Origin of the sequence: Nostocoides vanveenii (assembly GCF_039531165.1) — a bacterium.
Lineage (GTDB): Bacteria > Actinomycetota > Actinomycetes > Actinomycetales > Dermatophilaceae > Nostocoides_A > Nostocoides_A vanveenii.
Genome location: NZ_BAAAPN010000102.1, coordinates 1 through 46,433 on the forward strand (window position 1 = coordinate 1; position 46,433 = coordinate 46,433).

At 68.6% G+C, this 46,433-nt stretch carries 36 protein-coding genes, 1 tRNA gene and 2 pseudogenes; 16 read left to right on the top strand and 23 right to left on the bottom strand.

What is annotated here, in order from left to right; all coding sequences use genetic code 11:
• Positions 1-231 precede the first annotated feature (231 nt).
• The 6 genes and pseudogenes from ABD209_RS17210 to ABD209_RS17235 all read right to left on the bottom strand — a co-directional run.
• Positions 232-1,056, bottom strand: a pseudogene (locus ABD209_RS17210) (glycosyltransferase family 39 protein); the annotation flags it as partial.
• 140 nt (positions 1,057-1,196) lie between these two features.
• Positions 1,197-2,630: a sensor histidine kinase gene (locus tag ABD209_RS17215; RefSeq protein ID WP_344068663.1), complete on the bottom strand. Its 1,434-nt coding sequence runs from the start codon at positions 2,628-2,630 to the stop codon at positions 1,197-1,199.
• A 74-nt stretch (positions 2,631-2,704) separates the two neighbouring features.
• Positions 2,705-3,439: a response regulator transcription factor gene (locus ABD209_RS17220; RefSeq protein ID WP_324387588.1), complete on the bottom strand. Its 735-nt coding sequence runs from the start codon at positions 3,437-3,439 to the stop codon at positions 2,705-2,707.
• A gap of 156 nt (positions 3,440-3,595) precedes the next feature.
• On the bottom strand, positions 3,596-5,401 hold the full coding sequence (locus tag ABD209_RS17225; protein WP_344068570.1) for a phosphoenolpyruvate carboxykinase (GTP): 1,806 nt from the start codon (positions 5,399-5,401) through the stop codon (positions 3,596-3,598).
• A gap of 190 nt (positions 5,402-5,591) precedes the next feature.
• The gene (locus ABD209_RS17230; RefSeq protein ID WP_344068571.1) at positions 5,592-7,832 is read right to left on the bottom strand and encodes a fibronectin type III domain-containing protein; all 2,241 of its coding nucleotides are present in this window, start codon (positions 7,830-7,832) and stop codon (positions 5,592-5,594) included.
• Positions 7,833-8,753: 921 nt separating this feature from the next.
• A complete protein-coding gene (locus ABD209_RS17235; protein WP_344068574.1) occupies positions 8,754-9,485 on the bottom strand; it encodes a hypothetical protein in 732 nt (243 codons plus the stop codon).
• Between the two features lie 139 nt (positions 9,486-9,624).
• Here ABD209_RS17235 and ABD209_RS17240 point away from each other — a divergent pair, with 139 nt between their 5' ends.
• Together ABD209_RS17240 and ABD209_RS17245 are read left to right on the top strand one after the other, a co-directional pair.
• Positions 9,625-10,128: a hypothetical protein gene (locus ABD209_RS17240; RefSeq protein WP_344068576.1), complete on the top strand. Its 504-nt coding sequence runs from the start codon at positions 9,625-9,627 to the stop codon at positions 10,126-10,128.
• A gap of 364 nt (positions 10,129-10,492) precedes the next feature.
• Positions 10,493-10,717 (top strand): hypothetical protein, encoded by a 225-nt coding sequence (locus ABD209_RS17245; protein WP_344068579.1) that lies wholly within the window; start codon positions 10,493-10,495, stop codon positions 10,715-10,717.
• 10 nt (positions 10,718-10,727) lie between these two features.
• Here the strand turns inward: ABD209_RS17245 and ABD209_RS17250 are convergent, their stop codons facing one another.
• Together ABD209_RS17250 and ABD209_RS17255 are read right to left on the bottom strand one after the other, a co-directional pair.
• The gene (locus tag ABD209_RS17250) at positions 10,728-10,994 is read right to left on the bottom strand and encodes an excisionase family DNA-binding protein (protein ID WP_344068582.1); all 267 of its coding nucleotides are present in this window, start codon (positions 10,992-10,994) and stop codon (positions 10,728-10,730) included.
• A 157-nt stretch (positions 10,995-11,151) separates the two neighbouring features.
• Positions 11,152-11,224, bottom strand: a tRNA-Arg gene (locus tag ABD209_RS17255).
• Between the two features lie 171 nt (positions 11,225-11,395).
• Here ABD209_RS17255 and ABD209_RS17260 point away from each other — a divergent pair.
• Together ABD209_RS17260 and ABD209_RS17265 are read left to right on the top strand one after the other, a co-directional pair.
• Positions 11,396-12,715 (top strand): acyl-CoA dehydrogenase family protein, encoded by a 1,320-nt coding sequence (locus ABD209_RS17260; RefSeq protein ID WP_344068585.1) that lies wholly within the window; start codon positions 11,396-11,398, stop codon positions 12,713-12,715.
• 12 nt (positions 12,716-12,727) lie between these two features.
• Entirely contained in the window at positions 12,728-13,939 is a 1,212-nt protein-coding gene (locus tag ABD209_RS17265; protein WP_344068588.1) for an acyl-CoA dehydrogenase family protein, read from the top strand.
• Positions 13,940-13,942: 3 nt separating this feature from the next.
• On the opposite strand, the gene ABD209_RS17270 is transcribed toward ABD209_RS17265, so the two are convergent.
• The 3 genes from ABD209_RS17270 to ABD209_RS17280 form a co-directional block, all read right to left on the bottom strand.
• Complete coding sequence (locus ABD209_RS17270) at positions 13,943-14,458, bottom strand: hypothetical protein (RefSeq protein ID WP_324386257.1); 516 nt, start codon at positions 14,456-14,458, stop codon at positions 13,943-13,945.
• Positions 14,459-14,508: 50 nt separating this feature from the next.
• Entirely contained in the window at positions 14,509-15,729 is a 1,221-nt protein-coding gene (locus ABD209_RS17275; protein ID WP_344068591.1) for a pyridoxal phosphate-dependent aminotransferase, read from the bottom strand.
• An 85-nt stretch (positions 15,730-15,814) separates the two neighbouring features.
• The gene (locus ABD209_RS17280; protein WP_344068596.1) at positions 15,815-17,503 is read right to left on the bottom strand and encodes an acetolactate synthase; all 1,689 of its coding nucleotides are present in this window, start codon (positions 17,501-17,503) and stop codon (positions 15,815-15,817) included.
• Between the two features lie 57 nt (positions 17,504-17,560).
• Between ABD209_RS17280 and ABD209_RS17285 the strand changes: the two genes are divergently transcribed.
• The 8 genes from ABD209_RS17285 (at position 17,561) to ABD209_RS17320 (ending at position 28,016) form a co-directional block, all read left to right on the top strand.
• Entirely contained in the window at positions 17,561-18,901 is a 1,341-nt protein-coding gene (locus ABD209_RS17285; RefSeq protein WP_344068599.1) for an MFS transporter, read from the top strand.
• Complete coding sequence (locus ABD209_RS17290) at positions 18,898-20,301, top strand: pyridoxal phosphate-dependent decarboxylase family protein (RefSeq protein WP_344068602.1); 1,404 nt, start codon at positions 18,898-18,900, stop codon at positions 20,299-20,301. Before ABD209_RS17285 ends, ABD209_RS17290 begins: the two co-directional genes overlap by 4 nt.
• A complete protein-coding gene (locus ABD209_RS17295) occupies positions 20,298-21,656 on the top strand; it encodes an FAD-binding oxidoreductase (RefSeq protein WP_344068605.1) in 1,359 nt (452 codons plus the stop codon). Before ABD209_RS17290 ends, ABD209_RS17295 begins: the two co-directional genes overlap by 4 nt.
• Before the next feature lie 161 nt (positions 21,657-21,817).
• On the top strand, positions 21,818-23,461 hold the full coding sequence (locus tag ABD209_RS17300) for an AMP-binding protein (RefSeq protein WP_344068608.1): 1,644 nt from the start codon (positions 21,818-21,820) through the stop codon (positions 23,459-23,461).
• Positions 23,462-23,617: 156 nt separating this feature from the next.
• Positions 23,618-24,661 carry a hypothetical protein gene (locus ABD209_RS17305; RefSeq protein WP_344068611.1) on the top strand — a complete coding sequence of 348 codons (1,044 nt, stop codon included), beginning with the start codon at positions 23,618-23,620 and terminating at the stop codon, positions 24,659-24,661.
• Positions 24,618-26,522 (top strand): sunset domain-containing protein, encoded by a 1,905-nt coding sequence (locus tag ABD209_RS17310; protein WP_344068614.1) that lies wholly within the window; start codon positions 24,618-24,620, stop codon positions 26,520-26,522. Before ABD209_RS17305 ends, ABD209_RS17310 begins: the two co-directional genes overlap by 44 nt.
• Before the next feature lie 109 nt (positions 26,523-26,631).
• Entirely contained in the window at positions 26,632-26,850 is a 219-nt protein-coding gene (locus ABD209_RS17315; RefSeq protein WP_324386251.1) for a hypothetical protein, read from the top strand.
• A 188-nt stretch (positions 26,851-27,038) separates the two neighbouring features.
• On the top strand, positions 27,039-28,016 hold the full coding sequence (locus ABD209_RS17320; RefSeq protein WP_344068617.1) for a pirin family protein: 978 nt from the start codon (positions 27,039-27,041) through the stop codon (positions 28,014-28,016).
• Positions 28,017-28,084: 68 nt separating this feature from the next.
• Here ABD209_RS17320 and ABD209_RS17325 read toward each other — a convergent pair whose 3' ends face one another.
• The 7 genes from ABD209_RS17325 to ABD209_RS17355 form a co-directional block, all read right to left on the bottom strand.
• Positions 28,085-28,471: a hemerythrin domain-containing protein gene (locus ABD209_RS17325; protein WP_344068620.1), complete on the bottom strand. Its 387-nt coding sequence runs from the start codon at positions 28,469-28,471 to the stop codon at positions 28,085-28,087.
• Positions 28,472-28,547: 76 nt separating this feature from the next.
• Entirely contained in the window at positions 28,548-28,952 is a 405-nt protein-coding gene (locus tag ABD209_RS17330) for a cupin domain-containing protein (RefSeq protein ID WP_344068624.1), read from the bottom strand.
• On the bottom strand, positions 28,949-29,707 hold the full coding sequence (gene narI, locus ABD209_RS17335; protein WP_344068627.1) for a respiratory nitrate reductase subunit gamma: 759 nt from the start codon (positions 29,705-29,707) through the stop codon (positions 28,949-28,951). The genes ABD209_RS17330 and narI overlap by 4 nt, the downstream gene beginning before the upstream one ends.
• A gap of 79 nt (positions 29,708-29,786) precedes the next feature.
• The gene (gene narJ, locus ABD209_RS17340; protein ID WP_344068630.1) at positions 29,787-30,494 is read right to left on the bottom strand and encodes a nitrate reductase molybdenum cofactor assembly chaperone; all 708 of its coding nucleotides are present in this window, start codon (positions 30,492-30,494) and stop codon (positions 29,787-29,789) included.
• Between the two features lie 3 nt (positions 30,495-30,497).
• A complete protein-coding gene (narH, locus tag ABD209_RS17345) occupies positions 30,498-32,159 on the bottom strand; it encodes a nitrate reductase subunit beta (protein WP_344068633.1) in 1,662 nt (553 codons plus the stop codon).
• 1 nt (position 32,160) lies between these two features.
• Positions 32,161-35,847 (bottom strand): nitrate reductase subunit alpha, encoded by a 3,687-nt coding sequence (locus tag ABD209_RS17350; RefSeq protein ID WP_344068636.1) that lies wholly within the window; start codon positions 35,845-35,847, stop codon positions 32,161-32,163.
• Complete coding sequence (locus tag ABD209_RS17355) at positions 35,844-36,623, bottom strand: helix-turn-helix transcriptional regulator (RefSeq protein WP_344068639.1); 780 nt, start codon at positions 36,621-36,623, stop codon at positions 35,844-35,846. Before ABD209_RS17355 ends, ABD209_RS17350 begins: the two co-directional genes overlap by 4 nt.
• 140 nt (positions 36,624-36,763) lie before the next feature.
• Between ABD209_RS17355 and ABD209_RS17360 the strand changes: the two genes are divergently transcribed.
• Together ABD209_RS17360 and ABD209_RS17365 are read left to right on the top strand one after the other, a co-directional pair.
• Positions 36,764-38,089 (top strand): MFS transporter, encoded by a 1,326-nt coding sequence (locus ABD209_RS17360; RefSeq protein WP_344068642.1) that lies wholly within the window; start codon positions 36,764-36,766, stop codon positions 38,087-38,089.
• 72 nt (positions 38,090-38,161) lie between these two features.
• Complete coding sequence (locus ABD209_RS17365; RefSeq protein WP_344068644.1) at positions 38,162-39,553, top strand: MFS transporter; 1,392 nt, start codon at positions 38,162-38,164, stop codon at positions 39,551-39,553.
• Between the two features lie 128 nt (positions 39,554-39,681).
• On the opposite strand, the gene ABD209_RS17370 is transcribed toward ABD209_RS17365, so the two are convergent.
• From ABD209_RS17370 to ABD209_RS17385, 4 genes are all read right to left on the bottom strand, one after another.
• Positions 39,682-40,509, bottom strand: coding sequence for a thioesterase family protein (locus ABD209_RS17370; RefSeq protein ID WP_344068646.1), 828 nt, complete (start codon positions 40,507-40,509; stop codon positions 39,682-39,684).
• A gap of 52 nt (positions 40,510-40,561) precedes the next feature.
• Entirely contained in the window at positions 40,562-40,780 is a 219-nt protein-coding gene (locus ABD209_RS17375; protein ID WP_344068648.1) for a hypothetical protein, read from the bottom strand.
• A gap of 53 nt (positions 40,781-40,833) precedes the next feature.
• Positions 40,834-42,153: a hypothetical protein gene (locus ABD209_RS17380; RefSeq protein WP_344068650.1), complete on the bottom strand. Its 1,320-nt coding sequence runs from the start codon at positions 42,151-42,153 to the stop codon at positions 40,834-40,836.
• Between the two features lie 78 nt (positions 42,154-42,231).
• Positions 42,232-42,915, bottom strand: coding sequence for a hypothetical protein (locus ABD209_RS17385; RefSeq protein ID WP_344068653.1), 684 nt, complete (start codon positions 42,913-42,915; stop codon positions 42,232-42,234).
• Positions 42,916-43,082: 167 nt separating this feature from the next.
• Between ABD209_RS17385 and ABD209_RS17390 the strand changes: the two genes are divergently transcribed.
• Complete coding sequence (locus ABD209_RS17390; RefSeq protein WP_344068656.1) at positions 43,083-44,636, top strand: Re/Si-specific NAD(P)(+) transhydrogenase subunit alpha; 1,554 nt, start codon at positions 43,083-43,085, stop codon at positions 44,634-44,636.
• On the top strand, positions 44,633-46,066 hold the full coding sequence (pntB, locus tag ABD209_RS17395) for a Re/Si-specific NAD(P)(+) transhydrogenase subunit beta (protein WP_344068660.1): 1,434 nt from the start codon (positions 44,633-44,635) through the stop codon (positions 46,064-46,066). The genes ABD209_RS17390 and pntB overlap by 4 nt, the downstream gene beginning before the upstream one ends.
• Positions 46,067-46,119: 53 nt before the next feature.
• On the opposite strand, the pseudogene ABD209_RS17400 reads toward pntB, so the two are convergent.
• Positions 46,120-46,332 (bottom strand): annotated as a pseudogene (locus tag ABD209_RS17400) (integrase core domain-containing protein); the annotation flags it as partial.
• Positions 46,333-46,433: the final 101 nt, after the last annotated feature.

Here is a 46,433-nt window from a genome sequence, read left to right on the forward strand (position 1 = left end):
AACGCGGTCATCATCACCCGAAGCCTGCTCCGCCGAGCCTGGACGACCCACCGCTGGGACACCCGACCCACCCGACGACCCTGACCTATCCGCGCGATCTCTTAATCGCCCAAGACCGTTGTAGCCGAAGGTCAACTCGAGGAAGGAGTTGGTCTGGCTCCCGCCGACATAGGGCCGCTTATCCGCGGGCAGGAGCTCGACGATGGCTACCCACCAGCCGGCCGATACGAGCATCGCGCCGACCCCGGCGAGTGCCCCAACTATCCGGCGTCGCAGCGTGGTGTCGGCCAGGAAGACATAGGCGATCCCGAAGAAGGGGACCACGAGCAGGACTTGCAGGGTCTTGGTCAGGAACCCGAAACCGATCAAGACGCCGGCCAGGGTCATCCATCGGACCGAGCCGCTCTCGACCGCTCGCAGGGTGGCCCACGCGCCGAGCGCCATCAGCAGAGTCAACAGCGCGTCGGGATTGTTGAACCGGAACATCAGGACTGCCACCGGCGTCAGCGCGAGGATCGTCCCGGCGAGCAGGCCGGCAGCTGCGCCGAAGGAACGCTTCACCGTGGCATGGACGACCGCCACCGTGGCCACGCCCATCAACACCTGCGGGAAGAGGAGGGCAAAGGAGTTGAGCCCGAATATCCGCACCGAGAGGCCCATGGCCCACAGCGCGGCGGGTGGTTTGTCGACAGTGATCGCATTCGCTGCGTCGAAGCTGCCGAAGAAGAAGGCCGACCAACTCTGCGAACCGGCCTGTGCCGCAGCCGAATAGAAGGAGTTGGCATAGCCGCTGGCGGTGAGATTTGTCAGATAGGCGGCCGCCGTGGCGAGCAGGAGGAGGGCGAGCGCCGGGCGCGCCCAGCGTGGGTCGTCGCCCTGGCGCCAGGGGATCCGAGGCCGGCGTCCGGCCGCACTCGACGGCGGTGGCGCCCCCTGGCTCGGCGGTGTTGCGGGCAGGTCAGGGGCGGGCCGGTCCTCGGTGCGTTCACCGGCAATGGTCGACTCCGAGGCGGACGCAAAGGTGACGATCTCCACCCGGCGACCCTCGACGCGCATCCTGTGGGGACGCTGTGATGGACCTATCGGCCGGCCGCAAGCTCGCCGCGGGGCTGGGACGGGCTCGTGCGCCAACGCGCATCGACGGGCGTTAATGCGCGCGCACTGTGGCTCCCAGCGCTCGGCGCCCCCCGGTTCGGTCAGCCGGCCACGGGCAACTCGACCAGGAAGGTTGTCTCGCCCGGTTGGGACCGCACACCGACTCGGCCGGCGTGGGCGCTCGTCACCGCCGCCACGATCGACAGGCCGAGGCCGGTGCTTCCGGACGCGCGGTTGCGTGCCTCGTCGCCTCGGGTGAAGCGCTCAAAGACGTTGCGCTGCAAGCTTTGCGGGATTCCCGGGCCATCGTCGCGAACGGCCAGCGTGATCACATCGGAGCGTGCCGGGTCCTCTGGCGATCCCGGACGAATCATCGTCGTCACCCGCGTCCCCGGGGGCGTATGGGTGCGTGCGTTCGCCAACAGATTGGCGAGCACCTGATGCAGGCGAGCGGCGTCGCCGGTGATCTCGACGGGCTCGTCCGGCAGGTCCAACTCCCAGATGTGGCCGGGCGCGGCAGCGCGCGCGTCGCTGACCGCGTCGATGGCCATGAGGGTCAGGTCGACCGGGTCGTGATCGAGGGGACGCCCCGCGTCCAGGCGGGCGAGGAGCAGCAAGTCCTCGACGAGCCCCTGCATCCGCAAGGATTCGGACTCGATCCGCCCGAGTGCGTGGGTGACCGTCCCCGGGACGGCCTGCGGTTCCTTGCGCGACAACTCGGCATACCCGCGGATGGAGGCGAGTGGGGTGCGCAACTCGTGCGAGGCGTCCGCGACGAATTGGCGCACGCGCGTCTCCGACTCCTGGCGTGCCCGCAGCGCGCCATCGACATTGTCGAGCATGCTGTTCAGGGCAAGACCGACCTGGCCGACCTCGGTGTTCGGGTCCGTGTCCCGCGCCGAAACCCGCTCTGCGACAGCGACATCACCGGAGTCCAGTGACAGATGAGAGACGCGTCGCGCAGTTGCCGCAACGCGCGACAGGGGCTCGAGATTGCGCCGCACCACATAGGTCCCGCCGGTGCCGACCAGCACCAGGCCGAGAAGGCTGGTGGCGATGACGAGCCCAAGGAGTTGGTTGGTGGTCTGGGTGATGCCCGAGGTCGACAAGCCCGTGTAGACGGTCGCGCCGCTCTGCTGGGCGGTCACCACGCGGTAGGAGCCGAGGCCGTCGCCCAGATCCACGGTGACGGGTTTGCTCCCGGTGGCTGCGCCGGTCAACAGCGTGATCTGGGTGCTCGTCAGGGCGGTTGTCGTGTCACCTGAGGGGACCGTGTTGATCGGATAGCCCTGGTAGTCGCGCACGACGGCGCCGTCCTTGACGGCCAACCGCAAGGCGGTGCCGCCGGCGCCTGTCAGCGGTCCGTGGTGGTCGCCGTCCGGGTCGAGCCCGCCGGGCCCGCGTCCTGGCCCGGAGTCGAGCCGGGCCGACGCCTGACGGAGGTCGTCGTCGAGTTGGTGGCCGAGGTAGTTTCGCGTGGCCAGCACGAGCATGGTTCCCGTGCCGATGCTGATGGTGAGGAAGAGCGCGATCATCGACGCCACGATCTTGCTCCGGAGAGTCCACGATCGAGGCGACCGCACGCGGGCGGGGGCGGACGGCATACGGGCTACTCCGCAGGCTTGAGGACGTAACCCACGCCGCGCATGGTGTGGATCATCGGGGTGCGGCCGGCGTCGACCTTCTTGCGCAGGTAGGAGATGTAGAGCTCGACGACATTGGCCTGGCCACCGAAGTCGTAATTCCAGACGCGGTCGAGGATCTGGGCCTTGGAGAGCACGCGCTTGGGGTTGCGCATCAGGTAGCGCAAGAGCTCGAATTCCGTTGCGGTCAATGTGATCTGGGAGCCGGCGCGGGCCACCTCGTGGCTGTCCTCGTCCATCGTCAGGTCGCCGACGACCAGGATCGAGGACGACTCGTCGGCCACCACAGCGGTCCGCCGCATCAGCGCGCGCAACCGGGCGACGACCTCCTCGAGGCTGAAGGGCTTGGTCACATAGTCATCGCCGCCGGCGGTCAGTCCCGCCACTCGATCCTCCACCGCATCGCGGGCGGTCAGAAAGAGAACGGGCACATTGGAGTTGTCGGCGCGCATCCGCCGCAGGACCTCCAAGCCGTCGAAGTCCGGCAGCATCATGTCCAGCACAACGGCGTCGGGCTGGAAGTCGCGGGCGGCCTTGACCGCCTCGATGCCGGTGCCGGCAGCGCGGACCTCCCAGCCCTCATACCGCAAGGCCATCGCGAGCAACTCGGTCAGATTGCTCTCGTCGTCGACGACGAGGACGCGCACCGGGGTGCCGTCGAGGCGCTGCAGCTTGGGCGAGGCGGAAGGCGCACTGTTCATAGGTCTCATCAAAGCGGCCTTCCTTGTGCCTTGGGCATGCCGATCCTGTGAGAAGTCTATGAGCCCTCTGTGCCGCTTCCGTAGCGTCCGCAACGTCGGGTGGCCCCGCCGATTCTCTCGGCGGGGCCACCCCAGTCGCGTATGCCGCGGGGAGACTCAGGCGTCCAGGTGCGCCTTGAGCGTCGCGAGTTCGTCCTTGAGCTGCGAGGGGAGGGTGTCGCCGATCTTGGCGAACCACTCATCGATCAGCGCCACCTCGGCCTGCCACTCGGCGGCGTCGACCTCGAGCGCCTTGGCGACCTGCTCGACGCTCATGTCGAGACCCGTGGTGTCGATCGCCTCGGGGGCCGGGACGAGCCCGACCGGGGTGTCGATCGCTTCGGCCGTGCCGTCGAGCCGCTCGACGATCCACTTCAGGACGCGCGCGTTGTCGCCGAAGCCCGGCCACAGGAAGGAGCCGTCCTCCTTGTCGCGGCGGAACCAGTTGACCTGGTAGATCCGCGGCAGCTTGGAGGCGTCGGCCTGCTTGCCGATCTCGAGCCAGTGGCCCATGTAGTCCCCGGCGTTGTAGCCGATGAAGGGCAGCATGGCCATCGGGTCGCGGCGCACCACACCGACGGCGCCGGTGGCAGCGGCGGTGGTCTCGGATGAGAGGGTTGCGCCGACGAAGACGCCGTGGTTCCAGTCGCGGGTCTCGTAGACCAGCGGCACGGTCGTCTTGCGGCGGCCGCCGAAGAGAATCGCGTCGATCGGCACGCCATTGGGCTCGTCGTATTCGGGAGCCATCATCGGGCACTGCTTGGCCGGGGTGCAGAAGCGGCTGTTGGGGTGGCTGGACAGTTCGCCATTGCCCGGCGTCCAGTCGCGGCCCTTCCAGTCGGTCAGGTGCGCAGGCGCCTCATCGGTCATGCCCTCCCACCAGACGTCGCCGTCATCGGTGAGGGCGACATTGGTGAAGATCGAGTTGCCCTTCTCCACGGTGCGCATGGCGTTGGGGTTGGTCTTGTCACCGGTGCCCGGCGCGACGCCGAAGAGCCCGAACTCGGGGTTGACGGCATACAGGCGGCCGTCCTTGCCGAAGCGCATCCAGGCGATGTCGTCGCCGACCATCTCGGCGCTCCAGCCCGCCAGCGTCGGGTCGATCATGGCGAGATTGGTCTTGCCGCACGCGCTGGGGAAGGCACCCGCGATGTAGTGGTCGCGGCCTTCGGGCGAGGTGAGTTTGAGGATGAGCATGTGCTCGGCCATCCAGCCCTCGTCGCGTGCCATCGCCGAGGCGATGCGCAGGGCGTAGCACTTCTTGCCCAGGAGGGCGTTGCCGCCGTAACCGCTTCCGTAGGACCAGATTTCGCGGGTCTCGGGGAAGTGGGCGATGTACTTGGTGTCGCTGCACGGCCACTTCACGTCGGCCTTGCCGTCGGTCAGCGGGTAGCCGACCGAGTGCAGGCCCTTGACGAAGCCGGCCTGCCGCTCCTCCATGGCGCGCAGCACCGGGGTGCCGATCCGGGCCATGATCCGCATGCTCACCACGACGTAGGCCGAGTCGGTGATCTCGACGCCGTACATCGGCACGTCCGCCTCGAGGTGACCCATGACGAAGGGAATGACATACATGGTGCGGCCGGTCATGCACCCCTTATAGAGGTCGGTCATGATCGCTTTGAGCTCGGCCGGCGCCATCCAGTTGTTGGTCGGCCCGGCGTCCTCCCGCTTCTCGGAAGCAATGAAGGTCCGGTCCTCGACGCGGGCGACATCACTCGGGTCGCTCGCGGCCCAGTAGGAGTTCGGCTTTTTGGCCTCGTCGAGTTTGACGAAGGTGCCGGAAGCGACAAGGGCGGCGTTGAGTTCGTCGCGCTCCTCCTCGGTCCCGGTCACCCAGACGACCCGGTCAGGTGTCGTGAGCGCGGCCACGTCGTCGACCCACGCCTGCAACTCGGCATTGGTGGTCCCGCTTGTTGTCATCGCTGTCCTCCATCCGCTGCGGCCCGCGAAGGCCCTGGCCTTCAACGCTACGCCGGGAATTTGACAGGCCGCACATGAAAGCGGTTACCCGCCTGTTGGAATGGTCACAAGCTGCCCGTATGCCGTTGTCTCGCCTCCGGTAAGGCCCCGTCCGCGCCGTTTCGGCGCGCCCGGATCATCAGCGCCCGGGTCAGCAGCCGGTGCCGACGAAGGAGGGGTACTCCGGGGGCAAGGCGGTGCTGCCGTTCCAGGAGTTGCCGACGCCGCTCCAGTAGACCTTCGCGTTCTTGCTGATCCAGATGCGAGGCATGTCGTTGCCGGAGAAGGTGGTCGCCATCATGCCGCCGACACCGAGAGCCTTGGCGTTCCCGACGGCACCCATGGTGCGATTGCAGCGCACGATGGAGGCCTTGGTGCTGCTGGCCAGGGAGGGCATCGTCAGTGAGGCGTCCATGAGCCGGAAGCCGAAGCCGTAGGTGCGGTAGCCGGAGACCGTGTTGTACTCCCAGCGGTTGCCCCACCCGGACATCTGGTCGTTGTAGCCGATAGCGACATTGGTCACGGTGTTGTGGTGGATGTAGTTCCAGCTGCCGTCGACATCGGTGTTGATGCCGCGGCCGTCGCCGGGCAGGTCGTGCACGGTGTTGCCCGTGACCTCGTTGTAGTCGGCGGCGCTGCCGAGGCGGATGCCTTCCTGCATGAAGTGCGCGGCCGCCGAGATCGCGATATCCGAGACGTCATTGCGAGAGATCACCCAACCATTGCTGAAGGTCATCAGCCAGATGCCCGGGCCGATGCCGCAAGGAATGTCCCGGATGGTGTTACCGGTGATCACGCCATAGCTGGTCAGGGCGCCATAGATGCCGCGGCCGGTGATGAGGTTGTTGCGGATGGTGATGTTCTCGGCCGGGTCGAGATCGGCATACCCGGTCACGGTCCGCAGGAAGGGCACCAGGTTGGTGCGAGCGGCCGCGGCGTCCTGGACGCCGTGGCCGGGAGCGGCGCGGCGCGCGGACCAGTTGCCGGCGTTGACATAGTTCGTCAGCCAGTTGTAGGCGTTGTTGGAGCGCTTGCCGGCGATCCAGATGCCGTTGTGGATGCTCAGCCCCTCGATCGCCCAGTTGTCGGCCCCGTCCTGGAAGCTGAAGGTGCGATCGGGCGCGGGGCGACTGTTGGTGCACGCCATCGGGGTGACCGCGTGGGTGACCAGGACCGGTCCATTGCCGGCCGGGGTGATGGTGATCGGGGCCGCGAGCGTGCCCGAGGTGCGGATCTTGATGGTCTTGGCGCTGTCATAAGTCCCGGCGTAGAGGCGGATCGCAGTGCCGGGCGTGGCCTTGTCCACGGCCGCCTGAATGGTCTTCAGGGGTGCCGTCGCGGTGCCGGGATTGGTATCCAGACCGGCCGGGCTGACATACAGGCTCGGGCCGGTGGGGAGCGCGAGGGTGGTGAAGGGGGCCTGCGCGGCGGGGGAGGTGTTGCCGGCGGCGTCCTTGGCGACGACGCTCGCGGTGTAGGCGGTCTTGGGGGTCAGGCCGGTGATGGTGGCGACCGGCGTCGTGACAGTGGTCGAGGTGGCACCGACGGTGACCACGTATGCCGTGACGCCGACGTTGTCGGTGCTGGCGGTCCAGGTGAGGCTGACGCGGTCGGTGCCGGGGGTGGCGACCAGGCCGGCCGGCGCGGTGGGCGCGGTCGTGTCAGCCGGGGTGAGCGTGGTGAAGGGGACCTGCGCGGCGGGGGAGGTGTTGCCGGCGGCGTCCTTGGCGATCACCTTGGCGAGATAGGCCGTCTTGGGGGTCAAACCCGTGACGGTCGCGGAGGTGCCGCTCACCGACCGGGTGAAGGACCCGACGGTGACGACATAGCCGGCGACCTTGACATTGTCGGTGCTCGCGATCCAGGTCAGGGTGACGCTGGTCGTCGTGGGGCTCGCGGTCAGGCCGGTGGGGGCGGTCGGGGGCTGGGTCTCACTCGCGGCCAGCGTCGTGAAGGTGACCGGGACGGCGGGGGAGAAGTTGCCCGCGGTGTCCACCGCGACGACCGTTGCCGTGTAGGTGGTGCTCGGGGTCAGGCCGCCGATCCAGGTCGAGGTGCCCGTGGGCTGCTTGGTCTGCCCGGCGAGCGTCACCTGGTAGTGGTGGACGGCCACATCATCGGTGGCGGCAGTCCAGGACACGGTCACGCCGAGCACGCCCGGAGTCGCACCGACATTGGTCGGCGCGGTGGGCGGGGAGTCCAGAAGCCCCGTCGCCCCGAGGCCGTCGTCGGCGGACCACGCGGCAGAGCTGGGGCCGCCCGTCATCATCAGGAGTGCGGCCAGGAGCACCAGGACCCCGGTCAGGCGTCGTGCGCGGCGTGCCGGGCGCCGCCGGCCGGGTCGTCGCGAGGGGGCTCCGAGGGGATACAGGCAGACGGACAACGAGGGCATGGCGACTCCGGGGGGGCGCTCGGCCGCGTGACCCGTCGGCTCGGTGGCCGGTGGTCCCGTACGCCGAGTGGGGGGCTGGCGGTCGGGTGTCCGTCACCCACGGACGGCAATGGTCGTGAATGGGGATCCGCGGGAAGGGTATGCCATGCCCGCGAACTGCGGATATAGCCGTCAGCAAGGGCAACGCGCGCTTGTTATCGGATCGTTATCCAAAGAGTTACTGATCGGTAGCTATGAGGTCGACAGGCAGTGCTGCATGGCGGTGTGCGTGCGCGCGGCAAGCTGGGGCCTACTCTCGGCTCCGGCGGCCGGGCGGGGCGAAACTTCCTACACCCCACAGACGGAACGATCTTGACGAGAATCGAACTCCTGCCACCTGGCGCGAAACGACCGGCGCGCCGCGGCCGCGCAAGGGCACGCCCGCCTGATCGAGTGCACGGCGCGCGGCAGCCTGCGTCCGGCCCGTGAGCTGCTCCGGTGTCTGCCGGATAACTGCCGTCCCGACGAGCTCGGGAAGAACCTGGTGGCGCGGCGGCGGGGGTAGGGCATGCCCTGACCGTGCCTGGTGCGGACTGGAGATGGCTACCTCAATGGCTACCAAAAGCGAAGGGCCCCGGGCATCCCCGGGGCGTGGACTGTCTCTGATCTGCGATTTCTCGCGCGCGTCACGAAGGTGGGCCCCATCGGGCGACGCGAGGAACGAAGCGCGCCCGAAGGGATTGAACCCCTAACCCTTCTGATCCGTAGGCCCATTCCGGCCCTGAAACGCCCCGACGCGCATCGACCGGACGCGACCCGAGATCTGACGTTTCCACTGGTCAGAGCGGGTAGGACACGTCCCGTCGCGTCGAGGCGCATCGTTACGGAATCGAGACTGCGAATGAGTTTTGGGGCCCATTTTGGGGCCCACGCGGGGGCTCCTCACCGTGGTTGCGGCTGGAGGTCCCACTCCTCGTCCGCCGTCCGGAGGACGGCGCCGGCGACGAGCGCGTAGCCGACGGTGGTGGCGCCCCAGCCGAGGACGACGTCGAGCAGACGGTTCGGGACGACGACGGCAGAGACGACGTGTACGGGCTGGGCCACGGCGATGACGAGCCCGACCCACCAGGGGACGACCTTGGCCCTGACGACGGCGATGGCGACGAGCACCATGCCGACGAGGTGGCCGATGACGAAGGACAGCGCGCCCGCGAGCATCGGGGGGTGATCCATGAGTAGGGCTGCGGTCCCGGCCGCCGAGGCCTGGTCGTCGCCGCGGCCAAGGAGCGCGGAGGTCAGGACGTCGGGGGCGCTGACGGCGCTGCCGAGGGCATAGGCGCCGAAGAGGACGGCTGTCCCCCAGGACGCGATGACGGGGGCACGGCGTCGGGCGACGAACCCCATCGCGAGCGCGCTGAGGAGGAGGAACGGGGTGGTGACGAGGGAGAGCCAGTTCATCAGCGCCCCGGCTCCCGGTTTGGCAGCGAACCCAGCGACCATCTCGGCGGGGGTGTCGTCGGTCCAGTAGGGCATCACGGCACGGATGGCGGTGACGCCCAGGGGCCCAAGGACGAGGGCGGCTGCGGCGAGCCACCGCCAGGTGCGGCGCAGGTCGCGCGGCGCGGTGTCGGGCGAGGTCTCGGTGTGGGTCGGGGTGTGACGGGTCGTGGTCACGGGAGGCTCCTGTGGAGTGGTCTGGTTGGGACCTCCACGGTGGGGTCGGGGGAACCGGCGCGTCGTCGGCGGTAGTACCGGACCTGCCGTCCGTGCGAGTACGGATGACGTCAGCTCGAGGGCCGCTCTAGCCTGAGCCATGCCGTGGCCGCGACGCGTCACCCACCTGCTGTGGGCGGTCTCGGTCGTGCTGGTGGTGCTGACCGTCGTTGCGGTGCGCGACCTCGGCGATCCGGACGGCGCCTGGATCGTCGGGGGTGCCGTGCTCGCGTCGGGTGTCCCGTTCGCGGCAGGCTTCCTGGCAGTCCGGCACGACCCCCGCAACTGGGTGGGCCCGTGGCTCACCGCTGCCGGAGCGAACATCCTGCTGCAGACGGCCCACGGCAACTGGGCCGACGCCCTGGCCGCACCGCCGAGCGACCTCGCGGCCAGTGCGGAGCTCCTCAACCTCACCCACCAACCCGGCCGCGCTCGCCCGACCGCCGCGCGTCGAGAGGAGCGAGATCGAGCCGCTCACGGTCGAGGAGTGCCGCGCCATCCTCACCGCCGCTCAAGGGCAGTTCAACGGCGCCCGGTGGTCGGTGGCTCTTTCACTCGGGCTCCGCCAATGCGAGGCGCTCGGCCTGCTCTGGAGCGACATTGATCTCGACGCCGGGATCCTCCGCGTCAAACGCGCCCTCCAGCGCCGTACGTGGATGCACGGGTGCAGCCCGCGAACGCGCAAGGTGCCGGTGTGCGGCAACAAGCGCGGCGCCCACTGCCCCCTCAGGATCCGCTGCCGCCGAACCGCTTCGGAAAGGCAGGAGCGCAGGGTCCGGTGGACGCCGTGGACAACGTGGGTGGAGCTGTCCTGGTCGAGGAGCTCGCGGTAGAGCCGCTCGAGGGTCTCCGGGCGCAGGTCCGTGAGGCGGGCCGACCCGATGAACGGGATCACGGACCCGCATATGACTGGCGTACGCGGAGCGCGTCTTCCAGCGCATTGCGAGCGGGAGGATCTCGTCGAGCCAGTGCTCGACCCACGCCTCCACCGTGACGTTCTCGACCAGCCAAGGCTGCTGACCGGAGTCGCGGGCGTTCTCGAGCTCGCGGATCGCAGCATCGAGCTCGCGCTTGCTCTTGCGGGTGATGTGCCGTCGGTCGCGCTCGCCGTCGAGGCGCCGGCCCACGGTGATGCGCGCGTGCCAGCGCCCGTCAGAGCCCTGGTACCGGGAGGTGGCGCTGGCGGACGCTGACTCGCGTGGCCTACCCCGCATCCACGTCCCGCAGGGAAGCGACGAACCGGTCGATCTCGGTGCGCTCGACCCGGACGGAGCGGCCGAGGTGGATGGCGCGCAGGCGTCGGCAGGCGATCTGCCGCTCGACGCTACGCCGGGTCCAGCGCAGCTGGGCGGCGACCTCGTTGAGGTTGAGGAGGAGGGTGGGCGGGGTCTGCGACGAGGTGTTCATGCACCCCTTAAGCGGACCGGACCCCTCTTGGGGGACGCCTGCGACCCGACCATTCGTGCTCACGACCCCAGTGTCGCCCCGTGCGACTGGAGACCCGGCGGCGAATTCTGGAGCCCATTTTGGGGCCTAGAGGCCCTTCGCGAGCCGTCCGGAGTCCGGACAGAGCAAGGCCCCGACCGCGTTGCCGCTGGCCGGGGCCTGTCCTACTGTCTCAACAGTGCGCGCCCGAAGGGATTCGAACCCCTAACCTTCTGATCCGTAGTCAGATGCTCTATCCGTTGAGCTACGGGCGCAACGCGCGTCGGGGTCGCCGACGCACGAGGGGAAATCTTAGCCGCTCGGTCCCGTCGACGCGAATCCGTGCCTCCTCGGCGCCTTGACGCATGTTCCCTGCGAGTAACCTTTGAACAGAATGTCCGGTACCCGGAGTCCCGGTCAGTCGACTCGACGAGGGAGAGCAGGCGATGAGCACAACCGCACCCAAGGTCAGCAGTCGCGACCCATTGCGCAGCGGCCTGCGTGCGCTGGCCGGCGCAGCAGCCTCGCCGGCTCTCGACCGGATCGGCGGCCGTCGCCTGATGGAGAAGGCGCTCTACCGCGGCGCGAAGGGGGTCGCCGAGGCCGAGTCGGCCGTGCGCGGCTTCCGTCGCCGGCAAGGCGGCGCGGACCCGGCCCGGCCGGCTCCGGGCAAGGCCTACGCCGACTTCGATCTGACGCCCACGCAGGACCAGCAGGACATCCTCGACGCCGTCCGCACGTTCGCCGGTGACATCCTTCGTCCCGCTGCCGCAAGGGCCGACCGTGATCGCCGCCTGCCCGATGACATTCGCTCCGCTGCAGGCGAACTCGGGCTGCACCTGATCGGCATACCGGAAGAGCTCGGTGGCCTCGCCACCGAACGTTCCGCCGTCACCGCCGCCCTGGTCCTCGAGCAATTGGCGTATGCCGATCTCTCCATCGCCGTTGCGCTCCTCGCGCCCGCCGCGGTCGCCAATGCCATCGCCGCCTACGGCACCGCCGATCAGCAGGCGACCTACCTGCCCGAATTCGTCGGCGAGGCGCCCGCCATCGCGGCCCTCGCCATGAGCGAGCCTCGCGCGTTGGCCGACGTTCTCGACCCGGCAACAACGGCAACCCGGAACGGCGACGAGGTGCACGTCGTGGGAGTCAAGTCCCTCGTGCCGCTGGCCACGGACGCCCGCCTCTTCCTCGTCCTGGCCCGCCTCGACGGTCGCCCGCAACTCGTCATCGTCGAGGCAGCCGACCCGGGTGTTCAGGTCGTGGACGATCCGGCCATGGGTCTGCGCGCCGCCGCCACCGGGCAACTGCACGTGGACGTGTCCATCCCCACCGATCGGCTGCTCGGGACTGAGACCGACGCGCTGGAGGCCGTGCGGCGCGCCCGGCTCGCCTGGTCGGCGGCCGCGGTCGGCACCTGCCATGCCGTCCTCGACGAGACGGCAGCCTACGTCAAGGACCGCGTGGCCTTCGGTGAACCGGTCGCCCACCGGCAATCCGTCGCCTTCACCGTGGCCGACATGGCGATCGAGACCGATGCCTTGCGCCTGGTGGTCTGGCGGGCCGCGGCCCGCCTTGATCGCGATGCCGACGCCGCCCCGCAGATCGCGTATGCCCGCGCCCTCACCGCCCGGCACGCTACCCGGATCGGCTCCGATGGGGTCCAGATGCTCGGCGGGCACGGCTTCACCACGGAATTCCCGCATGAGCGCTGGTATCGCGACCTGCGCGCGGCCGGCGTGCTCGACGGCGTGCTGTCGCTCTGACGGAGACGAACCATGATCAATCCCGAGATTCCCCGGTCGGTCCGCCCTTTGCTCGCCCAGGCCGCGGCCATGGCGGATGAGCTGATCCGGCCGATCTCACGCAAATACGACCGCGCGGAGCACACCTATCCCAAGGAACTCGACCTCGTCGGGGCCCTGATCAATGGCGTCGGAGACGCCGGCGGGCACGGGTCGACGGGCAGCAGCACCCGGGCGCCCACGGGCCCGGAGGGCGACGCCCCGAGGCGCACCGGCACCCACGTCGCCTCAGTCCTGGGCACCATGGAGTTGTGCCGCGGCGACGTCGGCCTGTTGCTGTCACTGCCACGTCAGGGCCTGGGCAATGCGGCGATCGCCGCGGTGGGCACGGCTCAGCAGCCGGCAGCGTACGGCAAGAAGTGGGCGGCGATGGCGATCACCGAGGCCGATGCGGGATCGGATGCGGCGGCGATCCATACGACGGCCGTCCGCGACGGCGAAGATTGTGTCCTCAATGGCGAGAAGATCTTCGTCACCGCGGGCGAGCGAGCCGACGTCGTGGTCGTCTGGGCGAGCCTGGATCGCTCCCTCGGGCGCCGCGCGATCAAGTCCTTCGTGGTCGAGCGGAGCAACCCCGGCCTGAAGCTCGTGCGATTGGAGCACAAGCTCGGCATCCGTAGCTCTGACACCGCGGCGTTCCACCTGGACAACTGCCGGGTGCCCGCGAGCGCCCTGCTGGGGTCGCCCGAGATCCTGCCCGAGGCCGGCTTCGCTGGCGCCATGCAGACCTTCGACAACACCCGCCCGCTCGTCGCCGGTATGGCTGTGGGGTTGGCTCGTGCGTGCCTCGATCGGACCACGGAGCTCCTCGCCGACGCGGGCGTCGTTCCCGACCTCGACCGGGCGGCTCTCGGACAGTCCGCCGCCGCGGCCCGTCTGATCCAACTCGAAGCCGAGTACGAAGCCGCCTATCTGCTGACCTTGCGCGCTGCGTGGATGGCCGACAACGGCCGGCCCAACTCGATGCAGGCGTCGATGGCCAAGGCCAAGGCGGGGCGAGCGTGCGTGGAGATCGCGCTCGCGTGCGTGGAGCTGTGCGGGCCGGCCGGGTACGCCGAGACCGAGTTGCTGGAGAAGTGGGCGCGCGACAGCAAGATCCTGGACATCTTCGAGGGCACCCAGCAGATCCAGCTGCTGGTCGTCGCTCGCCGCCTGCTGGGGCTCAGTTCGGCAGCACTGAAGTAGGGGCTACTTGCTCTGCTCGAAGGCCTGCACGTAGCGGGTGCCGAGCTGTGCGGCATACGGGCCGGATTCGCCGCACATCAGCACCTCGCCGGAGCGCGAGGCGATCAGGACGCGACCGGCATCGAGCTTGGCCGCGGCGAGTGCCTTGGCGAGTTCGGCCCCCGTGCTGGCCTTGATGATCACCCGGTCGGCCGGCCCGCCTCGGAACCAGTGGTCGGCCACGAAGGTGGCGCTCGGGCCGGTGGTGTTGTCGAGGGTCGCGGCCACCGCGGTCGTCGCCCGATCGAGTGCGGTGACGTCGATATCGGCCGGGCAGGCCTTGAGCTGAGCGGCCGTGGGGACGGCGATGGTCATCTCGACCGCGGACAGCGGCCCGCCGTCATCGGGCCCCGTGACCCAGTCGTCGATGGAAGGCCACAGCAGGGCGAGCACGGCTGCGGCCGCAACGCAGAGCGCAGCCAGCAGCCACTTCCCGTTCCGGCGAACGGGGCGAGACGCGGGGCCGTAATGACTGGACATGACCGCGCAAGTCTAGACGCGTTGCGCGCGTGGTCCGGGCAATGCGCAGGTCAGGCGACCCGGCGAGCCTCCAGGAAGGAGGCGATCCGCTCGATCGCGTCGGTCAAGTCCTCGACGCTGGGCAAGATCACCAGGCGGAAGTGGTCCGGGGTCGGCCAGTTGAAGCCGGTCCCGTGCGTGACCAGCAACTTCTTGGCGCGCAGCAACTCGATGACGAACTTTTCGTCGTCATCGATGGCGTACATCTCGGTGTCGACCTTGGGGAAGCAGTAGAGCGCGCCCTTGGGCTCGACGCAACTGACGCCGGGGATCGCGTTGAGCAGCTTGTATGCCGTGTCCCGCTGCTCGAGCAGCCGGCCGCCGGGGAGGATCAACTCGGTGATCGATTGGTAGCCCCCGAGGGCCGTCTGGATCGCATGTTGCGCCGGGACGTTGGCGCACATTCGCATATTGGCCAGCAACGTCAAGCCTTCGAGGAAGTCGCTCGCGCGCTCGCGGGGGCCGGTGACGACCGCCCAGCCCGAGCGGAAACCAGCGACGCGGTAGGCCTTGGACAGGCCGCTGAACGTCAGGCACAGCACATCGTCGCCGGCCGCCAGCGCGGCATGATGGTGGACCGCGTCGCCGTAGAGGATCTTCTCGTAGATCTCATCGGCCATCAGCACCAGTTCGTGGCGCCGCGCGATGTCGACGAGGTCGGCGACCATCTTCTTGCTGTAGACCGCCCCGGTCGGGTTGTTGGGGTTGATGATGACCAGCGCCTTGGTCGCGGGCGTGATCTTGGCTTCGATGTCGGCCAGATCGGGCATCCAGCCGTTGTCCTCGTCGCACAGGTAGTGCACCGGGGTGCCGCCGGACAGGGTCACCGCTCCGGTCCACAGCGGGTAGTCCGGCGCGGGCACGAGGATCTCGTCGCCATTGTCGACCATGGCCTGCAGGACGAGCGAGATCATCTCCGAGACCCCGTTGCCGATGAAGACGTCGTCGACATCGACATCGCGCATGCCTTCGCTTTGATAGAAGCTGGCGACGGCGGTGCGCGCCGAGTAGATCCCGCGGGAGTCGCTATAGCCCTGCGCCATCGGCAGGTTGTGGATCATGTCCTGCAGGATCGCGTCGGGGGCCTCGAAGCCGAAGGGGGCGGGGTTGCCGATATTGAGCTTGAGGATGCGGTGGCCCTCGGCCTCGAGGCGCTGGGCCTCGACGAGGATGGGACCCCGCACGTCATACCGGACGTTCTGCAGCTTCGAGCTCTGTCGCACCTGACGCATGAGGCCTGATTCTGCCTTGCCCCGATCGGGCGTCGCGACCGGGTTTACTCCGTCCGTGGCCACCCTCACACTGGGTCGCTACGACTCACAGACCCGTGGTCGCGCGGGGGTAGACGGCGTCCGGGTCGGTGACGACATTGAGCAGGTAGGGCACGCCGGCCGCGAGTGCCCGGTCGATCGCGGGCCCCAGCGCAGCGGCGTCGGTGATCATCTCGCCGGCCCCGCCGAGGGCGGTGACGACGCGGTCGTAGCGGGTGTCGGGCGCCAGGTCCGCCAGGATGTCGTAGCCGTAGAGCGCGCGCATCGGCCCGCGTTCGAGCCCCCAGGCCGAGTTGTTGCCCACGATCATGACGACCGGCAGATCGTGGCGCACCAGGGTGTCGACATCCATCAACGACATGCCCGCCGCGCCGTCGCCGAGCAGCAGGACGACGGGGTTGTCTGGGTCGGCGCAGCGCGCGCCGATGGCCGCGCCCAGCCCGGCGCCGAGGCAGCCGAAGGGGCCGGGGTCGAGCCACCGTCCGGGGCGCGTCGGCTCGACGAATTTGCCCGCCCACGAGACGAAGTCGCCGCCATCGCCGATGACGACCGTGTCCGCGGACAGCCGGGGGAGCAGCTCGCCGTAAATGCGGGCGGGGTGGATCAGGTCGCCGTCGGCGCACAGCAGCTTGGCATCGGCGGCGTCGGCTCGGGCGACGTGGTCGGCGAGCGTGGTGCGCCACGCGGTCCACTGCGCGCGGGGGGTGACGGCCGCGGTGAGCGCCGTGAGGATCGCCGCGAGGTCGCCCGCGGCGCAGGCGTCCAGCGGACGGTTGGTCGCCCGCTGGTCGGGGCTGTCGACGATATGGACCACCCGCGCCGGAGCGGCGGGCGTCCCGAAGGCGCCATAGGAGAGGCGGAAATCCAGTGGCGTGCCGACGACGATCACCAGGTCGGCATCCCGCAGCGCCGGCCGCCGCGCCTTGGTGACCAGGCCGGGGTGCCCGGCGGGGACCACTCCGCGCCCCATTCCATTGGTGATTGCCGGTATGCCGAGTTCGTCGACCAGTTCGAGCGCCGCGACTTCGGCGCCGTCCGCCCAGACGTCGCTACCGAGGACGATCACCGGGTGCACCGCGTCCCCCAGCAGGGCGGCGATGGCCGCAATCGCGCCGGGGTCGAGCGGTGGCCGCCGCGGTGACTCGCCAGAGGGGGGCAGCGAGGTGTCGTTGCCCGGCCGGGTCCCCGGCACCGGCACGGGGGAGAAGAGGGTGTCGATTGCGGCGTCGAGAAAGACCGGGCCACGGTGCGCCGCGCCCGCCGCAGCGAAGGCGGCCGCGGCATACGGGCCGACATGCTGGGGTGTGTGCGCGGTGCCGCTCGCCTTGGTCACTGTGGCGAAAAGGGGCGCCTGGTCCAGCTCCTGGAGCGCGCCGCGGCCCCAGCCGGCCTCGGGCGCGCGACCACCAAAGACGACGAGCGGGGCGCCGCTGAAGTGGGCCTGGGTGACGGGGCTCAGGGCATTGGTCACACCGGGGCCGGCGGTCACGACCGCGAAACCCGGTGTGCGCGTGAGCTTTCCGACCGCCTCTGCGGCGAAGATCGCACTTGCTTCATGCCGGACGTCCACCATCCGCAGGCGGTGGCGTCCGCGGTGGGCCGCGTCGTAGAGGGGGAAGACGTGGGCCCCGGATAGCGTGAACATCGTCTCGACGCCGGCGGCCGCAGCCGCGGCGACGACGCCCGCGCCCGATGCGAGGTCGGGATCCGCGGCGAGCGGGAGAGCATCGGTCACAACTCGACACTACTCGCCAGTAGGTCTGGGCGTGGGGGCAACCTAGATTTGGTGTCCATGACGACGATGTCGCCCTCGGACGCGCTGCCTCGCCGCGTGCGGATCGGATACGGTCTCGGCTCCGTCGCGACCGGATCCTTCGGCACGGTGCCCGGCTTGTTGCTCCTGCCGTATCTGACCGACCGGTTAGGCGTGCCCGCCGTCGCTGCCGGATTGATCATTCTCGTCCCCAAGGCGTGGGACGTCATCTTGAACCCGATCGCCGGCCGGATCAGCGACTCCTCGAGCAGCCCGCAGGGTCGGCGCCGGCCCTTCCTGCTCCGGGCGGGCGCCACCTTGGCCGTGCTGTTCATGCTTTTGTTCGCCGGGCCCGCCTCGTCCGCGGCCCTCGGCGCGGCCTGGGTCGCTCTCGCCTTCCTCGGCTGCGCGAGCGCGTATGCGTTCTTCCAAGTGCCCTATGTCGCGATGCCGGCGGAGATGACCCTCGATTACGACGAGCGCACTCGGCTGATGACGTGGCGGGTCGCCATCCTCGCCCTCGCCATCCTGGTCAGCGGCGGGCTGTCGCCGGCCATCCGTGACGCCGTCGGTCACCAGCACGGCTATCGGGCCGTCGGCGTCTTCGTCGGCCTGCTCATCCTGCTCGGGACGTATGGCGCGTGGCGGGGGACGGCGGGTGCGCCGGCATACGAGGTGGAGGCGCCGAACGCGGGTCTTCGCGATCAACTGCGCCTCGTGGCGCAAGCGCGCGACTTTCGTGTGCTGCTGGTGACCTTCGTGCTCCAGGCCTTGGCCTGCGGTGCGATGCTCGCCGGCGTCGACTATGTCGCCCGGTGGGTGCTGGGGCGGCCGGGCGCATCGAGCATTCTCTTCGTCTGCTTCGTCGCGCCCGCCTTGCTCGTCATGCCGCTGTGGCAGGCGGTGGGCGCGCGCTGGGGCAAGCAGCGCGGCTATCTCGCGGCCTCCCTGCTCTTCCTGCTCGGTGCCCTGTTCGCGTATGCCGTGCGTACCACCTCCCTGGGCCTGCTCGCCGCCGCGGTTGCCCTGATCGGCGTCGCCTATGCCGGTGTGCAGCTGTTCCCGATGGCGATGCTCCCGGACACCGCGGCTGCCGACGCTGCCCGGACCGGGGAGAACCGCGTCGGCGTCTTCACCGGAGTGTGGACCGGCGCCGAGACGCTGGGGCTCGCGCTCGGGCCCGGGGTCTATGCGCTCGTCCTGGCGCTCGGCGGCTACGCCTCCTCGACTTCTGCGGATGCAACGCAGAGCCCGCAGGCGGTGTCGGCGATCGCCATTGGCTTCGCCTTGGTCCCCGCCGTGCTCGTCGCCGTCTCGCTGGTCCCGCTCGCCCGGTACCGTCTGGACGAGGCTGTCGGACGAAGGGGTGGCCGCTCGTGAACTCCGTTGATGAGGTGCTGGCGCGGCTGAGGGCTTTGCGCGCCAATGACGTCCCGACGCACGGTGGCCGGACGTTGAGCTATGTCTACGACTCGGGGCTGGCCGATGCCGACGCGTTGGGCCGGCACGCGCTCGCGGATTTCGGCGGGACCAATGGCCTGGACCCGACCGCCTTTCCGTCCTTGCTCGCCATGGAGAACGACCTGGTCGCCTTCGCGGGCGACTTGCTCGACGCCGAGTCGGGCTTCGCCGGGACGGTGACCTCGGGCGGCACCGAGTCAATCCTGTTGGCCGTCAAGGCTGCTCGCGATGCGTCGGCGGTGGTGTCCCCGGCGATGGTGCTGCCCGCGACGGCGCATGCAGCCTTCCACAAAGCCGCGCACTACTTCGGCGTCCGACCCGTCGTCGTCGACGTCGACCCGGTGACCTTCCGCGCGGACCCGGACGCGATGCGGGCGGCGGTCGACGACTCGACGGTGCTGCTGGTGGGGTCGGCGCCGTCATACGCGCATGGCGTGATCGACCCGATCGCCGCGATCGCGGCGATCGGCGCGGACCGGGGGATCCGCGTGCACGTCGACGCCTGCATCGGCGGCTGGGTGTTGCCCTTCCTGCCGGATGTGGCGCCCTGGACCTTCGCGGTGCCGGGCGTCACGAGTATCTCGGTGGATCTGCACAAATATGGCTACAGCCCCAAGGGCGTCTCGATCCTGTTGCACCGCAACGCGGAACTGCGCCGGAGCCAGTTCTTCGCGACCGCGGACTGGCCGGGATACACGATGCTCAACACGACGATCCAGTCGACCAAGTCCGGCGGCCCGCTCGCGGCCGCATGGGCGGTCGCGACCTTCCTCGGACGCGAGGGGTATGCCGATCTGGCGCGCACGGCGCGTCAGGCGAGCCTCGATGTCGCCGCGGGCGTCACGGGGTTGCGGCCGCTCGTCGCCCCCGACTCGACGCTGCTCGCGCTGGTCGCGAGCGACGACTTCGACGTCTACACGGTGGCGGATGAGATGGCGGCGCGGGGGTGGCTCGTGCCGCCGCAGCTGCCCTATCGCGGCGGCCCGGCCAGCCTCCACCTGAGTCTGTGCGCGGCTACTGCTCCACTGGTCCCCGAGTTGCTCGGGGCGCTCGCCGACTCGGTGGCGGTGGCGCGGGCGGCGGGGCCGGTGGCGCTCGATCCGGGGCTGGTCGCGGTCGTCGCGGCTCTGGACCCCTCGGGTCTGGACGCGGCTGCCTTCGATGGAATCCTCGCGATGGCGGGGCTGGCCGGTGGTGCGCAGCTTCCTGAGCGCATGGCGATGATCAATGCCCTTCTGGGAGAGGCGTCTTCGCAGTTGCGTGAGGCCTTGTTACTCGCCTTCCTCCATCGCTTGACCCGACCGGAGCGACTGTCATGAGCCTCGATGAGCTATGCGCCACCGTCGGCGCCGCCGACGTCGTCATCGACCCGGCGCGGATGGCGGCCTATCAGTTCGACTGGGCGCGCGTGCCCGGTGCCGGTATGCCGTGTGCCGTCGTCCGTCCGCGAACGGCGGCCCAGGTGCAGGCGGCGGTCCGCTGGGCGGCGAGCCACGGCATACCGGTAGTGCCCCGGGGGGCGGGGACGGGGCTGGCCGGGGGCGCGTCGGCGATCGAGGGCGGGCTGACGATCAGCCTCGAGAAGATGACGGCGATCAAGATCGACCCGGCGACGCGGACGGCGGTCGTCGAGCCGGGGGCGCTCAATGCGGCGGTGAAGCGGGCGGCCGCGGCCGAGGGGCTGTGGTATCCCCCGGATCCGAGCTCCTTCGAGATCTGCTCGATCGGCGGGAACATCGCGACGAATGCGGGCGGGTTGTGCTGCGTGAAATACGGCGTCACGACCGACTACGTCCTCGGTCTCGATGTCGTCCTGGCCGACGGCCGGCTGATCACCTTGGGCGGCAAACGAATCAAGGATGTCGCCGGACTGTCGTTGATGAAGCTCTTCGTCGGCAGCGAGGGCACCCTCGGCATCGTGACCCGGGTGATCCTGCGCTTGCTGCCTGAGCCCCCACCGGCGTCAACGTTGGTCGCGGTGTTCCCGACGGCCCGCGCCGCAGCGGAGGCGGTGGTCGAGATGGGGCGGACGATCCGGGCGTCGCTGGTGGAGTTCATGGACGGGCGCGCGATCAATATCGTCGAGGACTACACGGCGATGGGCCTGGACCGAAGCGCGGGCGGTCTGCTCGTCATCCAGTCCGATGCCCCGGGTGCCGCGTGCGCGCAGGAGATGCAGCGGATCGAGGCGGTGTGCCTGGCCGTGGGGTGTAGTGAGGTCTATCGCACCGACGACCCCCAGGAGGGCGAGGCCTTCCTGTCCGCCCGGCGCGCGTTCTTCCCGGCAAGCGAGCGTCTCGGATCGCTGCTCATCGAAGACGTCGGGGTCCCTGTGCCCACGCTGCCGGATCTGCTGGATGGGATCTCTGAGATTGCGGCCCGGCACGACACCGATATTCCCGTGGTGGCACATGCCGGTGACGGCAACACCCACCCGAATCTCATCTTCGACGGGGCCGATCCCGCGGCCCGGGAGCGCGCGGAGGCGGCGTTCGAGGAGATCATGCAGCTGGCTATCGATCTCGGGGGGACGATCACCGGCGAGCACGGGGTCGGCCGTGCCAAGATCGGCGCGCTCGGCGCGCAGCTAGGCCCGGATGTGATGGAGGTGACACGGGCCATCAAGGCGGCCCTAGATCCGCAGGGCATCCTCAATCCAGGGTCAGGAATCTGAGCCTCCACCAACGCTTTTGCCTCGCTCTGTCGGTCCGGTGCTCGGTGCCCGCTCGGCGCGGTCGACGGACGGTGGGCGACACGGCATACGGAATGGGTTGCGAGCGGGGGATGGGCGCGGTGGGATGAGGTCAAGCCGCCTGTCGTCGCGAAAGGACACCGATGTCCGCCCCAACCGCCCCCTCTGAGAGCTCCCTCGCCCACGCCATCGGCGAAAGCGACCCGTCGCTGCTGACCACCACGATCAGCGCGAATCTCGACGCGACGATTGCGCGCTTCCCCGAGCGTGAGGCCATCGTTGACGTCGCCCAGGGCGTGCGACTGACGTATGCCGAGTTCGGCGCCGTCGTCGATCGACTGGCTCGTGCCTTGGTCGCGGCCGGCTATCAGGTCGGTGAACGGGTCGGGATCTGGGCGCCGAACCGGTATGAGTGGGTGATCGTCCAGTATGCGACGGCCAAGGCGGGACTGATCCTGGTCAACATCAACCCGGCCTATCGCAGTCACGAGTTGCAGTTCGTCCTGAAGCAGGCGGGGATCAGCCTGCTCATCGCGGTGGAGCGCTTCAAGACGAGCGACTACGCGGGGATGATCGACCAGGCGCGAGGTGCCTGTCCCGAGTTGCGCGATGTCGTCTTCATCGGCACCGAAAGCTGGGACGCGCTGCTGGCGCGGGCCGAGGAGGTGCCGGCTGACAGGCTGACGGAGATCGCTGACGGCTTGTCGGCCAGCGATGCCATCAACATTCAATACACTTCTGGGACAACGGGATTCCCCAAGGGCGCCACGCTCTCGCACACCAACATCCTGAACAACGGCTACCTCGTCGGGGAGATCTGCCGCTACACCGAAGAGGACCGGATCTGCATACCGGTGCCCTTCTATCACTGCTTCGGGATGGTGATGGGCAATCTGGCGGCGACGACGCACGGCGCCTGCATGGTGATTCCGGCGGCGGCCTTCGAGCCGGCCGCGACACTGGCGGCTGTGCAGGCGGAGCGATGCACGTCGCTCTATGGCGTGCCCACGATGTTCATCGCGGAGTGGGCGCTGCCGGACTTCGCGACCTATGACCTCAGCTCGGTGCGGACCGGCATCATGGCCGGCTCCCCCTGCCCGGCCGAGATGATGAAGAAGCTGATCGCGGCGGGCATCGAGGAGATGACGATCTGCTACGGCATGACCGAGACCTCACCGGTGTCGACGCAGACGCGCACTGACGACTCTTTCGACTTGAAAGTGGGCACCGTTGGGCGGGTTGCGCCTCACCTGGAGATCCGGGTGGCCGATCCGATCACCGGGGCGACTCTGGCGCGCGGCGAGGCCGGCGAGTTCTGCACGAAGGGCTACTCGGTGATGATCGGCTATTGGGAGGAGCCGGAGAAGACCGCCGAAGCCGTTGTCGACGGGTGGATGCGCACCGGGGATCTCGCGGTGATGGATCCGGACGGGTCGGTGCGCATCACCGGCCGGATCAAGGACATGGTGATCCGCGGCGGCGAGAACATCTATCCGCGTGAGATCGAGGAATTCCTCTACACCCACCCCGACATCGTCGACGCCCAGGTCATCGGGGTGCCGGATGCGAAATACGGTGAGGAGTTGTGCGCGTGGGTGCGCCTGCGGTCGGGTGCTCCGGAGTTGACGGCCTCCGCTCTGCGGGAGTTCTGCACGGGGAAGCTGGCGCACTACAAGATCCCGCGCTACGTCAAGCTCGTCGACGACTTCCCGATGACGGTGACCGGCAAGGTGCGCAAGGTCGAGATGCGCTCGCAATCTGCCCGTGAACTCGGCCTCGACGGGTAAGCGTGCTGCCCGGTTTGCGTCTCCCGCTGCTTTGGTCGGATTCCGCCTGACCTTGACCTCGCGCTGGGCACTAGGGTCTGCCGTAGGAATGGGTGTTCTGCACCCGCCGCCACCGCCGCCGCCGCGCCAACGCGGTCGGCAGAGTTAGGAGCCACGATGCCCCAAGGTCGCAACCTCGTCCTGTTGCTCATCTTCGTCTTGTTGGTCTTGGTGATCCTCTGGTTGCTAATCGGGTCGCTGAAGCGGCCACTGCCGAAGACCGACACCGCCCCTGCCGTGGGGGATCGCTATGACGCCGAGCGCGCGGCTGCCTGGGGCGGCACCGCGGATGATGCTCGTGGGCTCGACGCCGGTATGGCTGGTGATGCGGGGGCGGTCGGCGCAGGCGCTGTCGGCGCAGGCGCATGGGCGGCCTCGCGCGGTGAGGACACCTTCGAGGGCAGTGACGCGCCAGCCGCCGCCGCGTTCTCGGCCGAGGAGCGTGCCGCCGAGCAGGCCGACGGCTTCGACATTGGCGTCGACGGCGTGGTGCCGGACGGCCGGCTGGCAAGCATGGCTGACGGAGCGGGCATTGCCGCGGCCGAGGCGGAGGCGCGGGAGGCGCTCGAGCCCGTCGACGTGCCGGAGCTTGCCGACCTGAGCGTCGACCCCGACGACTTCGATCTGCCCGAACACGGCCTGCCCGGGATGACGATGGGTGACATGCCGGCCGGCGGCGGGCTAGACGTCGATGGGGCCTTGCCGTCGACGCAGTTGCCGGACGAGACCGCCGTAGATGTTGACGGCGTGGCGAGAGTGGACGGGTCGGATGTAGGCGCCCCTGCATGGGATGCGCCGGACGTGAGCGTTCCGGATGTGGATGTTGCTGCGGTCGATGTGCCCGCGGTGGACGTGCCGCAGGTGAGCGTTCCGGATGTGGATGTTGCTGCGGTCGATGTGCCCGCGGTGGACGTGCCGCAGGTGAGCGTTCCGGAAGTGGATATCGCTGCGGTCGATGTGCCCGACGTCACCGTTTCAGACGTGGATGTCCCCGCCGTGGACGTGGCTGCAGTGGACATGCCGGAAGTCAGCGTTCCGGATATGGACGTTCCTGCGGCGGACGTGCCTGACGCGAGCCTCCCGGAGGGGGGGCGTTCCCGCAGTCGACCTGCCGGAGGTGAGCCTGCCCCACGGCGACATTCCCGAGGCGAGCTTCGCTGACGGTGACGCCTCTGGGTGGGATGGTCGTGACGCGAGCCTTATGGATCTGGATGTGCCTGCCACGGACCTGCCTGCGGTGGACCTGCCCGAGGCCAGCTTGTCCGAGACCGAGATGCCTGAGGCGAGTTTCGCCGAGGGTGACGTGTCTGCCATGGATGTCCCCGAGGTGAACGTTCCCGATGTGGACGTGCCTGAGGTCGCGGTGGACGTGCCTGAGGTGGACGGGGTCGCGGTGGACGTGCCTGAGGTGGTGGACGTGCCTGAGGTGGACGAGGTCGCGGTGGACGTGCCCGAGGTGGACAAGGTCGCGGTGGACGTGCCTGCGGCGGACGTGCCGGAGGCCGACGAGTCGACTTTTGCTGTCCCCGAGGCGCACTCCGACTGGGTGGCCGAGGCCACCACGGGGCCGAATTGGGACGCTCAGGTGGACGTCACGTCCGAGACGAGCGACAACGCCCTGGGCGAGACCCGGGAAGCAGAGTTGTCCGCAACGGTTGCCCCCTTGCCCGCAGCCTCGGGTTCCGGCGAAGTGCGCGGTCGGCTGGGTTCGCTGGCCGCCGGCGCGGCCGGGCTAGCCGGCGCCGGAATCGCGGGCGCGGCCTCCCGCATCGCCGCCTTGCGGCGCGACCGTCAGGCAGATGCCTCCGCGGACGCAACCGAGGGTGACCCGCACGTAGCTACCGCCTCGCCCTTTGCGGACCCGTGGAATGCCAAACCCCCGGTTGCCGCGACTGATGACGCGGCCGTCCAGGGTGACGCGATGGACGACGATGTCCCGTCCCCCGGCGCGGAAGCGACCGCGGAGTCGTCGTGGACTGCTCCCGAAGGTGACGTCGTGACCGAGGAGTCGTCGTGGGCGGCTCCCGAAGGTGGGGCGGTCGCGGCAGGCGATGGCCTATCTGATGGGGACGTTGTCGCCGAGGAGTCGTCCTGGTCCGACGACGCCGTGGAGCCGTCGTCCCTGGAGGAAGTTGCTGCGGCGGTCGATACCGACGCGGTTGCGGAGGCCGGTGGCGTGAACCTGGTCTGGGACGGCGAGACGGTGAGCGACGCCGGCGACGCGGCTGCCGTGGAGGTCGCTGCGGGCGAGGGCGGTGATGTCGTGCACGTGGAGGAGTCGGCCTGGTCGGTCGACGCGCCTGCTGAGGACGCGGCCCCATCCGACGACGCGCCTGCCGGGGCCGAGGCCGACGGCACCTCGGCCGATGTTGCGCAGGTCGAGGAGTCGTCGTGGTCCGATGATGATGTCGAGCCGTCGTCCCTGGACGAGGTTGCTGCGGCGGTCGACACCGAGGCGGTGGCCGAAGCTGGCGGCGTGAACATGGTCTGGGACGGCAATCCCGACGCCTCCGCCGAATCGGTGGGCACGGATGCCGAGGTCCAAGCATGGCCCGTCGACGATGGCGCCGAGCAGCGTGTCGTTGAGGGCAGCGACGGCTCGGACGAGGTCCAAGCCTGGCCGGTCGACGACACGTCCTGGGCCGACGGCGACGCCGCGCGCGACGCAGATGCGGCGTCCGGCGAGGGCAGCGAGTCGGGACACGTGGGTGGCTACGGCGACCACGGCTACGGCGCGCACGAGGCGGCATCGGCATACGGCCCGCCGGACGACGCCGGCGACGCGGGCGGGGACAGTGTGGTGGTCCACGATCATGCCGTCATCGACGGCGGCTGGAGCGTAGGCTCCGCAGCTCCGATCGAGGATGGCTGTATGCCGTTGGGTCACCCGATCAAGGGCGTCTACGCCCTCGGGATCTACCAGGTGCCGGGATCGGGTTGGTATGACCAGACCACGCCCGATGTCTGGTTCCTCGACGAGGAAGCAGCGCAACGCGCCGGATTCCGGCGCGGCGAGGGCTGATCACCGGCTCGCAAAGGATGACGCAGGTCTCGGCGACACATTCGCCGGGACCTGCGTTTTGTGACATAGGCTGAGCCGGAGTTACCTGCTAGTAGTCAAGGAGACTGCAATGGCTCGCTACGACGCCGACACCACGACCATGGGCACCCTGCTCGACGACCCGGACGTGCAGGCGATCATGGAGAAGCACGCGCCCGGCGTGACGTCCAACCCGATGATCGGAATGGTTCGCGGCATGTCCGCTGCCCAGGCCATGGGGATGGCCGGCGCGATGATCGGCGCCGACAAGGTCGAGGCCATCAAGGCCGAGATCGACGCGCTCGTCTGACACCAGCCGAACTGCACACGCAGCACGCCGCCCGACGGACTCCTCGGGCGGCGTGCTGCGTTCCCGGCGACGTTGGCTGGCGTAGCCGACCGCGGTGCTGAAGGCGCCGGCATACGCACCGGGAATGAACTGGACTCCGCGCCCTGTTGAGCGGTATAGTTGAAACCGCAACTAAAGGAGTGAGTCGAATGCCTGCTGTCACCATTTCCGACTTCGCCGTACTGCCGAGCATCGAGCGGCCGGCGCCGACCGCGACGCGCCGTCCCGTCGTGTCGGTGACCTCTGCTCCCAGCGGCTTCGAGGGTGAAGGCTTCCCCGTCAAGCGTGCCTTTGCGGGCGTGGATCTGCGCCACCTTGACCCCTTCATCATGATGGACGAGATGGGGGAGGTGGAGTACGCGCCGGGCGAGCCCAAGGGCACCCCGTGGCACCCGCACCGCGGCTTCGAGACGGTCACCTACATCATCGACGGCACCTTCGACCACCAGGACTCCCACGGCGGTGGCGGACGGATCACCAACGGCGATACGCAGTGGATGACGGCCGGGGCCGGGCTGCTGCACATCGAGGCGCCGCCGGAGGAGCTCGTCGTCAGCGGCGGCCTCTTCCACGGCATCCAGCTGTGGGTCAACCTGCCGCGCGCCGACAAGCTCGTCACCCCGCGCTATCAGGATCTGCGTGCCGGCCAGACCGCCTTGCTCAGTTCCGCCGACGGCGGCGCGCTCGTGCGCTTGATCGCCGGTGACGTTGCCGGACACCGGGGGCCGGGTAGCACCCATACGCCGATCACGATGATCCACGCGACCGTCGCGCCCGGAGCGCGCCTCGAGCTGCCGTGGCGCGCCGACTTCAACGCCCTCGTCTATGTCATGAGTGGTCGCGGCCAGGTCGGGCCGCAAGGCACCCCGATCGGGGCGGGTCAGTTGGCGGTGCTCGGCCGCGGCGACGTCGTCGAGTTCTCTGCCACCGCGGACGCGGACGGCCGTGGCCAGCGTGGGCTCGAAGTGATGATCCTCGGCGGTCGTCCGATCAAAGAGCCGATCGCCTGGGCCGGGCCGTTCGTCATGAACACCCGCGCCGAGGTCCTCCAGGCCTTCGAGGACTACCAGCGCGGCGCCTTCGGCCGAGAGCTCCCGCACTCTGGCGCCTCGGCCCTGGCCGGCTGAGGCACCTGGGCCTGTCGACGGGGCTGAACCGGCCTCTCGACGGGGCTGAACCGGCCTCTCGACGGAGTTCAGGCGTGGGGGGTGCGGGCGAGGGCGTCGTCCCAGTCGGCGCCGCTCATCGCGATAGCCGAGGCCGGGAAGAGGCCATTGTCCTCGTGGTCGATGTGACGGCGCAGGTCGAGTTCGAAGGCCTCATAGAGCCCACGCTCGCCCCCGCGGATGCGGGCCAGTTGGTGATCAAGGACGCTGTGCTCGCCGCACAGCCGGTCGATCGTCTCGACGCACTCCTCCTGCTGACGCAACTGGGCAAAGAGGCCGACCTCCTCGGCCGCCGTATGGGGGTGCAGCAGCCGCTCCATCTGCGTCACCGCCGTCTGCACCGCCTCGGCGTCGCCGGCGTGGCAGGCGCTGCGCAGATCGGTGAGCGCGTTGACGATCGCGACGTGCTCGGCCATAAACCGCCCGATCAGATCGATCGACTCGCAGCCGCAATAGGAGCACATGAGGTGGCCGGTCCGGTGGGAGCGCGGGTCAGCCGGCGGCGACCGTGAGCAGCAGGACGCAGTCGCTGACCGCGTCCACCGCGTGCCGCTCCGGCGGGATGGGGACCAGCGAGCCGGTGGTCAGTTCCCAGCGGTCGATATCGCTGCGTAGCACAGCCTGCCCGCGAAGCGACTGCAGAGTCGCCGCCGGTGGCGAGTTGTGTTCCGGCAGGCCGGATCCCGCGGTCAACGCAATGACCGTCGCGCGAAGCAGCGGGGTCTTCACGACCAGGTGCGCGGCCTTGCCGCGAGCGTCCGCGTGGGCCCGCGCGACCAGCGCGTCGCCGAGTGCGGTCAACTCGTGCAGACCCGAGCCCTCACCGGGCGCGGGTTCCTGCCAGGGCGCGAGGGGCTCGGGTGCCGAGCTGCCGATCGAGACGCGTTCCGCGGTCATACCTTCTCCTGTGACTTCAGGCCGGGCTTGTCCCAGGTGCCTTGGGGAGCGCGCACGCCACCCGCGACCCCGGATCGCGCGTCGCGGCTGCGATAGACGATGTAGGGGCGCGTGAAGTAGCCGATGGGGGCGCTGAAGACGTGCACGAGACGGGTGAAGGGCCACAACGCGAAGAGCAGGAAAGCCGCGACCGCGTGAATCTTGAAGCCGATCGGGGCCGCCGCCATCAGCGCGACATCCGGGCGCAACTCGAAGATCGAGCGGAACCACACCGAGACGCCCGAGCGGTAGTTGTACTCGCCGCCGAACTGCAGCCAACTGCCGGCGATGGTGTTCCAAATGCCGAGGACGATGACGACGCCGAGCACGGCATACATGATCTTGTCGTTGATCGTCGTCGCGCTGAAGACGGGGCCGGTGGTGCGCCGCCGATAGACGAGGATGGCCAGCCCGGCGACAGCCGCGACCCCGGCGGGGATGCCGCCGGCCAGCGCGAGGATGTGGTAGATGTGCCGCGAGATGCCGACGGCGTCGGTCCACTTTTGCGGGATGAGCAGGCCGAGGATGTGACCGCCGATGACACCGAGCATGCCGAAGTGGAAGAGCGGGCTGCCGATCCGCAGCAGCCGGTCTTCGTAGAGCTGGCTGCTGCGCGTGGTCCAGCCGAACTTGTCATAGGTGTAGCGCCAGTAGTGCCCGACGACGAACACCGCGAGGCAGAGGTAGGGCAGGATGCCGAAGAGGAACCTATTCATTGGGGACCTCGCGAAGTAGCGGAGTCGGGTCCCACGCTCTGCGTGGGCCGAAGGAGCGAAGAACTTCGTGGGGCGAGGTTCATGAGACGGTGACTCCTACCGGGATGGTGGCGCCGAGGTCGATCGGCTCTGGGCGTGGGTTGAGGCGGGGGTCGAGCGCGTAGCCCTCGAGGCCCACCTGTTCGCTCGGCGGGCCCTCGGCGATCAGCCGGGCGAGGGCCTCCTCGTCGGTGCCGTCGAGTGTCGGCAAGGTGGTGCGGAAGGCCTCGATGACCGGCAGCCAGGCCGAATCCCGCTGGCGCAGACCGCGATAGAGCAACTCGATGCCGACGCGATGGTCACACAGCAGCTTCCAGGCAGCGTCGATGTCGACCATCGCCCCAAACTCCAGCACGACGCCGAGGTGGTCGGGTAGCTCCTCGTGCGCGAAGTCGGCGCCGGCGTCGCGATAGACCTGCTTGAAGCGCACCAATTCGACGCCACGCTTGCGGGTGTCGCCGCACGTGTAATAGGTCAGATAGAGCGCGCACCTGCGGGTGACGTCGAAGGTGTCGACATACTGGCTCTGCAGCCGCGCGAGGTTCTCCCACTCCAAACGATCGAGGTAGGCCGTCAGCCTGGCCCGCGCGTCCGGCGCCACATCGGCGAGGGCGTCGCGCAGGGCGGGGACACGGCATACGAGCTCGGGCGTGGGGTAGTCGAGAAGGACCGAGGCCAGCTGCCAGGTGGTGCGAATCTCCTTGGGGGACAAGGCAGGCGAGGTGCGGCGGTGGCGGCGCCAGAGCATGGCTCACTCCTTCCGATCGCCGGGGAAGATGCCCTCGGGCAGGCCCTTACCGTCCCAGTTGAGCAGGTTGACCCGCCCGCGCAGGGGGTTCTCGGCGGCGAGCTCGCTCAACGAATCGGCGCTCTGTGCCTCCTTGAGCACCCGGAAGTTCTCGACGGCGACCGGCGTGAGATTGCCCCGTCCGGACCCCTCGCCGAAGGAGCCCTGCTCGCCGCCGCCGAACTCCGAGACCGGACAGTCGGTCGCCAACTCCTCCAGCGCGTGCGCCTGCTCGGCGTGCGCGGTCGGTATGACATAGCGATCGGCGTATTTGGCGATCGCCAACAGCCGGAACATCTCGTACATGGCCTCCCCCGACATCCCCACGGAGCCCGGGATCTCCTCGCGCGGGTCGCGCCCGAGGTTGATGTCGCGCATATACGAGCGCATCGCGGCGAGCTTCTTGAGGACGCCGTTGACCGGCGCGACATCGCCGGCGGTGAAGAGATTGGCGAGATATTCCACGGGGATGCGCAGCGTGTCGATCGCGGCAAAGAGATTGCCCTGGTCCTCGGCGTCGTGGCCGGTGTCCTTGATGACGTCGACGACAGGCGAGAGCGGCGGGATGTACCAGACCATCGGCATCGTCCGGTACTCCGGGTGGAGCGGCAGCGCGACCTGGTAGTCGAGAATTAGTCGCTTGACCGGCGAACGCCGCGCCGCGTCGATCCAATCCGCCGGTATGCCGGCGTGCTCCGCCGCGCGCTGCACGGCCGGGTCCTCGGGGTCGAGGAAGACATTGCGTTGCGCCGCATAGAGATCGGTCTCGTTCTCGACGCTCGCCGCCGCGAGGACTGCGTCCGCGTCATAGAGCATCAGGCCGATGTAACGCAGCCGGCCCACGCAGGTCTCGGAGCACACGGTCGGGATGCCGACCTCGATGCGGGGGTAGCAGAAGGTGCACTTCTCGGCCTTGCCGGTCTTGTGGTTGAAGTAGACCTTCTTGTAGGGGCACCCGCTGATGCACATGCGCCAGCCGCGGCACTTGTCCTGATCGACCAGGACGATGCCGTCCTCGGTGCGCTTGTAGATCGCCCCACTCGGGCAGGACGCCGCGCACGAGGGGTTGAGACAGTGCTCGCAGATGCGCGGCAGATAGAACATGAAGGTCTGCTCGAACTCGAACTTGACCTTGTCCTCGATGCCCTTGAGCATCACATCCTTGGGGCCGTACTGCGGCGCACCGCCGAGGTCGTCATCCCAGTTGGCCGACCAAGAGACATTCATCTTCTTGCCGCTGATCAGCGAATGGGGCTGCGCGACAGGGAAGTTCTTCTGTTGCGGGGAGTTGAGCAGGGTCTCGTAGTCGTAGGTCCACGGCTCGTAGTAGTCCTCGATGGTCGGCAACTTGGGGTTGCTGAAGATCGACGCGAGCTTCTTCAGGCGCGATCCGGAGCGCAGGGTGAGCTTGCCATTGCCCTTGCGCACCCAGCCGCCCTGCCACTCCTCCTGGTCCTCGTAGCGGCGCGGGTAGCCGAGGCCGGGCCGCGTCTCGACATTGTTGAACCACACATACTCGGTGCCCGTCCGGTTGGTCCACGCCTGCTTGCAGGTGACCGAGCAGGTGTGGCACCCGATGCACTTGTCGAGGTTCATCACCATGGCCATCTGCGCCATTACACGCATGTCAGTACTCAACCTTCTGGTTGGTGCGGCGGCGGATCATGGTGACTTCGTCGCGGTTGGAACCAATCGGCCCGATGTAGTTGAAGAAGTAGGCGAGCTGCGCATAGCCGCCGATGATGTGGCTCGGCTTGATCATGATCCGGGTCAGCGAGTTGTGAATGCCGCCGCGCTTGCCGTCGCGTTCGGTGAGCGGGACGTCGATGAGGCGGTCCTGAGCGTGGTGCATATAGACGGTGCCCTCGGGCATCCGGTGGCTGACGATCGCGCGGGCCGCGACCACGCCATTGCGGTTGACCGCCTCGACCCAGTCGTTGTCCGTGATCCCGACCTTCGCTGCGTCGACATCGGACATCCAGATCGTCTGCCCGCCTCGGGAGAGGCTGAGCATGAAGAGGTTGTCCTGGTATTCGGAGTGGATGGACCACTTGTTGTGCGGCGTCAAGTAGCGCACCGAGACGCCATGCTCGTTCTGCTCGCCGATCGGCTTCTCCCCGAACAACATCGTCATATTCAGCGGTGGCCTATAGACCGGCAGGGACTCACCCATCCCGATCATCCAGTCGTGATCCAGATAGAAGTGCTGGCGGCCGGTGAGCGTGTGGAAGGGCTTGGAGCGCTCGATATTGATGGTGAACGGGGCATAGCGCCGACCCCCGGACTCCGATCCGGACCATTCCGGTGACGTGATGACCGGCACCGGCTGGATCTGAGTGTCGGCGAAGGTGATCTGCTTGCCTTCGTGCTCGGCCGCGAGATCGTGCAGCTGGGTCCCGGTGCGCTTCTCGACATTGGTGAAGCCGAGCGTCGCCAGGTGGCCATTGGTGGTCCCGGACAGGTGCAGGATCGCGTCGGCCATGTGGATATCGGTCTCCAACCGCGGCTGGCCGGCGCCGACGCCGCTGGCGGAGGTGCCATTGCGGTGGCGCAGGATCTCGACCTCACGCTTGACGTCATACGGAACGCCCTTGGTGAGCATGCCGACGTTCTCCATCAGGGGGCCGATGGACGTGAACTTCTCGTAGGTCGCCGGATAGTTGCGCTCCGCAACCGCGAGGACCGGCATCGTCTTGCCGGGGATGGGCTCGACCTCACCGGTGCGCCAGTCGAGGACCCGCCCGTGGACGGTCGCCATCGCCTCGGGGGTGTCGTGCCACAGCGGCTTGGCGACGACGTCCTTGCGGACACCGAGGTGATCGACGGCGAGCTCGGAGAAGCGCCTGGCGATCTCCTTCCACGTGTCCCAGTCGGTCTTGGATTGCCACGGCGGCGCGATCGCCGGGTTGAAGGAGTGGACGAACGGGTGCATATCCGTCGTCGAGAGGTCGTGCTTCTCGTACCACGTCGCCGCCGGCAGCACGACATCGGAGAAGAGCGTCGAACTCGTCATCCGGAAGTCGAGGGTGGTGAGCAGGTCGAGCTTGCCCTCGGCCGCCTGCTCGGGCCAGGCGATGCCGGCTGGCCGCTTGTCCGCGGGTGCCTCGGTCGCCGTGAAGGAGCCGTCGGTGCCGAGCAGGTGGCGCAGGAAGTACTCATTGCCCTTTGCGCTGGAGCCGAAGAGGTTGGAGCGCCACAGGCTGAGGATGCGCGGGTGGTTCTCCTCGGCTTCCGGGTCCTCGACGGCGAACTTCAGCTCACCCGACTTCAGCTGCTGGACGATGTAGTCCGGTGGCGTCATCCCGGCCGCCTCGGCCTCGTCGGCGAGGACGAGACTCGACTTGGTGAAGGTCGGATAGCTGGGCGCCCACCCGAGCCGGGCGGACTGCGCGACCAGGTCGATGATGCTCTTGCCCGCGAAAACGCCGGTGCCACAGTCGATGTCGTTGGCGGAGAAGGTGTCGTAGCGGTACTGACTGGTGTTGACATACCAGTAGGCGGTCTGGTTCATGTGCCGCGGCGGGCGGTGCCAGTCCAGGGCGAAGGCCATGTGCTGGAAGCCCATGATCGGCCGGATCTTCTCCTGGCCGACATAGTGCGCCCAGCCGCCGCCATTGCGGCCCTGGCAGCCGGTGATCGTCGTCAGCAGCAGCATCGAGCGGTAGATCTGGTCCGAGTGGTACCAGTGGTTGGTGCCCGCACCCATGAGGATCATGCCGCGGCCGCCGGTGTCGACGGCGTTCTGTCCCCACTCGCGGGCCAGGCGGATGACCTGCTGCGCCGGGACCGAGGTGTAGCGCTCCTGCCACGCGGGTGTCGCGGGCGCGTCGGGGTCGTCGTAGCCGGTCGGCCATGCTCCGGGAAGTCCTTCGCGGGCAACGCCGTAGTGGGCGAAGAGGAGGTCGAGCACGGTCGTGACGAGGCGGTCGCCGACCCGCTTGACCGGCACCCCGCGGGTCTCGTAAGCGACCTGCCCGTCGGCGGCGTCGAAGCGCGGGAAGCGCACGAGCGCGACGTCGTCGCGCACGTCATACAGGCTCAGGGCGGGCTCGAGCTCGCCGAGCTCGAGATTCCACTTGCCCCACCCCTCCTCGCCATAGCGGAAGCCGAGGGACCCATTGGGGATGGCGATCTGCCCGGACTCGGCATCGAAGAGCGCCGGCTTCCACATGGCGTTCTCGGAGTCCTTCTCCGGGATGTCGAGATCGCCCGCGACGAGATTCTTGCCCTGCGACCAGGTGCCGTCTCCATTGTCCTGCAACGAGATCAAGAACGGCAGGTCGGTGAACCGCCGGTTGTAGTCGACGAAGAAGTCGACCTGCTGGTCGGCGAAAAACTCCTTGAGCACGACATGCCCCATCGCCATCGCGAGGGCGCCGTCCTCACCCGGATTGCAGGTCACCCACTCGTCGGCGAACTTGACATTCTCGGCATAGTCCGGGGCGACGGCAATGACCTTCTGGCCGCGGTAACGGGCCTCGGTCATCCAGTGCGCGTCGGGGGTGCGGGTCAGCGGGACATTGGAGCCCCACATGATCAGGTAGCCCGCATCCCACCAGTCGCCGGACTCCGGGACGTCGGTCTGGTCGCCGAACATCTGCGGGCTGGCGTTGGGCAGATCGGCATACCAGTCGTAGAAAGAGAGCATCGGCGCACCGATGAGCTCGAGGAAACGGGCGCCGGAGGAGTAGGACACCGGCGACATTGCCGGGATCGGGGAGAACCCGGCGATCCGGTCCGGGCCCCAGCGCTTGACGGTGTAGACGTGCGCGGCGGCGACGATGTCGACGACCTCGTCCCACGTCGAGCGGACCAGCCCGCCCTTGCCGCGGGCGCTCTTGTAGCGCCGCGCCTTCTCGGGGTCCTGCACGATCGAGGCCCACGCGAGGACCGGATCGCCATACTGCGCCTTGGCCTCCCGGAACATCTCCAGGAGGACGCCGCGGACATACGGATAGCGAATCCTTGTGGGGGAGTAGGTGTACCAGGAGAAGGCAGCGCCACGCGGACAGCCGCGTGGCTCGTACTCGGGCTTGTCCGGGCCGGCGCTCGGGTAGTCGGTCTGCTGAGCCTCCCAGGTGATCACGCCGTCCTTGACGTAGACCTTCCAACTGCACGACCCGGTGCAGTTGACCCCGTGGGTGGAGCGGACGACCTTGTCGTGCGCCCAGCGATCGCGATAGAAGGCGTCGCCCGCGCGGCCACCCTTGGCATACATCGTCCGCTTGTCCGCGGAGACCTCCGCCTTGGTGAAGAAGCGGCGGGTGCCGACGAGGGCATCGGTCAGCGGGCCGTCGAGGCCGGTATCCGTCATGACGTGGGTCCTTGGGTCGAGAGGGTGGGCTGTGCTCGAGTCACGTTGCGGTGGAAGGGCGTTCGAGTGGTGAGCCGGGCCAGGCAGGTGTCTGGCCCGGTGAAGGGCTGCAGGCTCACGGTCAGGTCGTCCTCGCCGAGTTGCTCCATGGACCCGGCGATCAGACCCCGGTGAACCCCGCACACCACCTGCGGGTTGGTGTGGGCCAGGTCGAGGAAGGGGCACTTGTGCAGGGTGATCTCGGCGGTGCGTCCCTGGTCGACGGTGGCGACCTCGGGCGAGTAGCCCCAGTCGCTGAGATGGTCGAGCATTGCGCCGACCTTGGCCAGCCAGGCGCCTGGGGAGGTTGCCGGGCTGCTGGGCCCGCCGGGATCTACACGGTGTTTGGCCCAGCGTCGACCGGCGTCCTCGGGCGTCAGGATCGTCCCGGCATTGGCGCCGGCGAAGGCCTCGGCGAGAAGTTCGAGAAGAACCCGGTAGGCGTCCTCGGTCTCGCCGACTTCCAGTCGGCCGGGTTCGACGGCATAGATCTTCGACGGCCGGCCAGCGCCCGCGCCGCGCCGGGCCTCGACCGTGAGAATGCCGGCCACGACCAGTTGTTCGAGATGGAAGCGGACCGTCGTCACGTGCAACTCGAGCAACTCCGCGAGCGCGGCGGCGGACATCCCCGTTTCGCCGTGTTCGAGATTGGCGAGAGCGTCGACGATCTCGCGCCGCACCGGGGAGGTGAGCAATCTCGCACCGACCGCAGGGTCGCCCGAGTGGGCCACGCTCATCCCGACCTCCGTCCGGATATTAGAGGATCGATCTCATGTATATCACGGCCTTGGTATGCATGTGCTTAGTAGGTTCCGGGCTGACCTGCGTGTATCGTTCCAGATTTAGAGGAATCTATCCGGCAAATATGGAGCACAGCATGACCACCCAGGCACGCGGGGCAACCCGGGTCTTGGCCTTGTCCACCACTGCCTTCACGTTGATGTTCGCGGTCTGGCTGATGTTCGGCATCCTGGGCGTGCCCATCCAGAAGGAGTTCGGGCTCACCGACGTCCAACTCTCCTGGGTCTCTGCGGTCGCCGTCCTGAACGGCTCGCTGTGGCGGTTGCCGGCCGGCATCCTGACCGACCGGGTGGGCGGACGCCTGGTGACGATCGCGATGCTCTTCCTCACGGCCATACCGGCGTTCTTTCTGACCCGGGTCGGCAGCTATGGGGCATTGCTCGTGCTCGCCTTCCTCGTCGGCTTCGCCGGCAACCTCTTCAGCGTCGGCATCGCCTGGAACTCCGCGTGGACCTCGAAGGACCGGCAGGGCTTCGCGCTCGGCGTCTTCGGGGCCGGCAATGTCGGCGCGTCGGTCACCAAACTGCTCCTCGTCCTGTTCCCCGCGATCATCTCGGGCACGGCCGGCCATGTGTACTTCGGCATTTTCGACGGTGGTTGGCGGATATTCCCGGCGATCTACACGGTCGCTCTCATCGCCACCGGCCTGCTCGTCCTGTTCGTCGCGCCCCGCCAGGACCGCATTGCCGGGGCTGGCAAGCCAATCGGCGAGATGCTCGCCCCCTTAAAGCACGTGCGGGTGTGGCGCTTCAGCCTGTACTACGCGGCCGTCTTCGGTGCCTATGTCGCGCTGGCCGCCTGGCTGCCGAAGTACTACGTCGAGAACTTCGACATCCCGCTGCGCGAGGCGGCGCTGCTCACCGCGATCTTCATTTTCCCCGCGTCGCTGCTCCGCCCGGTCGGCGGCTGGTTCTCCGACCGCTTCGGCGCTCGCCGGGTCATGTACTGGACCTTCGGCGCCATGCTCGTCACCACCGGCATCTTGATGATGCCGAATGGTCACCTCGTCATTGCCCACCCGGACGGCACCCAGAGCAGCCACTTGGCGTATGCCATCGGCCTGGTCCCCTTCGTCATCCTCGTCTTCCTGCTCGGCTGCGCGATGGGCATCGGCAAAGCCGCGGTCTACAAGCACATCCCGGAGTACTTCCCCGACAACGTCGGCTCGGTCGGTGGCCTGGTGGGGATGTTCGGCGGGTTGGGCGGCTTCGCCCTCCCGCCCCTGTTCGCCTACACCAAGCAGTGGAGCGGCTTCCCGTCCTCCACCTTCTTTGTCCTCTTCGTCCTCACGGCTGTCTGCGCCGTATGGATGCACCTCACCGTCGTGCACATGCTGCACGAGAACTCGCCCACCCTGGCCCGGCACCTCGAAGCCCCGGCCGACGCGACGGCGAGCCGCTGATCCGGCCGGGCCACGCCGGCATCGGACCCCACAACCCGACCACGCGTCCATACGACAAGAAAAGGACCGACTATGAGTGCCGACACCCGCACCGGTGGTGAGTGGCTGCAAGCCTGGGATCCCGAGAACGAGGAGACCTGGGACAAGGGCCTGGCCTGGAAGACCCTCTGGATCACGACCTTCTGCCTGACCCTCGCCTTCATCGCGTGGTTCCTGCCGAGCGCGATCATCCCCAAGCTCAACGCCCTGGGCTACACGTGGACCAAGAGCCAGCTCTACTGGATGGCGGCGATGCCCGGCCTCGCCGCGGGCCTCTTCCGGCTGTTCTGGATGGTGCTCCCGCCGATCATGGGGACCCGGAGGATGGTCTCGCTGAGCACGCTGCTGCTCATCGCCTCGACCCTCGGGTGGGGCGTGCGGGTGCAGCACCCGACGGCGCCCTACTGGGAACTGATGGTGCTGGCCTTCCTCGCCGGCATTGGCGGTGGCGTCTTCTCCGGCTTCATGCCCTCGACTTCCTTCTTCTTCCCCCGGCGCATGCAGGGCACGGCGCTCGGCCTGCAGGCCGGCCTGGGCAATTTCGGTGTCTCGGTCGTCCAACTCCTGACGCCCTATCTGATCGCCATGTCGGGGCTGGCGATTTTCGGTGGCTCGCAGGTCCTCAAGACCGCCGGCAAGCCGGACAAGTCGGTCTATTTCCAGAACGCCGCGTTCGTGTGGATCCCGCTGATGATCATCGGCGGCCTCCTGGCGTGGACCATGCTCAAGTCGGTCCCGATCAAGGCGAACATCAAGCAGCAGTTCGACATCTTCTCCAACCAGGACACCTGGTGGATGACGGTGATCTACATCATGACGTTCGGGACGTTCTCCGGTCTTGCCGCGCAGTTCGGCTTGCTCATGGCGAATCTCTACGGCTCCGGCAGCGACAAGGTGGTCTCCGGAACCGGCGCTGCCGCAAAGGTTCTCATCGAGGGGTATGCCGTTCCCGACCCCGTGAAGTACGTCTTCCTAGGCCCACTCATCGGGGCCGGTGCGCGGGTCGTCTTCTCTCCGTTGACCGACCGGATGGGCGGGGCCAAATGGTCGCTCGTCTCCGGCATCGGACTCATCGCCTCGATCATCTACACCATCCCGGCGCTTTCACCGGACTACTCCTCGGCGGCCGCGCTCAAGGGCGACTTCACGCAGTTCCTCTGGGGCATGCTCGCGATCTTCCTCTTCTCCGGCATCGGCAACGCCTCGACTTTCAAGCAGATGCCGATGATCTTCGAGCGTCGCCAGGCCGGTGGCGTCATCGGCTGGACCGCAGCCATCGCCGCCTTCGGCCCGTTCTTCTTCGGCGTCGGCGTCAACCTACTCGGCCCAGTGGCGTTCTACTGGATCGGCGTCGCCTGGGCGATCATGTGCACCGCGATCGTCTGGATGCGCTACGCCCGGCCGGGAGCGCCCAAGCCCAGCTGAGCCTGTGACGGCCTACGGCGGCGTGCCACGTTCGGTGGCACGGGTGTCTGTGACGGGGTCCTCGCGAAGTATCGCAGCTGGGTCCCACGCTCTGCGTGGCCGGAAGGAGCGGAGAACCTCGTGGGGTGTCAGCCGAAGATGGTGATCGTCTGCCGGGAGATCGCGACCGCCTCGCCGGCGGGAGTGAAGACGGTGGCGTGCGAGTGGGCATACCCGTGGTGGGCGGCATCGGTGCGCACCTCGTACCACCACTCCTGATTGCCGTATGCCGCCGGGTCGGCCAGCATCTCGATCGTCCAGGTGAGCGTGCCCATCGCCGCTGGACGCCGGAGCATCTGCCCGGGGGCGGGCGGCCAGGCATCGATGAGCGCGATGACGTGCGGGAGGGTCATCGCTGCCGGGGGGTTGCGAAAGCTCATGAACCCCGCGAGATCGCCGTCCGGTGCTCCGGAGAACGGGACGCGACCGCGCGCCAGCCGCATACGGACGTGGGTGAAGAAATCGGGGACGATGCCAGGCAGATAAGGAATCTCGGGCAGGTCGGCATCGGGCGAGGCGATGGCCGTCGGCGTGGGACGGGGGAGTTCGACGCTTGACTCGCGCTCGGTGCCGAAGGACGCGAGCATCACGGCAGCGACGGCGTCCTCGCCGGTGCGCGGGTCATGCTGACGGAGCCGGATCTCGACCTGCGTGACGGAAGTGCCGCGGCGCAGCAGCTCGCTTTCGAGCCGGGCTGGTCCGGCGGCGACCGGCGCGACAAAGGAGATCGTTGCGGCCCGGAGCGTCCCACCGTCCAGGTCGTAGGCGCCGAGACCGCGGGTGATGAGCACGCCAGCGACGAGGCCGCCGAAGGTGGCCCGGCCCTGCCCCCAACCGGCGGGGATCTCGATGTCGGCTGCGCCCGCGCTCTGGGCGAAAAGCAGATCCAGGGGATGGGTTTCGGCAGGGGCGGTCACGAGGTCACATCTTGCCCGACGTGGATCCACACTCGACGCAAAGTGGACAGCGCTAGGGCGTGGGAGGAGCCAGGGCATCGCCAAGTTCGGGATGGGCTTGTCGGTAGAGCACCCCGAGGCGGTGGTAGAACCACTCACCGCGGGGGGTGACGACGACCGCCGACCCTTCGATGCCGGTAGCCGTGTAGCGCAGTGGCCGGGCCCGGTCGGGGCCGGCGGGGTCGACGACGAGGAGGTCGCCGGCATACGACGATCCGCCCGCGGAGACCACGAGGCGGCCGTTTGCGAGCGGGGTGATCGCGAGCAGCGGACCCTGCTTCTTGCTCAGCGTGGTGAAGGGGGGCGCAGTGCCGCCGCCGCGCCAGTCCGTCGTCGCCGGATCGATGACGGCCAGGTCGCTCCCGCCGCCGAAGTAGAGCAGCCGTCGGCGCCGAAGGCCATGCCCGAGACGCTGCTTCGGCCTGGGAGCGGGAGGTACTGGACCTCGTGCGTGACGAGGTGGTAGCGCACGAGGCGGGAGCTGTCCGGCGCGGGGCCGTTGTCGGGCGGGTCGGCGTTGGTCCCGACGTACACGCAGCCGCCCGTCGCCGCGGCCGGTCGGGTGGCGATTGCGCTGACGCCCTGCCCGGCGATCGAGACGCGCGTCGGCTCGATCAGGCCGGCGCTCATGTCATAGATGCAGAGCCACCCGTCGGCGAGTTGGCTGCGCCATAGGTCGCGACGGCCACCTTGCCGGCGCCGATGTCGGCCATCGTGTTGGGACGGGCCTGGCCGGCTTCGATACGCAAGGGTGAACTGGGGTTGCGGGCCGGCCGCGCACGAGGTCGGACGAGCCGGATCCCAGCGTGAGAGTTGCGCGCCCCCCGGGTAGGTCCCGATCGCCAGCACCCCGCTCGCGGTCGCGGCAAGACTCTCCACCTGACGCGGCTCGCCGGCACAATCGACGCCTAGGACCGCGGGCCGGTCGGGGAATCTCGGGTCGACGTCGATCAGGGACGGGCTGAAGAAACTGGTGGCCGCCAGGACATGCCGTCGCCCACTGATGTCGGGACCGAGGGCGATCACCCCGAGCCGCCGTCGGCCGATCTCGATCAGTGGGCCGCGAATCCCTTGGGCGGGAATGGTTTTGGTGGTGAATATCGCTGGGTCGGACGAGGCCGGCCCGGCGACGACGAGTGTGCCGTCACTGCGATAGGTCACGCAGGCGCCGCGCCCGGGCAGCCAGCACGAGGTCACGGGCACCTGGCCGAGGGCCGCCGCGCTCAGGTGAAGCGTCCGCGTTGCCGGCAGTGCGTCCGGGTCGAAGACATCCAGCTCACCGCCCGCCCCGCGGTAGGTGACCGCGCCCGGCCCGAGCGCCGCCGGGCCACCCGCGCTGGGTCCGGCGGGCGAGAGGACGGCCGCGCCGGGGAGCGTGGCGGTCGGGGTGCCTGTCACGCGGGAGCCGGCGTGGGCGAGGCGGAAGACGACGGTCCGGGGGTTGCCGGTTGCGGGCGCGAACGAGGCATAGAGATAGTCGCCGGCGACTCGGGTCTGGATGACGCGTGCGGCCTGGGTGACGCCGTCGGGCCAGAGCGTTGCGAGCGAGCCGTCGGGGTGCCGGACGGTCAGGCGGCCGGACCCATTGCCCGAGCCCATGAACACGGCACCGCCCCAGGTGCCGACCGCCCAGGCCTGGGTGTGATCGGTGGCGGTCTGGCCGGTGGCGACCAGGACCGTGCTTCATCCCCGGCCGCCCGGGCAGGCCGCGTCGGTCAGGCACCGGAGCGCCAGGACTTGGCCGGCGCCGGTGCCGACCTGAGGGGAGCGGGTCGCGACGAGCAGGCGGTCGGTGGGCGCGTCATACGTCAGGTCCAGCACGTCCAGTTGCGCGCCGCCGGCGGCTGCCGGCAGGGCGATGACGCTCATCGCCCGCGCGAGCGGGTCGATGACGACCAGCTCGCCGCGGCTGGTGCCGAGGACACCCCGTCCGTCCGGAAGGCGGATGGCCGCGCGGCTGGTGCGTTCGAGGGTGTCGGCGCAGGCCGGCCTGGACCGGGCGAGGTGCGATTGATCGGCGGCGCCGGCCCGGGTGACCTCGGGATCGACCGCACTGACGTTGACCATGCCGCCGATCGACGTCGTCATCGTGACCGAGAAGGTGGTCTCACCTTGCCCGGTCACTGCTGCGGCGCGGACGTCGGCGGGCAGGGCCGGCATGGCCACGGGCATCTCGGCCGCGGGCCGGAAGTCCGGCCGGCCGGCGGGCGTCGGTTCGGGCGTGGTGGTCGGGGCGGGCCGGCCGGCCGAGGTCGCGGACGGTGTCGGTCTCGGCGCGGGCCGGCTCGAGTCCGCCGCGCAGGCGGGAAGGAGGATCACCACGGCTGCGCCCGCCGCGGCCACGGTTGAGCGCAGCCGGCGGAACACCGCGTCAGCACACGAGCCGTGAGCAGCCTGGTCGGCATCCCGTCGGAGGGGGATGTCACGGAAGACACATGCTGCCGAGGCGTTGCGTGCGTCTCACCGTCAGCGGGCTGTCGGTGGGACTCGGTAGGTTCGGGCGTGGAAGCTTCAGCACTGCCGAGAGGACCGCTGTGCGCATCGTCGTGCCCAAGGAGACGCGGCCCGGGGAATCCCGGGTCGCGGCGACGCCCAAGACCGTCGAGCAACTGATCAAGCTCGGGTATGACGTCGCGGTCGAGTCCGGAGCCGGCCACGCTGCCGCCTTCGAGGACGGTGCGTATGCCGCGGCGGGTGCCGCCGTCGTGCCGGCCGAGCAGGCCTACAACGGCGACATCGTCTTCAAGATCAACGCACCGAGCCAGGAAGAGCAGGGCAGGCTGCGGCCGGGCCAGCTGGTGATGTCCCTGATGGCGCCGGCGCTGAGTCCGCAGCTCGTCGAGGCCCTGACCGCACGCGGCGTGACGGCGATGGCCATGGACGCCGTGCCCCGCATCTCGCGCGCGCAGGCACTCGACGTCCTGTCTTCGATGGCGAATATCGCCGGCTATCGCGCGGTGATCGAGGCGGCCAACGAGTACGGCGGCCTGTTCACCGGGCAGGTCACGGCGGCCGGGAAGATGCCGCCCGCGCGGGTGCTCGTCGTCGGTGCCGGTGTCGCGGGGCTGGCGGCCATCGGCACGGCGAACAGCCTGGGCGCGGTCGTGCAGGCCTTCGACGCCCGGCAGGAGGTCGCTGACCAAGTCGAGTCGATGGGCGGCGAGTTCCTGCGACCGGACCTGACCGGGCTGGACACCGGACCGTCGGCCGACGGCTATGCCAAGGAAATGGGAGCGGAGTTCCAGGAGCGCACCACCGAGCTCTATCGGCGGATCGTGCCAACCGTGGACATCATCGTCACGACGGCGCTGATCCCGGGGCGGCCGGCACCGCGCATCATCGACGAGGACATGGTCGCGTCGATGAAGCCGGGCTCCGTCATCGTCGACATGGCCGCCGCGAACGGAGGCAATGTCGCCGGCTCGGCCGCAGATCAAAAGGTCGTCACCGCCAATGGCGTGAAGATCCTCGGCTACACCGACCTGCCGGGGCGACTGCCGACGCAGGCCTCGCAACTCTTCGGCACCAACCTGGTCAACCTGATGAAGCTGCTGACGCCCGAGAAGGACGGGCAGGCCGTCCTCGACCTCGGCGATACCGTCGTGCGCGGGATGACCGTGGCGACCGGCGGTGAGAAGCTGTGGCCTCCGCCGCCGGTGCAGGTGTCGGCGGCACCGGCCGCCGCGGCGAAGGCCGTCGCCGTCGAGAAGCCGGTCAAGGCGCCGATGTCGCAGACCAAGCGGCTCGGGCTCATCCTCCTCGGAGCGCTGCTCTTCCTCATGCTGGCAGCCTTCTCGCCGGCTCCCTTCCTCGGCCACTTCATGGTCTTCATGCTCGCGGTGGTCATCGGGTTCTATGTCATCGGCAATGTCCACCACGCCTTGCATACGCCGTTGATGTCGGTGACCAATGCCATCAGCGGCATCATCATTGTCGGGGCGTTGCTCCAAGTCGGGCACCCGGGGAAGCTGTGGGTCTCGGTGCTCGCGTTCATCGGGGTGCTGGTCGCCAGCATCAATGTCTTCGGCGGCTTCACCGTCACCGACCGAATGCTCGACATGTTCAAGCGTGAGGACACGGCCCGATGAATATCGCCTACACCCTCGTCCAGGGCGCCTATATCGTCGCCGGACTGCTCTTCATCCTCGCCCTGTCCGGGCTCTCGAAGCACGACACCGCCCGCATGGGCAATCGATACGGCATAGCCGGTATGGCGATCGCTCTCGTCATCACGATCCTCGCCGCGACCGTCGGTCTCGAATACGGCGGCATGCCGGTGGGCACCGAAACGGGCTGGCGGGGAGTCGTTTTCATCCTGCCGGCGATGGTCCTCGGTGCCCTGATCGGCGTCACCGTGGCCCGCCGGGTCGAGATGACCCAGATGCCCGAACTCATTGCGATGCTGCATAGCTTCGTCGGGTTGGCGGCCGTGCTCGTGGGGTGGAACTCCTCCTATGAGACCGCGGTCGACTATCCGAAGGTGCACGACGTCGAGGTCTTCGTCGGCGTTTTCATCGGCGCCGTGACGCTGACCGGGTCAATTGTCGCCTATCTGAAGCTCTCGGCCAAGATGAAGAGCGCGCCGCTGATGCTGCCGGCCCACAACCTGGTCAATCTCGGCATCATCATCGCCTTTGTCGTGATGACGGTGACCTATGTCGCGATCCCCCTCGAGAAGGAATTCTTGCGGCAGAGCCTGCTCGGTGTGATGACGCTGCTGGCGCTTTTCCTCGGCTGGCACCTGGTCGCCTCGATCGGCGGTGGCGATATGCCGGTCGTCGTCTCGATGCTCAACAGCTACTCGGGGTGGGCCGCTGCGGCAGCTGGCTTCCTGCTCAACAACGACCTGCTGATCATCACCGGCGCCCTGGTCGGATCGTCCGGCGCCTATCTGTCCTACATCATGTGCCGTGCGATGAACCGCTCCTTCGTCTCCGTCATCGCCGGCGGCTTCGGGGTGGAGGGCGGCACCGTGGCGTCCGACACCGACTACGGCGAGCACCGCGAGATCACGGCCGAGGGTGCCGCGGCGCTGCTGACGGATGCGCAATCGGTGGTGATCACGCCGGGATACGGCATGGCGACCGCGCAGGCGCAGTATGCCGTTGCCGACCTGACCCGGAAGCTGCGTGACAAGGGCGTCAATGTCCGCTTCGGCATCCACCCCGTCGCTGGGCGCCTGCCCGGGCACATGAACGTCCTGCTGGCCGAGGCCAAGGTGCCCTACGACATCGTGCTGGAGATGGATGAGATCAACGACGACCTGCCCGACACCGACGTCGTGCTGGTCATCGGGGCCAATGACACCGTCAACCCCGCCGCGATCGATGAGCCCGGATCGCCCATTGCCGGGATGCCCGTGCTGCACGTCTGGGACGCCCACGACGTGATCGTCTTCAAGCGCTCGATGGCCACCGGTTATGCCGGCGTCCAGAACCCGCTCTTCTTCAAGGAAAACACCCAGATGCTCTTCGGCGACGCCAAGGCCGGGGTCGAGGACATCCTGAAGGCGCTGTAGCCGGCCACCTCAACTTTCCCGCCCTGGGGTTGACCCCGTTTGACGGACATCGCTTATGCGGCTTGGGCCGCGGTGGTGGTCCGGTGCTCGAAGGCTACCGGGCTGATGTTGCCGAGGGCGCTGTGGCGCCGGCGGCGGTTGTACACGGTTTCGATCCACTCGCTCACGCCGAGGGTGGCGGCGGCTCGGGTGGTGAAGACATGGCGGTGGTAGTACTCGGTCTTCAACGTCGACCAGAAACTCTCCTGCTGAGCGTTGTCCCAACATTAACCGGCTAATCGCAGCGGATTTCTTTCCGGTTCGGCCCTTTTCGTTGTTTGCCTCACATGGCGGTCGGGTGTGTCGCGGTGTCGTCGATCAGGGCGGT

What these genes read in the sequence shown, in the direction of transcription:
- ABD209_RS17300 (WP_344068608.1), top strand. Translation starts at nt 21,818, where the DNA reads ATGTCCGCCCCAACCGCCCCCTCTGAGAGCTCCCTCGCCCACGCCATC.
- ABD209_RS17360 (WP_344068642.1), top strand. Translation starts at nt 36,764, where the DNA reads ATGACCACCCAGGCACGCGGGGCAACCCGGGTCTTGGCCTTGTCCACC.
- ABD209_RS17275 (WP_344068591.1), bottom strand. Translation starts at nt 15,729, where the DNA reads ATGCGTCAGGTGCGACAGAGCTCGAAGCTGCAGAACGTCCGGTATGAC.
- narJ (WP_344068630.1), bottom strand. Translation starts at nt 30,494, where the DNA reads ATGCTCTGGCGCCGCCACCGCCGCACCTCGCCTGCCTTGTCCCCCAAG.
- ABD209_RS17260 (WP_344068585.1), top strand. Translation starts at nt 11,396, where the DNA reads ATGAGCACAACCGCACCCAAGGTCAGCAGTCGCGACCCATTGCGCAGC.
- ABD209_RS17230 (WP_344068571.1), bottom strand. Translation starts at nt 7,832, where the DNA reads ATGCCCTCGTTGTCCGTCTGCCTGTATCCCCTCGGAGCCCCCTCGCGA.
- ABD209_RS17320 (WP_344068617.1), top strand. Translation starts at nt 27,039, where the DNA reads ATGCCTGCTGTCACCATTTCCGACTTCGCCGTACTGCCGAGCATCGAG.
- ABD209_RS17215 (WP_344068663.1), bottom strand. Translation starts at nt 2,630, where the DNA reads ATGATCGCGCTCTTCCTCACCATCAGCATCGGCACGGGAACCATGCTC.
- ABD209_RS17365 (WP_344068644.1), top strand. Translation starts at nt 38,162, where the DNA reads ATGAGTGCCGACACCCGCACCGGTGGTGAGTGGCTGCAAGCCTGGGAT.
- narH (WP_344068633.1), bottom strand. Translation starts at nt 32,159, where the DNA reads ATGCGTGTAATGGCGCAGATGGCCATGGTGATGAACCTCGACAAGTGC.
- pntB (WP_344068660.1), top strand. Translation starts at nt 44,633, where the DNA reads ATGAATATCGCCTACACCCTCGTCCAGGGCGCCTATATCGTCGCCGGA.
- ABD209_RS17295 (WP_344068605.1), top strand. Translation starts at nt 20,298, where the DNA reads ATGAGCCTCGATGAGCTATGCGCCACCGTCGGCGCCGCCGACGTCGTC.
- narI (WP_344068627.1), bottom strand. Translation starts at nt 29,707, where the DNA reads ATGAATAGGTTCCTCTTCGGCATCCTGCCCTACCTCTGCCTCGCGGTG.
- ABD209_RS17270 (WP_324386257.1), bottom strand. Translation starts at nt 14,458, where the DNA reads ATGTCCAGTCATTACGGCCCCGCGTCTCGCCCCGTTCGCCGGAACGGG.
- ABD209_RS17225 (WP_344068570.1), bottom strand. Translation starts at nt 5,401, where the DNA reads ATGACAACAAGCGGGACCACCAATGCCGAGTTGCAGGCGTGGGTCGAC.
- ABD209_RS17315 (WP_324386251.1), top strand. Translation starts at nt 26,632, where the DNA reads ATGGCTCGCTACGACGCCGACACCACGACCATGGGCACCCTGCTCGAC.
- ABD209_RS17325 (WP_344068620.1), bottom strand. Translation starts at nt 28,471, where the DNA reads ATGGCCGAGCACGTCGCGATCGTCAACGCGCTCACCGATCTGCGCAGC.
- ABD209_RS17220 (WP_324387588.1), bottom strand. Translation starts at nt 3,439, where the DNA reads ATGAACAGTGCGCCTTCCGCCTCGCCCAAGCTGCAGCGCCTCGACGGC.
- ABD209_RS17305 (WP_344068611.1), top strand. Translation starts at nt 23,618, where the DNA reads ATGCCCCAAGGTCGCAACCTCGTCCTGTTGCTCATCTTCGTCTTGTTG.
- ABD209_RS17350 (WP_344068636.1), bottom strand. Translation starts at nt 35,847, where the DNA reads ATGACGGATACCGGCCTCGACGGCCCGCTGACCGATGCCCTCGTCGGC.
- ABD209_RS17240 (WP_344068576.1), top strand. Translation starts at nt 9,625, where the DNA reads ATGCCGTGGCCGCGACGCGTCACCCACCTGCTGTGGGCGGTCTCGGTC.
- ABD209_RS17265 (WP_344068588.1), top strand. Translation starts at nt 12,728, where the DNA reads ATGATCAATCCCGAGATTCCCCGGTCGGTCCGCCCTTTGCTCGCCCAG.
- ABD209_RS17355 (WP_344068639.1), bottom strand. Translation starts at nt 36,623, where the DNA reads ATGAGCGTGGCCCACTCGGGCGACCCTGCGGTCGGTGCGAGATTGCTC.
- ABD209_RS17330 (WP_344068624.1), bottom strand. Translation starts at nt 28,952, where the DNA reads ATGACCGCGGAACGCGTCTCGATCGGCAGCTCGGCACCCGAGCCCCTC.
- ABD209_RS17285 (WP_344068599.1), top strand. Translation starts at nt 17,561, where the DNA reads ATGACGACGATGTCGCCCTCGGACGCGCTGCCTCGCCGCGTGCGGATC.